Here is a 43,950-nt window from a genome sequence, read left to right as displayed (position 1 = left end):
GAATCACCACGCCAACGACGAGGGGCCCTGCCTCGTCACCACACCCGCTGACCGGCCCATTTCACCCTCGAGCACAGGATGAAAGAGGTTCAGTGACGACAGAGACCCCGGTTTCTCTTTCTCTGTATTTTTCTATGCGTTCTAAAAAGTGTCGAAAGTCGTCACTCTCAACACCTCCTCGCCCCGCTGTGGGGCGGCCCCGCCCGAGCACGCCGACGAAGACGCCCGAGCATCCGCAGGCAGTCCCACAGCTCCTCACTGTGTTGTGGGGACCACCAGATTCCCGAGGGCCGGGCATGACGGTATGGCGTTTCGACGGACGGTTTGATTTTCTCCTTATTTTTCTTGCGCATACGAAAAAACACTGTGAACCGTCATACCGTCATGGCTCCGCCCGCTGGTCGGCCCCGCTGCGGGCACAGCAAAGCCCCGGCGGTCCGCCAGGGACTACCGGGGCTTGGCTAGGGCGACCCGTAAACCGGCGAGGCTCAGGAACGCCATACGGCCCGCCACCCGCTTTCCTAGCGGCGGACCGTGTAGACCTCTCAGGCGGCTCAGGCGCCCGCAGAGTCAGGCGCCGCAGCCCATCGCACGATCACCCGGTCCCTCGTGTTCGCGTTCCGGCCCCTGCCGACGGACTTGGCGATCCTCACGGAGTCGATGAAGAGCGCCAGGAACTCCCGCTTCTTCTCCAGGTCCCACGCCGCCCACGTCGACCCCTCCCCGACGGGATCTCCGTCCACGCTCGTCCACTCGTTGGGGATATGGATGGTTCGGCTTCCGGTCGCCTCCAGTTCCGCCAGCCGTTCGGCCGTCCGCTCCTCATGGGCAGCCAACCGCACCATGGACTCCCTGAACATCTGCGCACCGGTCTCGTCGGCGTAGACGCCGGCCAGCCGGTCCACGTGGAGGATGCGGCGGGACTCCCGTACGTGTTCCAACTCGGCTCGCACCGCCGCGCGTTCCGCGTCTCGCTGGGACGTGTCCTGTTGGCGGGCGAAGCGCCGTGACGCCTCGGCCAGCCATTCGAGGTCTTCCGGGTCGTCGGGGTCCATGGCCATGAGACGGGCCCACACCCGCCCCGCCGTCTCACTGTCCGCCGCGTCCTGGCCGATGACGAGACCGCCGTGCCCCGGGACCACTCCCCCGGCCCGGTTGCACTTGTAGTAGAGCTTCCCGGCCCGTCGGTCGGTCACCATTACGGATCCACAGACGTCGCAGAACAGCAGTCCATGTCCGGCCAGCAGCGTCGGGACACGTCGGCCCGCTCGTACAACCACCTGTGTCCGGCCGTCCAGCACGTCCTGGAGTCTCCACCACTCCTCGGTGGGGATCAGCGCTTCGTGCGACTGGACCGGCTGCCCTTCGTCGTCACGCAGGATGACGCGCTTCCCCGTCTTGCCGGGGACAGAGTTACCGTCGGCGTCCTTGGTCGCCTGTACCCGTCCCTGCCACTCGATCGCGTACCCCGCAAGGCGCGGGTCCCGCAGGATGCGCAGGACAGTGGATGACACCCACGCGGGCCGCTCCACAGCTTCCGAGACTCCGCGCGCACGGCGCGAGGCGAGGCGCTTGGCCCCCGACTCCCCCAGGGACTCCGCCTTCGTGGGGACGCCGTCCTCGTTGAGTCGCTTGGCGATCTGCGAGGCAGACACTCCCTCTGCTGCCCACTTGGCCATGTCACGGACGTGCGGAGCTTCCACCGGGTCCGGAACAAGACGGACGACCGACAGCTTGCCGCTGGTCGCCCTCTCCGCCGTGAAGCCGTATGGGGCGACACCGGACACATGGCTGCCGGCTCGCCGAAGCGTGTCCTTGGTGGCGGAGACGTAGGCCGACTTCATGTCGGACTCCTGCTGCGCCAGACCCGCGATGATGGCGAGGATGCCGACACCCACCGGAGTGGACGTGTCGAGGTACGGCTCTTCGACGCTGACCAGCCGGACGCCGTGCGTCTCCAGTTCCTCGATGATCCGCATGGCCTCCAGTGCGCCACGGCGCGTGAGACGCGACAGCGAGAAGACGACCACGGCGTCCACGTGCCCGCCTCGCACCGCCGTCATCATCTCCTCGAACCCCGGGCGGTGAATACTCGGGTCCCACCCCGACTTGCCCACGTCCTCAAAATGGCCCGCGTCGCTCCACCCCTTCGACGCGATCAGCGAGGAGCACCGTTCGCGCTGCGCCACGGGCGATGCCTGCGAGTCGTCCTCACGCCGCTTTGACTGGCGGATGTACGAGACTGCACGTACGTGATCAAGGCTCGGCGCAGCGCCCGGCCTGTGCTTCCTGAGAGGTGTCATGTGCCTAGTGTGGTAAAGATCAACGTCCTGACCGTGCCGACCGAGCAGCGCGAGGTGCTGGAGCAGCGTTTCGCCTCCCGCGCCGGGGCCGTCGAGGGGTCCGACGGTTTCGAGTGGTTCGAGCTGCTGCGCCCGGTGGAGGGCACCGACCAGTACCTGGTGTACACCCGCTGGCGCAGCGAGGAGGACTTCCAGAACTGGATGAACGGTTCCATGCAGGCCGCCCACCAGGGCGGTGGCGAAGGCGGCGGCGAGCGGCCCAAGCCGGCCGCGTCCGGCTCCACGCTGTGGTCGTTCGAGGTCGTCCAGCAGGCGTCGCCCAAGTAAGCCGAGCAGGTCACCGAAGCAAGCCGGGGAAATTCGGCGGCGGGCGTGGTCGTGCGGGCCGCAGAATGGCCCGCATGACCTGGACCTTCTCTCCCGAACGCGTCGACACCCCGGACGCGACGGCCCTGCGCCGCGACTACTACGGCGACGTGGCCGGCCGCTACTGGAAGCGGCCCGCGACCGAGACGGAGATCGACGAGGGCCTGACGAATGACGGGGTCGAGAAGCTGACCCCACCGACCGGGCAGTTCCTGGTGGCCCGGTTCGAGGGCAAGCCCGCCGGCTGCGGCGGGGTGCTGATGCTGGACGGCGAACGCGCCGAACTCACCCGCGTCTTCCTGCGGCACGCCTTCCGCGGCGCGGGCGGCGCCGGCGCCCTCCTGCGGAAGCTGGAGGAGGAGGCACGCGACCTCGGCGCACGCCGAATGGTCCTCAACACGCGCCTCGACCTGGTGGAGGCACGCGCCCTGTACACCCGGCACGGGTACGCGGAGATCCCCGCGTACTGCTCGGGGCCGTACATGGACATCTGGTACGGCAAGGAGCTCTGAGCCCCGCCGTACGAGGACGGGTCCGGGGGCGGTGGTCGCGGGGCGGCTCGGGCGTGTGGGGCCGGTCAGGCACGGTGGTCGCGGGGTGACTCGGGCGTACGGGGCCGGTCAGGCACGGTGGTCGCCGGGCTGCTCAGGCGTACGGGGCCGGTCAGGCGCGGTGGTCGCCGGGCTGCTCAGGCGTGCGGGACCGGTCAGGCACGGTGGTCGCCGGGCGGCTCAGGCGTACGGGGCCGGTCAGGCACGGTGGTCGCCGGGCGGCTCGGGCATATGGGGCCGGTCAGGCACGGTGGTCGCCGGGCGGCTCAGGCGTACGGGACCGGTCAGGCGCGGTGGTCGCCGGGCGGCTCGGGCATATGGGGCCGGTCCCCGTCCGAGCCGCGCAGTTCGGCCGTGAGTTCCCGCACCAGTTGCACCAGGTCGGTGGGCCGGTCGGGTCCCCACCAGTCGCCGAGGAGTTCGGCGAGTGACTCCTCGCGGGCCTCGGCCAGTACCGTCGCCGTCCGCACCCCCTCCTCGGTGAGGGTCAGCTGGACGCCCTCCCGGGTCACCAGACGCCGCTCCTCCACCTGCCGGGACGCCTCGGTGATCACCCGCAGCGGTACGGGGGTGGTCTCGGCGAGCCGGGACGGTTCGACGGTCCCGTGGCGGCGGATGCGCAGCAGCAGCCAGCTCGCGGCGGGCAGCAGGTCGAGCCCGGCGCGCGCGGTGATCTTCGCGTAGACCTCCTTGCGGCCCTCCCTGGAGTCGAGGAGGGAGAGGGCGCGGGCGCACTCGTCGTACGGGGAACGCTCGGCCGGGTCGGCGGCGACCGTCCGGCCGGTGTCGGGCGCGGCGACCGAGCCGCGCAGCTTGTCCTCCTTCAGGAACCAGGCGCAGACGAAGGCGACGAGGACGACGGGTGCCGCGCACAGGAAGACGTCCGTGATGGAGGTGGCGTACGCGTGCAGCACGGACGGCCGTAGCTCGGGCGGGAGCTGGGCGATGGCGCGCGGGTCGGCGGCGACCTGGCCGGGGCCGGCGCCGGGAGGGAGCTCCGCGCCCGCGCTCGTGAACACCTCGTCGAGTTTGCCGGTGAGCCGGCTGGTGAAGATCGTGCCGAAGACGGCGACGCCGAAGGATGCGCCGATGGTGCGGAAGAAGGTGACTCCGGAGGTGGCGACGCCGAGGTCCCGGTAGGAGACGGCGTTCTGCACGACCAGGACGAGGACCTGGATGACGAGGCCGAGCCCGGCGCCGAAGACGAAGAAGCAGACGCTCATCGACCAGGTCGAGCTGGTCTCCGTCAGGCCGTGGAGAAGGAGCAGGCCGAGGCAGGTGAGGGCGGTGCCGACGATGGGGAAGACCTTCCAGCGGCCGGTGCGCGAGACGATCTGGCCGGAGGCGGTCGAGGTGATCAGTACGCCGAGCACCATGGGCAGCATGTGGACGCCGGACATGGTCGGGCTGACGCCCTGGACCACCTGGAGGAAGGTCGGCAGGAAGGTCATCGCGCCGAACATGGCGAAGCCGACGACGAAGCTGATGGCCGAGACGAGGCTGAACGTCCGGATCCGGAACAGCCCCAGCGGCAGCACGGGTTCGGCGGCGCGCCTCTCGACGTACAGGAACCAGACGAGGAGTACGGCTCCGAGGACGGCGAGTCCGATGATCTGCGGCGACCCCCACGCCCAGGTGGTGCCGCCGAGGGAGGCCACCAGGACCAGACAGGTGGCGACCGAGGCGATGAGGAAGGTGCCGAGGTAGTCGATGGTGTGGCGGGTGGAGCGGACCGGGATGTGCAGGACGGCGGCGATGACGAAGAGGGCGACGACGCCGATGGGGAGGTTGATGTAGAACACCCAGCGCCAGGAGAGGTGCTCGGTGAAGAGCCCGCCGATCAGCGGGCCGAGGACGCTGGTGCCGCCGAAGACGGCACCGAAGAGGCCCTGGTACCTGCCGCGCTCCCGGGGTGGGACGAGGTCGCCGACGATCGCCATGGACAGGACCATGAGACCGCCGCCGCCGAAACCCTGGACGGCACGGAAGGCGATGAGCTGCGGCATGTTCTGGGCGATGCCGCAGAGGGCGGAGCCGATGAGGAAGAGGACGATGGCGCCCTGGAAGAGCTTCTTGCGCCCGTACTGGTCGCCGAGCTTGCCCCAGAGGGGTGTCCCGGCCGTGGACGCGAGCATGTAGGCGGTGACCACCCAGGAGAGGTGCTCCATGCCGCCGAGCTCGCTGACGATGGTCGGCAGGGCCGTGGACACGATGGTCTGGTCGAGCGCCGCGAGCAGCATGCCGAGCAGCAGCGCACCGATCGCGACGAGGACGGTGCTGCGGCTCTGCCCCTCCCCGGGCACGGGGGCGGGGTCGCCGAGCCCGGACGGGCGTGTCTCCTGGGCCATGGGGTCTCCGTCTCCGTATCGCGGCGGGCCCCTTCATCCTGGTCGGAATATCCCGTTATGGCCTGCGGAAGGGTACAGCCGTTCGCCCGTCGGACAGGGTCGGGCTGCATAATCGCTCGCAGCGAATCGGGGAGGGGACCCATCATGACCGGACACGTCTGTCCTGAATGCGGTGTACACAGACCTGGCTGCGCCTGCGCCCGCGCGGCGGAAATGGCCGCGGCCGAGGACTTCGACCCGCTGCGCATCAGGCCGTACGTGCACCTGGACGCGGCCGAGGGGACGGGGGGACCCGGGGGGCCCGAAGGGGTGGAGGAGCATCCCACCGCGTACCTGCCGGCGTACTCGACGCAGGACCCGCCGACGACCCAGCTGGCGGCGATCCGCCCGGACACCGACCTCACCGCACCGATACCGGTGGTGCGGCCGACGGAGGGACGGCCGGGCGCGCATCCGGGCGGCCCGGGGGCCGCGGCGTACCCGACCGGCTCGGGACCGGAGGCATACCCGGGCGGCCCCGACGCCGCGGCACACCCGCACGCTTCCGAAACTGCGGCATACCCGGTCGGCTCGGGACCGGAGGCGTACCCGGGCGGCCCCGAAGCCGCGGCATACCCGGGCGGCTCGGGATCGGAGGCGTACCCGGGCACCCCTGAAGCCGCGGCGTACCCGAACGGTCCCGAAGCCGCGGCGCACCCGGGCGCTTCCCGGACTGCGGCGTACCCGGCCGGCTCGGGACCGGAGGCGTACCCCGGCGCCGTCGGTGACGCCTCCGAGACGATGCCGCTGCTGCTGCGCGGCATCGGCGACGTGCCGCCCCCGCCCGGCCGCGGGCAGGCGCGGGCGCGGGGCCGCAGGCGCGGCGCGATGGTCGCGGCGGTGGCCGCCGTCGCCGTGGCGGGCACCGCGGCCCTGGCGGCGGCCGTCCTCGGCGGCGCCGACGAGACCGACGACCGCGCGGCCGTACCCGAGGTGACCACGAGCGCGTCCCTGAACGTCGCCGTGTCGGAGGCGCCGTCCCCCTCCTCCGAGACCCCCGAGCCGACGACGTCCTCCCCGACTCCGCACGAGACGTCCGCGTCGCCGTCCCCGACGCCCACCCCGAGCCGCACCACCGCGGCCCCCAGCACGTCGACCGGCCCGGCGGCCCCTCCGGCCGCCACCGCCTCCGCGGCGCCGACGACCCCCGCACCGACGACGACCGCGCCGTCCTCGCCGCCGCCGAAGCCGACCGACGAGGCGGCGGTGACGCTGAGCCTCGGCTCGACGGGCGACGAGGTGCTCGAACTCCAGGCGCGACTGACCCTCGCGGGGGCGTACCACGGCCCCGTGGACGGGGAGTACGACCAGGAGGTCTGGCGCGCGGTGAAGAACTACCAGTCCTGGATGTACATCGAGGGCGACCCGAAGGGCGTGTACGGCCCCCACACGCGCGAGGCCCTGGAGCGGAGCACCTGGCTCTGACCCCTGCGCGGCGGGTCGCGGTGTCCAGTGCGCGGACCGGTTGGCCAAGACCGCCCCGGGTTTTGTATCGTGAAAGAACAAAGTGGCCCCGCCCGCACTCCCTGACCGGTGGGCGGGACCACTTCGTTCTCCGCGCCACCCCACGGGAGACCACCTGATGCCCGCCACCACCCCGGCAACGCTCACCACCCGCGCCCTCCTCCTCGACATGGACGGCACCCTCGTCAACTCGGACGCCGTCGTCGAGCGCTGCTGGCGACGCTGGGCGGACCGCCAGGGACTCGACGGGGACGAGGTCCTCAAGGTGGTCCACGGCCGCCAGGGCTTCGCGACGATGGCCGTCCTCCTGCCGGACCGCCCGATGGCGGAGAACCACGCCGACAACCGGGTGATGCTGGCCGAGGAGACCGCCGACCTCGACGGGGTCGCGCCCGTCCCCGGCGCCCCCGCCTTCATGACCGCGATCGCGGACCTCCCGCACGCCCTGGTGACCTCGGCGGACGAGGCCCTGGCCCAGGCCCGGATGGGCGCGGCGGCGCTCCCGATGCCGGAGACCCGGGTGACGGCCGAGAGCGTCGGCGCGAGCAAGCCGGACCCCGAGGGCTTCCTCAAGGGCGCGGCGGCACTGGGCTTCACCCCGGCGGACTGCGTGGTCTTCGAGGACTCCGAGGCCGGCATCCAGGCGGGCCGCGCGGCCGGCATGCGCGTCGTGGGCGTGGGTCCGCGCGCGGCCGCGTTCGCGCCGGACGTGCACGTCGCCGACCTCACCCGGCTGCGGGTGGAGCCCGCGGCGGACGGCTCGATCACGCTGACCGTCCTGGCGTAGCCACCCCCCCTCTTCTCCGCCTCGCGCGCGGCCGGACCTTCCGGTCGCGCGCGAGGCGTTTCCGGGACGCCCCGAAAGCACGCACCCCCGAACCCCCGGGCGCCGGGCGGAATCTGTCACTCCGTCAGGACTCTCCCACCCCTTGATGTGACGTGCCCATGTCGCCACCCTGTTACCTGGCGCACCCCCCACGGAAACCTGGCGCCGCCACGATGACCGGGCCCGCCGCCCGGCACCCCGCGGGGACGGCAGCAGCCAAGGTCCCCCCACATCAAGGGAGTTCACATGCCCGTCGGCATGATCTACGCGCGTCGACTCGCTGTACTCGCCACCTCCGCCGCCCTCACCGTCACCGGCCTCCTCGCCACCGCCCCGGCAGCACAGGCCGCCATGCCGACCCCGGTCAGCGCGGCGACCGCGCGCACCTACCTGGCCGCCCTCACGGTCAAGGCGGAAGGCTCCACCTCGGGCTACAGCCGGGACCTCTTCCCTCACTGGATCACCCAGTCCGGCACCTGCAACACGCGCGAGACCGTCCTCAAGCGCGACGGCGTGAACGTCGTCACCGACTCCAGCTGCGCCGCGACCAGCGGCAGCTGGTACTCGGAGTACGACGGCGCCACCTGGACCGCCGCCTCCGACCTCGACATCGACCACATGGTCCCGCTCGCCGAGGCCTGGCGCTCGGGCGCGAACTCCTGGACCACCGCCCAGCGCCAGTCGTTCGCGAACGACCTCACCCGGCCGCAGCTCATAGCCGTCACCGACAACGTCAACCAGGCCAAGGGCGACCTGGACCCGGCGAAGTGGCTGCCCCCGGTGACGTCGTACCGCTGCACGTACGTCCGGGCATGGGTGCACGTGAAGTACTACTGGAACCTCAGCGTCGACCCCGCCGAGAAGAGCGCCCTCCAGTCCGTCCTGAACGGCTGCTGACCGGTCGCCTCCTGAGCTCGCGTCAGCGACGGCCGCCGGGGAGTGAGGCTCGCCACACACTCCCCGGTGGCCGAATGTTGAACTTGCAAGCACTAGTGAGGGGTGCCTAACCTAACGGCCTCATCGGTTTCCGTCCCCCCCACCCCGTGCCCACCCCGGCCGGGGCCAGACCGAAGGAGTCCCCCCTCCATGACCGCCCAGAGCACCACCCCCACGGGCCCCACCTCCACAGCCCCCACCTCCACGGGCCCCACCCTCACGAGCCCCACCCTCACCGCCCGCCTGAACCGCGCCCAGCCCTACGCGCTCGGCCTCTTCCGCATCGTGATCGGCCTGCTCTTCGCCTGCCACGGCGTCGCCTCGCTCTTCGGCCTCATCGGCGGCACCGCGATACCGGCCGGCACCTGGCCCGGCTGGTACGCGGCCGTCATCCAGCTCGGCGCCGGCCTCCTGGTCCTGGCCGGACTCGGCACCCGCAGCGCCGCCTTCCTCGCCTCGGGCTCGATGGCGTACGCGTACTTCAACGTCCACCAGCCGGAGTCCCTCCTCCCCCTCCAGAACGGCGGCGAGAACGCGGCCCTGTTCTGCTGGGCCTTCGCCCTCCTCGTCTTCACCGGCCCCGGCGCCCTCGCCCTCGACCGCCTCTTCGGCGCCGCACAGGCCACGGACACGCAGACCCACGAGGAGCAGGGCACACCGGTCACGGCGTAACACCCGGCCACACCTACAGGAAGGGCCCGGAAACCGCAGCACGGTTTCCGGGCCTTCCCGACACGGGCGCCCCGACAGCCCCCTCGAAGCGACCGCCGCCACCGCTCACGCGACCCCGAACCCGAGCCCGAGCCGAGCCCGAACCTGAGCCGAGCCCGAAGCCCGAACCTGAGCCCGAAGCCCGAACCTGAGCCCGAGCCCGAAGCCCGAACCTGAGCCCGAGCCCGAGCCCGAACCTGAGCCCGAGCCCGAAGCCCGAGCCCGAAGCCCGAGCCCGAGCCCGAACCTGAGCCCGAGCCCGAAGCCCGAGCCCGAACCTGAGCCCGAAGCCCGAGCCCGAGGCCGACCCCGAAGCCGAAGCCCGAGCCCCGAGGGCACCTCAGTCCACCCCAAGGGGCACCCCAGCTCCACTCCAGAAAGCATCCCGGCCCCACCCCGGAGGGCACCCCGGCCCCACTCCGGAGGGGCACCCCAGCCCCCCCCCGGACGGCACCCCGGCCCGGCCCCCAGGAGGACCCCCACCCGCCCCACCCCAGGGGGCGACTGCCGGTGAGACCGGGGCGCCCCCGCGCCACCGGCAGTCGCCCTCCGCGCCGCCAGCAGTCGCCCCCCGCCCCACCGGCCGTCGCCCCCGCCCCACCGGCAACCGACCCCCCGCCCCCGCGTAGGCTCTGCCCCTGTGAATCTGCTCGACAGCCTGGGCTCGCTGCGGTCGCTCACCGCCGGTCCATGGATCTACCCGGTGGTGGCGACGTCGATCCTGCTCGACGTCTTCCTGCCCGTGCTGCCGAGCGGTTTCCTGGTGATCACCGCGGCCACGGCGGCGGCGACGGCCACCGGGGCCTCCTCCGGCGTGCTGTCGCTCCTCCCGCTGCTCCTCTGCGCGGCGACCGCCTCGACACTCGGCGACTTCCTCGCGTACCGCCTGGCGCTACGCGGCGGGGCCAGGCTGGACCGGGTGATCGCCCGGTCGCGCCGCCTCTCACTGGCGCAGGAACGTCTCGGCACCGCGCTCGCCCGGGGCGGCGGGCTGCTCGTGGTGCTCGCGCGCTTCGCGCCGGCCGGACGCTCCGTGGTGTCCCTGGGCGCGGGCGCGGCGAAGCGGCGGGTGGAGGAGTTCCTGCCGTGGTCGGCGCTGGCGGGCGTGACCTGGGCCTCGTACAGCGTGGGGCTCGGCTGGCTGGGCGGTCAGTGGCTGGGCGCGACCTGGTTCAGCGCGGGGGTGTCGACCCTCGCGCTCTTCCTCGCGGGCGGCCTCGCCGCGTACCTCATACGGCGTCCGGCCGCGGCTCCCGCACCCGCGTCCTGACGGCGGCGGGGTGAGAGCCCCGTACCTCCAGGCCGGCGAGGAGTCTCGCGGTCGCGTCGGCGATCTCGTCCACGGCCCGCTCGAAGACCTCACGGTTGTGGGCGGCGGGGGCGCGGAAGCCGGAGACCTTGCGGACGTACTGCAGGGCGGCGGCGCGGATGTCGTCCTCGGTCGCCTCCTCGGGCAGCACGGGCGGGCGGAGCGTCTTGATGCTGCGGCACATGTCTCCAGTGTGGCGCGCCCCACTGACAACGCCCCGGACCGCCCGCCTCACCCGCCCAGTCCGCGTCTGCTCCGTGCGTTGATCTCGGCGGTGCGGGCCCGCAGTTCGTGCAGAGGGGTGGCGGGCTGGACGTCGACGGGCTCCGCCTCCCACTCGGCGCCGCCGTGGACGGCGCGGATCAGAAAGCGCCCGGAGACGCTCTCCACATAGAAACCGACCCGCCCCGTGGCGGTGTCGCGGACGAGGTCACCGACCTCGGGCAGTGGCTGCACGCATCCCCTCCATCCCGAATCCTGAAACATGGGGACACTCAGGGAAGCGCGGCGACTCCGCCCTGTCAACGCATCTCTAGAGATGTCCCCCGATGGATGGATCGACCGGGCGGGACGGCGTACACGTGTGCACCCGTGCCGAGGAGTGCGCCGTAGGGTGTCCCGCAAGTGAAGGGAGTGGTCCACCCGTGACTGACCAGGACAGCGCTCGTCGGCCCAAGTACCAGCGCATCGCCGACGAGTTGAGAACCGCGATCCAGTCGGGTGCCTTCGCGCCGGGCGACCGGCTCCCCGGCGAGAACGACCTCATGACGACATACACGGTGGCCCGCATGACGGCCCGCCAGGCCCTGTCCGTGCTGCGTTCGGAGGGGCTCACCGAGGCACGCAAGGGCGCCGGGGTCTTCGTCCGGGTCTTCCGCCCGCTGCGACGCCGGGGCATCCCGCGCCTCGCCGGGGAGCACTGGGGAAACGGCCGCTCGGTGTGGTCGGCGGACATCGAGGACCGGGAGCTGGTCGTCGACCAGATCGAGGTGGGCGAGACGGAGGCCGGCGACCGGATCGCGGGGGCGCTGAACCTGGCACCGGGGGCGCCCGTGTGCGTCCGCAGCCGCCGTTTCGTCCTCGACGCCAAGCCGGTGCTGCTCTCGGTCTCCTACCTCTCCGCCGAGCTGGTACGGGGTACGCCGATCACCGAACCGGACACGGGCCCCGGCGGCACCTACGCACGGCTCACGGAGCTGGGGCACCGCCCGGTGCGGTTCCGGGAGGAGATCCGCTGCCGGATGCCGACGGCGGACGAGTCGGACCGGCTGTCACTGGGGTCGGGAACACCGGTGGTGCTCATCGGACGCACGGCGTTCACGGGACCGGGGGTGGCGGTGGAGCTCAACGAGATGACGCTGGACTCGTCGTCGTACGTCCTGGAGTACGACTTCGACGCGTGACGACACCGAAACCGGCCTCACGCCCCCCACCCCCGGCCTCAACCCGCCCCCGACCTCACCCCCCCACCTCCGACCCCACACCCACCCCCGGCCTCAACCTCAATGTCCGGCCTCGAACCGAAGCCCGGGGTCGGCATGAACGACATCACCGGAGAACTCGGCGGCGGCCCGGGCCACGGCTTCGGCCGACGAAGCGGCCCCCGGCCCGACATGGGTCACGACAAGACGTCCGACACGGGCCTCGGCGGCGCTCCGCCCCGCCTGCGCCGCCGAGTGGTGCCCGGGCACGGGCCCATCGGCTTCGCAAAGGAACAGATCGCACTCAAGGGCGAGTTCGACCAGACCGGAACACGGCTCGCAGTCCCCGGAGTACACGAGAGAAGCCCCTCCCCCGTCCTCCACCCGGAGGGCGAAGGCGGGCAGGCCGCCGTGCTCGACGGCACGTGACCGAAGGGTGAGCCCGCCGACGCGGACGACATGCCCGTCGTACAACTCCTCCACTCCGAAGGCCTTCTCGACAGGACTGCGCTCGCGTCCGTTCGTCAGGAAGGCGGCGAGGCGGTCGGCGATGCCGGGCGGACCGAAGAGGGGTACGGGCAGGGGAACGTCGAGCCCCGCGTACAGCAGCGCGTAGTACGCGGGGAGCAGATCGGCGCTGTGGTCGGCGTGGAGGTGGGAGATCCACACGGCGTCGACCTCGGCGAGCGCCACGTACCGCTGGAGCTCGGCGAGGGTGCCGGTGCCGGCGTCCACCCACAGGCGGACGCCGCCGCCCTCGACGAGATAGCCGGAGCAGGCGTTGCCGGGCCGGGGGAAGGGAGTGGCGGACCCGAGGACGGTGATCCGCAGCGAGTCGCTGCCCATGCGCCGAGTCTAGGACGGGACGCCGAGTCCAGGGCGGGATACGAACGAGTGGCCGGAAGTCATGCAGGAAGAGTGAAGAGCGTGCGTATCCTGTGTGCTCGCCGGAGCCCATCGGCGGGCGCCCGGCAGAGAACTGAGGGACATTCATGCTTCGCGTACGCACGCTCGCGGCCGTGACCGCGGCCGCCGCCTCCGGCATCCTGCTGCTGCCTTCGCAGGCGCAGGCCGCCGGCTCGGTCCACCTCTACAAGATCTACTACGACAGCCCGGGCACGGACACCAGGTCCAACAGCAGCCTGAACGCCGAGTACGTCCAGATACGCAACACGACCGGCGCGGCGGTCAACCTGCGGGGCTGGACGCTGACGGACGCGTCGCGCCACACGTACACCTTCGGCAGCTTCAAGCTCGGCGCGGGCAAGATCGTGACGGTCCGCACGGGCCGCGGCACGAACACCGCCTCGAACGTCTACCAGAACCGTGCCGCGTACGTCTGGAACAACGACAAGGACACCGCGACGCTGCGCAAGTCGACCGGCACGACCGTCGACACCTGCTCGTACAACTCGACGCGGGTCGACTACAAGTGGTGCTGACCCCCACCTGACACCCCGTGGGCCCCACACCGGGGCCCACGGAAGCCCCCTCGGCCAGCCCCCAACACCCCTTCAGCAGCCCTTCAGCAGCCCTTCAGTAGCCCCTCAACAGCCCCTCAAGAAGTCTCCGCCCCATCCCGAGCAGCAGGAACCCCATGCTGCTGCACATCGGAGTTGACCTGCCCGCCCAGGGTCATGACATTCAAGGTCGCGGAGTTCTCATTGGCGATGGCCTTCTCGACGCGGGCGACGAGGACGGAGAACGCCTCTCGCTTCGCCAGGTTGTGATACGGCCCGACCTTGGTCTCGAAGTAGACCCGCTCATGCCCGAGCAACTGCTCGGTGGACCGGTAGTTCTTCCACTGCTCCCGATAGCGGTACACGCTCTCCAGCGACACGGCGGCGACGACGACCACACTCAGCACGGTGGCGGTGACCCGCGCGAACCCCAGGTCGATATTGACGAACACCGGCACGAACGCCCCACCGACGACGGACACCGTCCGCATCCGCAGATGCATCGCCTTCATCCGGGTCGCCTTGGCGTCGTACCAGCCCTGGTACTGCGCGAGCCTGGTCTCGATGTACCGCTGCGGCGTCATCTCGCCACCCTGCGCCCCCGCTTCGGGCGCGTCCCCCACCTCGTCCATGCCGGGAGTACACCGCTATGGACAAGTCCACGTCAACTCTCCCCGCCCCCGACACCAAAGACGGAAAGCACCAACCCCAACCCCAACCTCACCCCCCTCCCCTCACCCCCCTCCCCTCAACCGACCGCAACCAACTCACGCACGGCATCAAGGGCCACCCGCCAAGGAAATCGCGCGGCATCCCCCATCCCCGACTCCCCCTCCCCACGGAGCACGAACACCCCAGCCCCCCGCAGGGTCTCCACCGACCGCTCGAACTGCGGATGCCGCGCATAGGCCGCATTGAGACAAGGCACCGCAACCATCGGCACCCCCTTACCGATCCCCTCCGCGACAACCCCCACCACGAACTCGTCCACGATCCCGAGCGCCCACTGATTGACCGTATGGAAAGTCGCCGGCGCGACCAGGATCGCCGAAGCCTCCGGCCACACCTCCCCCTCACCAGGAAACGCGTAATCCCACCTCACGGGATGCCCGGTCAGCACGGCAAGCCCCTCGAGCGACCCGGCAAGCCACCGCGCCGCCGTAGGCGTAAGCCCCAGACAGACGTCCCAACCGTCGGCCTGCGCCTCCTCGATGACACGGGCAATGTCGAAAACGGGCTCAGCAGCGCCGGCAAACAAGTACAAGGTGCTCATCCCCTCATCCGACCACACTCCCCGAACCGGCCGACGAATGCCCTCATCGCAGGCCACCCCCACCCTCCAGGCACGCCCCTCCTCAGAGGTCTGATCGCCATGGCGGAAAAGGTGCACCGCGCCACCGCCACCCCCTCCCGAACCCCCTCCCCGTACCGTCTCCCTAGGAGCCGGCGAACCAGGAGCGCCCCTGGGCCCACTTGGTCGCCCAGCCCGTGAAGCCAGGAACACCAGGCATCAGAGCCTTCACCGACTGCGTACCGAAGGGCATCGCCCCCTCACCCGCGATCTGCCAGACATGACCACGCTGCGGACCGGTGACGATCAAATGCCAATACATTCCACACCCATCGGTCCCCAGCAGCAGCGAGCCATGATCGAACACAGGGTCCGTCCTCGCCTCGAACTCCTCCTCCGACAACTCCTCCTCATCCCCCTCCGCCTCCCACAGCCACGCCTCCGTAAGCGGAAAAGGCTCAGCAAGCAGTCGCTCGGGCCGGCCCGAGCCCCAGTCCGAGGGCATCTGCACAAGCGGCAACAGCCCGTAAAAAGGCGGCCCAGCACGCAGCCCGTCACAAACCTCCGCCACAAACGTGCGATACGGCTCCGGAAGCACAACGCCGTGCTCCCCCTCGAAGGCCCGCACCGCCTCCCACCCAGCCGCCCGCACCGCCTCAGGCCGGGACGCAAAGATCTCGCGAAGGGCAGCCAGCTCCGCCGGATCACATGATTCCGTGTTCATGCCGACCATCATGACCACCGCCGACGTCCCACCCCACACCGTGCTCAACCGTCCCCGCCGACGTCAGAAGCGAACGCCAAAGGCCCCCAGCCAAGATCGACTGGGGACCTTTCCCCTGGCGGGCGCGGACGGTTCCGAACCGCCGACGTCTCTTTGCAAGCCTGGCACCCGCAGCTGATCCGTCATCACAGCTCAGCCCCTCTGCGCGCTGCGACGGCTGGCACCAGCTGTGGACGCCGTAGCGATCCTCCAGTGACCGTGGTGGACCGCTCGATCTGGCACGCATCTGGCACGCGCGCTCAGAGCCCAATCCGTTTGTTCACGACGTCGCCATCAGGCTCCCCGTAGCGCAGCACGACGTACGCCAACCGAAACGGAAGCGCACGCAAGCCCGGCTCCATCACCCGTACAGAGCGTCCACATCAGGCCCGTAGGCGAAGAGTGCGTCCTGCATGGCGACACCCTCCCACCGGGGACTGCCGGTCGGCCCAGCCATCTACGTCTACAAGCCGTTGCCAGCCCTGCCCCCGCTACTCCTCGTCACTGCGCTCCAGTACCAGGCTCACGGACCCCTCTTCCAGCCCGTTGCTGTCTTCGAGGTGCAGATGGGCCCCATCGGGAACGCCATCTCCGGCCAGCACCAACAGGTGCCCAGCCAGCGTCCTGAGGCCGGCCGCATTCGCCTCGATGACAACCTCGCCCCCGAGGTCACGTACCTCGATACGCGCGTCCTCATCCCACGTGAAGACCAGCCCGGCACCGTCCGCAACGACCGTGACGTGGGTGCTCTCCGTCGGGGCACTGCTGTGGTCAGAGTTCATGTCACCCATGATGACGCCGGCCACGCACGGCCCTGGGAAGCCCGTTGAGACGGAGATGACACCGCGGGCCGGGGCGACGCAGGTGCTCAGTTCACAGGAAGCCGTCCGCAGACAGCCCACGGAAGTCTGTTCACGCCCTGAAAAGTGGATTAGTCCTCGACCCTCTCCACGGAGTTCGGGATCAGCCCGCTTCGCCATCGCCGTCGGCTCACCAGGGGGTCCGCCCCGTTCCCGGAACGACGACGACACGGCCCCACTCGCCGTGTAAATTGGCGATCTTCGGCCGGCGAAAGCCGTACGGAGTACTCGAAGACCGGGCACATCATGCATCTCGTCGAGCATCCCGCACGTCGCCGCCTCAACGCCGCCCTGGAGAACCTCTCCGTCACCTTCCACGGCATGACCGCACATCCGGATGAGCACAACTGCGAATGTCACTGGGGCAGCACGGAAGAGCTCTCCCTTCTGAAGACGCCGGATGTGGAATTGGAGCCCGACCTCCTGTACCGGACTTGGCGGGCCATCGACTGGACCGATCACGCGTCCGTGCTGCGCCGTATCCTGCCGCAGTTCGCCACGGCCCTGTCCTCCGGTCGTGTGGAACCCGTGTTCGGACTGGAAGAGGCCGGCTCCTCCTTCGCCCGCGGAAGCTGGCACCAATGGCCCGTCGAGCAAGCCGACTCGGTACGCGAGTTCCTGCACGCCTGGTGGGTACAGAGCCTCACGGATCCGGATGCGGCCGTCCCGGCGCACCAGGTCTTCGTGATGTGTGCCGAGGCGTCCGGAACGCTCGGCCCTTGGCTTGCCGACTGGGAAGAACAGACCGGCCGCCTCAGCGACCGACGTCTCGCCGAGGCGGCCGAGGAATGGGATTACGAGCTCCTCGGAGAGGGTCTGCCGTGGAGCGTCGGCTGGTACGAGCACGACGAGGAGGAGCTGCGTGGCGAACTGGTCGCCTGGCTCCTCGGCCACGCGGCGACACGGCTCCGGGAGTCGGGCGCATCGGTGGATCTGCAGCACCGGATACGGCTGCTCGGACTCACCGGTGAGGACCGCTGGACGGATCCTCACTGGCCTAACTACCGCTACTGACGGCTCGCAGGCACGATGGCTCCGTGGCTGCACGCCCCGTTCCGGACGTCGGGGCCGACCGTGTACCCGACGGCGTGTGGACTACCGAAGGCCCCAGACCATGAATCCTTGGCCGGGGCCTTTTGGTTGGCGCCCCGGCAGGATTCGAACCTGCGACACCCGCTTCAGGAGCTCGTGCGGATCCCAGCCGGAGAGGGGCGAGCCCAGTTCGGAGTCACCGTGGAGGGCCGTGCAGGACTGCCGTCATCCACCGTCGTTGATGTCAGATTTGGATGTCACCTGGCGCCGGTCAGCGAACGGCCGCCGATAGTCCGAGGTCTCACCCACCGGGGGACGGTCCCGCTGAACGCCACTTAGATGGGGTGCTCAGGGTCTCCGACTTCCAGGTTCAGAAAGATGTCCACGTCGTGGTTCGCGAACCGGTGCAGGTACTGGGTGAAGAGTCCCAGCTCCTCGTCCGACAGTCGCTCATCGAGCAGCTCATCACGCATATCCCCGTCACCAGCCCTCAGGATCGGTCCGGCACTGCTCGTGCCCGCAGTCGTCGTCTCGCCGATGCAGGCGCCGCAGGTCCTGCAAGGCGGCAACGGGAAACGGGTGCAGCATCCACTTCTCCTGGTACCCGTCCTCACCGTGCTCCCGCAGTACGGCCTCGGCCGCTTCCTTCACCGCGTGGCACAGCACGCCACGGGGCTGGGTGGACCTCCAGAGAAGGGTGCCACCCGTCTCGTCGGGCGAGCCCCAGCTCGTTCCCCCGTCCGGGAACTCGAAGATGTCGATGGCCACGTCCGCCCCCTGACGCCGGAGGAGCCACCTCGTCTCCATGGGCTCTCGGTCGAAGGAGAAGCGTTCACCGGACGAGTCCCCGTAGAGCCCCGTCATGGCGTACAGCAGGTCGGCAAGGGCGTCCGTGCAGTAGCCGATATGGGTCTCATGCTCCGAGACGCCGTCGTCGATCCGATACGTGGCACCCCCGGCGCCACTCAGTTCCCAACTGAAGCGGAAATCGTCCACCGTCCCCCTCCTGAACCGTGACCGTGCAGCAGGAGTGTCCCTCGCCGCTACGATGCGCGCGAGAGGCAGAACCAGCTGAGGGGGACGGCAATGAGAACCAAGGACCCGGAGTACCCGGCAGCGGTCGAGGCGGCCGTTGAAATTCTCCGGCAGCGGGCCCGCCGGCATCAGACCATCACGTACGGGGAACTGAGCGCCGAGCTGGCGGTGCAGGGGTTCGGCTCCATCCCGCCTCACCGCGGAGTCATGACCTACCTACTCAAGGACGTCTGCCTCCACGACAACGATGACGGCCGCTCACCGATGCTCTCGGCCCTCGTGGTGAACAAGGCCACCCAGGAGCCGTCCGACCAGTTCTCCACCCTCGCCCGAACCGAGCCGTTCACCCGCCCAGCCGACTGGACCTGGCAGGACGAACAGCAGCGGGTGTTCATCCACCACCACTAGAAACGCCAGAGGCCCCCAGCCATGATCGGCTGGGGGCCTTTGTGCTGGTGGGCGCGGACGGTTTCGAACCGCCGACATCTGCTTTGTAAGAGCAGCGCTCTACCCCTGAGCTACGCACCCGTGGAAGAGGCAACAGCGTACATGGCCGGGGGGTGGGTGGGGCAAACGGATGGTGGGGCGGGGGGTAGCCCCACTGTCGGGACGGTGGGTCGCCTGATCGTGGTCGGGGGTGGTGGGGGCGTAGCGTCGGGGGTCTTCGTGTTGTTTCTGGGGGAATGATCGTCATGGTTGTGGGTCGTCCGTTTCGTGTGGTGTTCGCTTCTGGGGTCGCTGTGCTCGCGCTTGCGGGGTGTGGGGCTGATGTGGAGGGGGCGCCGGTGGAGCGGAGGGAGTTCGCGTTCGACGGGGAGGCGCTCGTTGTCGACGCGGATGACTCGGATCTGGTGATCACGGCTGCCGATGTCGACGGGGTGCGGGTGGAGCGGCAGGTCGATGGGTGGGTGTTCATGGGGTCGGGGCCCGAGGCGAGCTGGAAGCTGGTGGATGGGCGGCTCACGCTGCGGGTGGGGTGCGATGCCGTTGCGGCGAGCTGTGGGGGCGTGCATCGGATTCAGGTGCCCCGCGGAGTCGCCGTCACGGTCGAGGACGACGACGGGGACATCACTGCCGAGGGCTTCGCCACGCCCCTCAAGGTGCGGACCGACGACGGGGACGTTCGGGTGCGCGAGGTTGGTGGGGAGGTTGATGTGGTGAGCAAGGACGGGGATGTCAGTGTCGAGGGTTCCGTGGGTTCGCCCTCTGTCGTCGTGCGGTCCGACGACGGGGACGTGAAGGTCACCCTTGCCGCCGTGCCCCGCAAGGTCGATGTCGTCACCAAGGACGGTGATGTCGCCGTGGCCGTGCCGAAGGGCGAGTACGAGGCGTCCGGGGTCAGTGATGACGGTGATGTTCGGATGGATGTGCCGCTTCGTGCCGGCAGCGGGCATGTGGTGCGTCTGCGGAGTGACGACGGGGATCTCAGGCTGCGTACGGTGAACTGACCGGGCCGTGTGTTCGTCCTTACCGGGTGGGACAATGAACCGGACCGGGCACGGCGGACACAGCACGGGGAGAGGTACGTGGCGGCGAGTGACGTGAGGGGCACATCGGCGCCCGGGGGTTTCTCTGCGCTCCGGCTCGCTGTCGCGCTGCCCGTGCTCGCGGGTGCGCTGCTGCCGCATGCTTTCGCGGGTGGTGGGACGCGCCGGTGGTTCGGTGGGCGTGGGGAGGGGCAGCGGGCGGAGGCGCAGGCGGCGAAGGACGCCGCCGCGGCGGCCTTCTACGAGCTGGACACCGCTCAGCGCGGGCTTCGCATCTCCATAGAGACGATCACCGCCGTCGACAGTTCTCCGGAGGCGCGGCGGGCCGTCGAGGGGTTCGAGGCGCTGGGGCGGCGGATCGACGAGGTCAGTCATGTGTACATCGGTGCCGTCGATGCGCATGATCTTGATCGGGACGAGTTGGATGCGGGCAGTGCCTCGCGGGCTCGTGCCGATCTTCATCGGGCCAAGGAGGAGCTCGACCGGGTCAAGGGTGAGTTGGACCGGTTCGAGGAGGGGCTCGGCCCGCTCCTCGGGCGTGCCGAGACGCAGCTCGCCCGCCTCGCGCCCGCCGTCGAGCGGGCCCGGCAGGCGCTGCGGGGGGCGAGTGGGGCCTTGGACGGCGCCCGGGAGGGCGGGTTGCGTGCTGATGACCTCGCGGCGCGGCTCGCCGCGCTCGGGCCCGAGCTGACCCTGCTGAACGAGGGCGCGGGGCGGCACGGCGTCGCCGAGACGCTCCAGCGCGCCGACCGGGTGCTGCGGGATGCCGAGGCCGTACGCGCCGAGGCCGAGCGGCTGCCCGAGCGGGCGGCCGAGATCGACAAGCGGCTGGTGTCGCTGCGTACCCGCACCGAAGCGCTCACCACCCGCGCCGGGGGCGTCGAGCCCATCCTCTCCGAGCTGCGGCGACGGTACTCGGCCGCCTGCTGGCAGGACCTCCAGCACGTGCCGGAGCAGGCCGCCGCGACCCTCCGGCAGGCCGGGGAGCGGCTCGCCGAGGCCGGGAAGGCGCGGGCCGAGCAGCGCTGGCCCGACGCGACCTCGCTCCTCTCCACGGCCCGCGCGCTCCTCGACTCGACCGACGAGGCCGTCTCGGCCGCCGGGGAGCGGCTGCGCCGCCTGGACGCCGTCGCGAAGGACCCGAAGGCGGAGATCGACCGGACGCGGTTCGCGGTACGGGACGCCCAGCGGCTCGCGATGGCGGGGCGCAGCACGCCCGACCCGCGCCACGCCCGGCCCCTCGACGAGGCCGTCACCCGTCTCGACCGGGCCGTGGACGGTCTGGAGGGCCGCCATCCCGATTACTGGCACTTCCTGAGCGAGCTGGAGGCCGTTCGTTCCGCCGCCGCGCATGTCGTCGGCCTGATCCGGGAGGAGCGGGGATCCGGCGTCGGCCACTGATGTCGCGCTCGTACCGCCGCTAGCCTGGTCCCATGCCTCGTTACGAATACCGCTGCCGCACCTGCGGCGACACCTTCGAGCTCAGCCGTCCCATGGCCGAGTCCTCCGCTCCCGCCGCCTGCCCCGCCGGGCACGACGACACCGTGAAGCTGCTGTCGGCCGTGGCCGTCGGCGGAAGCAGCTCCGCCGCCCCCGCGCAGGGCGGTGGCGGCGGTGGCTGCTGTGGTGGGGGTTGCTGCGGCTAGAACGCCGCTGCCGCTCTGAAGCGGCGGAGGATCTCCTCCCCCGCCGCCACCCCTCGCTCCGCGAGGACGTCGAGGTGGGGGGCCGTCCAGTCGCTGTCGGCCAGTTCGCCGTGGCCCGGGCGCCAGGCCCGGTCCGCGGCGAGCAGCAGGTCGGCGTCGAGGAGGGAGTCCCCCGCGGCCAGGGTGAGCGTGGTGCCGGTGCGGCGGGCGACCTCGCGGACGGCCGCGCTCTTGGTGAGCGGCTTCGGTACGGCGTACACCTTGCGGCCCTGGAGCGAGACGGTCCAGCCGCGGTCGCCCGCCCAGCCGGCGAAACGGTCCAGCCAGTCCTCGGGGAGCCGCTCCCGCTCGACGACGAGGTACGCGAAGAGGTCCTCGGCCACCCGGTGCTTGCGCACCCAGGACAGGTCCGTGGTGGCGGTGAGGTAGGCGCGGATCTCGGAGAGCGGCGCGCATTCGTCGGCGAGCCTGCGGACGACGGAGTCGTGCCAGTCGCGGTCGGAGACGCCGTCGACGAGGATGTGCCCGCCGTTGGCGCAGATCGCGTACGCCGGTGCGGTGCCCGGGAGCTGGATGCGCTGGTACTGCTTGCGCGTCCGTGTGGTCGTGGGGACGAAGACCGTCTCGGCGGTCAGCCTCGCCAGGAGTTCGGCCGCGTCCTCGGTCATGTAGGAGAGCGGCTTGGACTCGTGGACCTCGACGCAGAGCAGCCGGGGTGCCTGGGCGTCCGGCATGCCGAGGGCGAGGGCCGCGGTCGAGTAGATGAGGGTGCGGTCGAGGTCGCTCGCGACCAGGGTCTTGCCCCTGGACGTGCTCGTGGACGTACTCACTGGGACACCACCGCCTTTCCGTCCGCGCCTGTCGCGCCCCTCGTGTACTGAGGGTGGATCAGGCCCACGCAGCTGTACGGGAGTTCGTCGACCTCCTCGACCGGTACGCCGCGCTGCTCGGCGAGCAGTCGGACGTGCGCGAGGTCGGCGTCGGCGCCCCGCTTGGCGAGGATCTTCCAGGGGACGCGGCGGAGCAGGACGCGGGTGGTCTCGCCGACGCCCGGCTTGACCAGGTTGACGTCGTGGATGCCGTACTCCTCGCTGATCCGCTCCACGGCCGCCCAGCCCTCCCAGGTGGGGGTGCGGTCGGCGGCCAGGAGCTCCTTGACGTCCGTGTCGACGCTCGCGGCGACCTCGTCGAAGCGGGCCGCGACCGCGTCCAGGAAGGCCTCGGAGACGTCGGCGTCGGCCAGTTCGCGGTAGAACTTGGCGCCGTGGAAGTCGTCCGGTCCGACGAGGTCGGAGCGGAGGACCGTACGCGATATCAGGCCGGAGACCGTGGAGTTGAGGCAGGCGGAGGGGATCAGGAAGTCCTCGCGGGTGCCGTACGTGCGGACGCAGGAGCCGGGGTCGGCGAGGACCGCGATCTCCGGGTCGAAGCCGTCGAACTCCTTGAGCGCTTCCGCCAGTTCGCGGGTGATGGCGCCCTTTCCGGTCCAGCCGTCGACGAACACGACGTCGGCCGGGTCGTGGTGGGCGGCGAGCCAGCGCAGCGCGTTGGCGTCGATGCCGCGGCCGCGCACGATGGAGACGGCGTAGTGCGGGAGGTCCAGGCCGTGGCGGGCCTGCGCCCAGCGGCGCATGAGGACGCCCACGGGGGTGCCGGCCCGGGCCAGGGAGACCAGGACCGGGCGCGCGGACCGCTCGGCGAGGACGGTCTCGGTGACCGTGCCGACGGCGCGGGCGATGCGGGCGGCCGAGCTCTCCAGCGCGGCCTGGAAGAGCTCCTGGTAGCGCTCGCTGGGCTGGTACTCGACGGGGAGCGACTCGGCGTAGTGGGCGCCGCCGCTCTGGATGGCCTCCTCGCGTTCCTCGGTGGGGGCTTCGAGTTCGACGTCCGAGAGGTCCTGGAGCAGCCAGCCGACCTCTTCGGGCGCGTACGAGGAGAAGGCGGGGCCGCGGAGGGGCTCGGGCAGCATGGAGCTCCTTTCGGGAGCTTCGGTGACTTCGGTGGCGCGGACCGTGGGTGCGCTGGGCGGGATGTGGGACGGGGTGCGGGACGGGACGTAGGACGGGATCACCGCGAGCACGACGCGCGGGATGTGCGCGGCGAGCTGGGCGAGCAGGCCGTCCGGGGCGTGCAGGGCCGGGGTGTCGGCGGCGGAGTCGACGACGAGGACGACGGCGTCGAAGCCCGCGCCCGCCACGTTGTAGGCGTAGCGCTCGCCGGGGCCGTCGGCCGGGTCGTCGTGGGCCGGGAAGACGAGCCGCGTACGTATCGCGTAGCCGGGGTCGTCGACGGCGAGGACGGGCGAGCGGGTGGTGGTGGAGTAGCGCACGTCATGACCTGCGTCCTCCAGGGCGGTGCCGAGACGCAGCGGCGCGTACATCAGCTCCTCGAAGCCGAGGACGAGCACGCGGGGGCGGGGCCCCGCGGGCGGCTGGGCGGGGGACGCCGGGGCCGCGTGGGCCGCCTGGGCCTCCTCGGCTTCCTGGGCCTCCAGGGCCCCCTCGGCTTCCTGCGCCTTCAGGGTCCCCTGGGCCTCCAGGGTCGATGCGGGGGCGCCGGGCCGGTCCGAAGCCGCAGCTCGGCCCGCCGGGGCGGTCGGGTTGCCTGTGCCGATCCGGTCGGCAGGAGCAGCCGCTGCAGGCGGGGCCGTCGGATCGGCCGGGGTCGTCGGGGCAGCCAGGACAGCCGGATCGGCGGGAGCCGTCGGCGTGGTCGCCGCGGGTACGCCCGTCTCCGTGCGCAAAGCCTCCGTGATCGCTGTCGCCATCGCGGGCAGGGCCGTCTCCAGGCGCTCCCGGTGGTCGGTCGTGAAGCCGTGCCGCCCGCCGTCGGGCAGTCCGCCGGGCCAGCCGAGCTCCACCCGCACGGGCGCCTGGCGCGCCTCACGCGGGAAGGACACGGGGGCGAGGGCCGCGGGCTCGTGCTCCGCCACCAGGGCCTGGCCCTTCTCCAGGACGCCGTCCGGGAGGCGGACCGTGCCGGTGGCGGCGGCGATCAGGTCGACGCGGGCGCCGATCTCGGTCGCGAAGGTGTCCAGGCGGCCGAGGTCGGTGGCGGAGCGCATGTCGACGAGGGCGACGACGACGTAGCGGTCGCGGGGGTAGCGCTCGTGGAGGGCGCGGATGGTGTTGAGGACGGTGTTGCCGGTGGAGAACTCGTCGTCGACGAGGACGAGGGGGCCGTCGCCGGCGAGGAGCTTCGGGTCCTCGGGGAGGAGGAGGTGCGAGGTGGCGTGGGAGTGGGACTCCTCGAAGCCGCCCGCGCGGGCGACGCCGGGCACCGGGCGGCGGGTGGAGTGGAGGTACGGGGCGAGGCCGAGGCCGTCGGCGACGGCGTGCCCGAGGGCGGTGGCGGTCTCCGCGTAGCCGAGGACGACGGACCGGGCGGCCTCCGCGTCGCCGAGGAGCTCGCGGACACGCCGGCCGAGGCGGAGGCCGGAGCCGTACACGACGGAGGGGCGCTGCGGCACGTGCTTGCCGAGCACGCTGGAGACCAGGAGGTGCGCGCGCTTGGGGTTGCGACGCAGTGCGAGGCCCAACAGGGCGGGCAGCTCCTCGTCGCCGATCAGTTCGACGCCCAGTCGCTCCGCGACCCACGTTCCGGTCCACACCACGTCGTCGACGTCCCTTCGTCAGCTGCCGGCCAGGCCGGCGGTGAGCAGATCCACGAAGCCGACGTCCTCGTTGGCGACGCCGAAGACCTCGGCGCGCAGGAGGGTGCGCTCGGCCCACGCGCGATGCGGCTTCACCTCGTTCATCTTGTTCGTGTAGGCGGAGCGGAGGACTCCGCCGCCGTCCCGCTCGGGCCGCAGGATGTCCTGGGCGTCGCTCCACTCCTCGTGGCTGACGACGGAGAGGGCGTGCACCGGCACCACGTGGGTGGGGTGGATGCAGGTCTTGCCGAGCAGGCCGTTGGCCCGGTCGAGTTCGATCTCGCGCAGCAGGCCGTCGAGGTCGTGCTCGATGAGCGCGGTGCGCAGGTCCTCGGCACGGCCCTCCAGGAAGGGGCTGCGGCGCAGCTGTGGCTTGAACATGCGCTCGCCGGGCCGGAAGTACTCCCAGACGGGTCCGGTGACGGTGAAGCCGGTGCCGTCGGAGCGGCCGAGGACGTTGACGACGTCGGCGATGACGTTCGCGACGATCTTGATGTCGTAGGCGGTCATGTCGGGCGAGCGGCGCAGCCCGTAGGCGGAGCAGAAGTCGGTGACGCCGAGGCGGAGGGCGAGGACGCGGTCGCGGTACTTGCCGGTGATCGAGGCGATCCCGGCGAGGGTCTCCGCACGGGTCTCCAGATGGAGGAGCTCGGGGGACTCCAGGACGGGCATGGCGAAAAGTCGCCTGCCGCTCGTCCGCTCGGCCTGGGCGAGCGCTTCGAGGAAGGCGCGGCCGCGGGCCTCGGTGAATTTGGGCAGTACGAATCCGGACAGCAGGCTCACGGAGGTGCCGAGGCGGTCGACGAGGTCGGTGATCTGGTGCGGTTCGCGGACCCGGATGAAGAGGAGGGGGAGGTCCGTGGCGGTGTCGGCGTCCGTCACGGTCCCGGCGGCGGGCCCGGTCGCGAGGTCGGTCGCGAGGTCGGTCGCGGGCCCGGTCGCGAGGTCGGCGAAGGTCCGGACGAGGTTGACCTCGCCGGCCTCGACCTCGGCGTCGCTGATGGAGTCCTCCAGGCAGAGGACCATGGAGACCACTCCGCGGGCCGCCTGCTTGCGCACGGCGTCGGCGAGCCGGGGCCGGGTGGCGGGGCTGTAGAGCGTGGCGCCCAGGGCCACGGCGAGCGTACGGGCGGGCGAGTCGGGCGTGAAGTCGACCGGCTCGCGATGGAACAGCCCGGTCCGCACCGCGGACGGGATGTGCCCGAAATGACGCATGTGAGTCCCCCGTCTGCCTCTCCGGGCCTGATGACATGTGGCCGGTAATAGTACGTAGGTACGGGTGTCCTTAGTTCCCTCTCCGCATGAAATTCAGGTAACTCGTCAGCATCCGTCACCCCGTCCCGGTATCGGTGGCGCCCCCGCGTTGTCCGCGGGTCGGGCGGGAGGGCAGGATTGCGGTCATGACGCACGCGATGCTGAAGGGCTCCAACGTCCCTCTCGACACCGCGGCCGTACGGGCCGTGCTCCGCTGGACCCCGGGCCCCGGGGTCCCCGACGTGGACGCCTCCGCCCTGCTCCTCGGGCCGTCCGGGCGCGTGCGGTCCGATGAGGACTTCGTCTTCTACAACCAGCCGCGCCACCCCTCGGGCCTGGTGCGGCGGCTGCCGAAGAAGCGGGTCTCCGAGGGCCTGACGGACACCGTGGAGGCCGATCTCTCCGGTCTCGACGTCTCGGTGGACCGCGTGGTGATCGCGGCCTCCTCCGACGGCGGCACCTTCCGGTCCGTCTCCGACCTGCGGATCCTGCTGTACGACGCGGTGGCCGGGCCGGACCGCGAGCCGCTGGCGCTGTTCGACGTGACGGCGGAGACCGGCGAGGAGACGGCGGTCATCTGCGGCGAGCTGTACCGGCGCGGGGACGGCTGGAAGTTCCGCGCGGTGGGCCAGGGCTATCCGACGGGGCTCGTGGGGCTCGCCACGGACTTCGGGATCTCGGTCGACGAGGACGCCGCGCAGGACGCCCCCCTGGGCGCCGCTCAGGGTGCCCCGGGCGTCGACGGCGGCTCCGGGGCCCGGGAAGCCGCCGGGACCCCCGCCGCTGCCGCCACCGGCTCCCACGGCCCCGATCTCGACGCGACCGTGGTCCACACCCCCGTACCCCCGCAGCCGGCGGTGCCGCCCATGCCGGACCGGGCGCCCGCCTACGGCTACCCGCAGCCGCCGGCGAACGCCCCGGCCCCCGCGTACGGCTACCCGCAGCCGGTGGGCGCCCCCGAGCAGAACCCGGCGCCGGAGTTCCGCATGCCGCCGATGGGCCCCCAGTTCGTCCGGAGCTGAGGTCGCGGGCGGGGGTCAGGCCTTGGTCTTGTAGCCGCGCCCCCACTGGAGTCCCCAGCCGTACAGCCGGTCCAGTTCGGCCTGGAAGCCGTACACGAACCGCACCTCGCGGCGGACGGTCAGCTCGCCCTTGACGTTCTCCATGGAGAAGACGGCGCAGGAGCGGGCCTGCGGGGCGCGCTCGTCGAGCTCGATCTCGATCCGGGGGCCGTTGCTCGGGTAGAGCGTGACCTTGGCGTGCGTGCGGTCGAAGGCCGGCGTCTGGTCGTAGATGTACACGAAGAACAGCAGGCGCTTGATCTCGTCCCGGTGGTCCAGGTTGACGAAGAGCGTCTCGCCCGAGGAGCCCCCGAAGCGGTCGTCGCCGCTCAGCTTCACGTACGGGGCCGCGTTGAGGTCGCCGAAGAAGCCGCCGAGCGGCTGGACGACGCCCTTGCTGCCGTCGGTGAGCTCGTAGAGGCAGCCCAGGTCGAGGTCGACGTTGACCATGCCCTGGGTGTGGGCCTGGACGACCTCGGGCTTGAAGAGCTGGGCGGGGTTGCGCAGCAGCCGTCCGCTCTGCCGGGAGCGGCCCTCGATGTCGGAGGTCCGCATCCGCCAGGAGAGGTTCACCCGGAGGTTGCCGGTGGCGGCGCCCTGCTGGGTGAGCGAGACGGTCGGACGCCGTTTCGTCAGGTCGATCGCGTTCGAAGCGGCGCTGCCCGAGTCGAAATGCGCCGCCCTCCCCGGAAACAGGTTGTCCCAGAAGGCCATGCCGCCTTCACCCCCCACTGGTCGTCCCACACCGCGCACACGCCTGCGGGGCGGCCGGTGCACCGGCCGCCCCGCAGAGAAGCATTCCTCGCTGCCCAGGGTGTCACACCCCGGACGGCACCTCGGTCTTGTCGCCCGAGCCGGAACCGCCCTCGGCCGCCGCGAGCGCCTTGTTGCGGCGGACGGAGGACCAGAAGGACCAGGCGATGAGGAGGACACCGATGCTGCCGGTGATGATCTCGGGGATCTCGTACTGGATGGTGACCATGAGGACCACGGCCAGGGCGCCGATCGCGTAGTGGGCGCCGTGCTCCAGGTAGACGTAGTCGTCGAGGGTGCCCTGACGGACCAGGTAGACCGTCAGCGAACGGACGTACATGGCGCCGACACCGAGGCCGAGCGCCATCAGGACGATGTCGTTGGTGATGGCGAAGGCGCCGATGACACCGTCGAAGGAGAAGGAGGCGTCGAGGACCTCCAGGTAGAGGAACATGAAGAAGGCGGCCTTGCCGGCCAGCTGGACGACGGTGACCTTCTTGCCGGTGCGCTTGGCCTCTTCCTCGGCCTCGTGCTCGCGCTCCTCTTCCTCCTCCAGCTTGTTCTCGAAGTAGCCGGAGAGACCGCCGACGACGAGGTACGTGATGAGGCCGGCGATGCCGGAGACCAGGACCGTCTGCGCCTTGTCGACGTGCGCGCCGCCGTGCTGGTGGGCGTGGGTCGCGAAGGTCATCGAGGTGACCAGCAGGACGACGAGGGCGATGCAGACCGACAGCATGTCGACCTTGCCGAGCTTGGCCAGCGGGCGCTCGATCCAGCGCAGCCACTGGATGTCACGCTCCTCGAAGATGAAGTCGAGGAAGATCATCAACAGGAACATGCCACCGAAGGCGGCGATCGACGGGTGCGCGTCGGTCACCAGCTCCTGGTACCTGTCCGGGTCGTTGAGCGCGAGATCGACGGCGTCGATGGGGCCGATCTTCGCGCTGATGGCGACGATCACGACGGGGAAGACGAGGCGCATGCCGAAGACGGCGATGAGCACACCGACCGTGAGGAAGATCTTCTGCCAGAAGGCATTCATCTTCTGCAGGATTCCGGCGTTGACCACCGCGTTGTCGAACGAGAGGGAGATCTCGAGGACGCAGAGGATCGCGACGATCCCGAACGCCTCCCACCCCCCGTAGAGCACGGCGACGGCCAGGCCGATCACAGTGATCGCGAACGACCAGCCGAAGGTTTTCAGAATCACTGTCTACCCCATCGTGAAATTACATGGCTTTACGAAACGTTGACCCCGAAGTCTAGAGCGATGCCCCGAAGCCCGGACGCATACCCCTGTCCCACCGCCCGGAACTTCCATTCGCCGCTGTAGCGGTAGAGCTCGCCGAAGATCATCGCGGTCTCCGTCGAGGCGTCCTCCGAGAGGTCGTACCGGGCGAGTTCCTGACCGTCCGTCTGGTTCACGACGCGGATGAACGCATTGCTGACCTGGCCGAAGCTCTGGCCGCGGTTGTCGGCGTCGTGGATCGACACCGGGAAGACGATCTTGTCGCAGTGGGCCGGCACCTTGGTGAGGTCCACGATGAGGGACTCGTCGTCCCCGTCACCCTCGCCGGTGAGGTTGTCGCCGGTGTGTTCGACGGAGCCCTCGGGGCTGCGGAGCTGGTTGTAGAAGACGAAGTACTCGTCCCCGAGCACCCGGCCGCCCTGGCACAGCAGCGCGCTGGCGTCGAGGTCGAAGGGGGCTCCGGTGGTGGAGCGCGCGTCCCAGCCGAGTCCCACGAGGACCTGCGTGAGGTTGGGTGCGGCCTTGGACAGGGAGACGTTGCCCCCCTTGGCGAGCGTGACGCCCATGATTCGGTTCCTCCCCGGTGGTGATGAGGCACGTCCGGCGCCGCACGCGAGGTGCGGCGCCGGACGGTTCGAACGGTTCGGCTCAGACGTTGACGCCGAAGTCCTGCGCGATGCCGCGCAGACCCGAGGCGTACCCCTGGCCGACGGCACGGAACTTCCACTCGGCGCCGTGGCGGTACAGCTCGCCGAAGACCATCGCGGTCTCCGTCGAGGCGTCCTCGGAGAGGTCGTACCGCGCGATCTCGGCGCCGCCGGCCTGGTTGACGACGCGGATGAACGCGTTGCGCACCTGGCCGAAGGACTGCTGGCGGTTCTCGGCGTCGTAGATCGACACCGGGAAGACGATCTTGGCCACGTCGGCGGGCACACCGGCCAGGTTGACCTTGACCTGCTCGTCGTCACCCTCGCCCTCACCGGTGAGGTTGTCACCGGTGTGCTCGACCGAGCCGTCGGCGCTCTTCAGGTTGTTGAAGAAGACGAAGTCCTGGTCGTTGCGGACCTTGCCCGCCTCGCTCACGAGGATCGCGCTGGCGTCGAGGTCGAAGTCCGTACCGGTGGTGGTGCGGACGTCCCAGCCCAGACCGACGGTCACGGCGGTGAGGCCAGGGGCCTCCTTGGTCAGCGAGACGTTGCCGCCCTTGCTGAGGCTGACTCCCACGAGTCCCTCCATAGGTTTCCAGGGGCAGCGCCCCCAGTCGTGCGTTGGCATCGGATCAACGTCTGGATCCTAGTGACGGGTTCCCGGTCGAAACAGTCGATTCGCCCGGTGATTCCGAGGGTGTCGGCCCCGAAGGCGCTCAGAGGGCTTCGAGGGCCTTGAGGTAATCGCCGAGGTCGCGGGCGTCCGACAGGGCGTTCACGACGGTCCAGCGGACGACGCCCTCCTTGTCGATGACGAAGGTGCCGCGGACCGCGCAGCCCTTCTCCTCGTCGAGGACGCCGTAGGCGCGGGAGGCCTCGCCGTGCGGCCAGAAGTCGGAGAGCAGCGGGAACTCCAGGTCCTCCTGGTCGCCGAAGACGCGGAGGGTGTGGATGGAGTCGTTGGAGACGGCGAGGAGCTGGGTGTCCTCGTTGACGAACGCCGGGAGGTTCTCGCGGAGCTCGCGCAGTTCACCCGTGCAGACGCCGGTGAAGGCGAAGGGGTAGAAGAACAGCACCACGTTCTTCTCGCCGCGGAAGTCGGAGAGCCGCACGGTCCGCCCGTGATTGTCCTTGAGCTCGAATTCCGGGGCCTTGGTGCCGACCTCGATCGCCATCGCGTGCGCGTCCCTTCCGACGGGGCCCGGGCCTTGGCCGTATCGCTTTGGGCCGTATCGGTGAACCCGGGCGGACCCCACCCTACGGCCTGCGCACGAAAGCCCCCGCCGGCGGGCCGGCGGGGGCTTCTCGCAGCGTGGCGATCAGCGCTTGGGGGCCACCAGGCGGGCGCCCGCCCAGTCCTTCGCGACGCTGATGCTCTTGGTCTGGGAGAGACCAGCGGTCTGCGCGGCATCGTTGATGTCGGACGGCTCGATGTAGCCGTCACGGCCGGTCTTCGGCGTCAGCAGCCAGATCACGCCGCCGTCCTCCAGAAGACCGATGGAGTCCACCAGGGCGTCGGTGAGATCGCCGTCCTCGTCGCGGAACCAGAGCACGACGGCGTCGGCGACGTCGTCGTAGTCCTCGTCCACGAGGTCCTGGCCGATGATGGACTCGATGCCTTCACGGAGATCCTGGTCGACGTCTTCGTCGTAGCCGATCTCCTGGACCACCTGTCCGGGCTCGAACCCCAGCCTGACGGCCGGGTTGGTCCGCTCCTCCGCGTGGTCCGCGGTCGCGCTCACGGCTTGCCTCCTGCTCATTCGGAAAATGCTGTGGGCCACGCGTATGCGCGTGGCGCTGGCCGTAGTCCACACGTGCCGGGGCGGATCGCGCAAGTACCCGGCCGCCGAGACCGCCGAAACGGTGACGTTTGGGGCCGTCTCGCCGCAACTTCCGGCACTGTCGGACCCTCCTCGACGATCAGACGCACATGATTCGTCCCGGTTCATGGACTTCTGCGGTTTCAGTCTGCCGAACGCCCGGACGAAACGCATGCGCGGGTTGGGCGTAAGGTTGCGATTTGACCACACCGCGACACCTGGAAGGCGGGCGAGGCACCCCGGGGGTTACTCCTCGGTAAATGTGACGTCTGGCGTCGGCGGGGTACACGATGGACACCCCGACCAGCCCGTGGCCGCCCCGTGGGCACCACCGAACAGCGAAGGAAGAGCGTGGCTCCCGGATCCGATCGCAACCCGATCATCATTGGCGGCCTTCCCAGCCAGGTCCCGGATTTCGACCCGGAAGAGACCCAGGAATGGCTCGACTCCCTCGACGCGGCCGTCGACGAGCGGGGCCGTGAGCGGGCCCGCTACCTCATGCTCCGCCTGATCGAGCGGGCTCGCGAGAAGCGCGTGGCCGTGCCCGAGATGCGCAGCACGGACTACGTCAACACGATCGCCACCAGGGACGAGCCCTTCTTCCCCGGCAACGAGGAGATCGAGCGCAAGGTCCTCAACGCCACCCGGTGGAACGCGGCCGTGATGGTCTCGCGCGCCCAGCGCCCGGGCATCGGCGTCGGCGGCCACATCGCGACCTTCGCCTCCTCCGCCTCGCTGTACGACGTGGGCTTCAACCACTTCTTCCGCGGCAAGGACGAGGGCGACGGCGGCGACCAGATCTTCTTCCAGGGGCACGCCTCCCCCGGCATCTACGCCCGCGCGTACCTCCTCGACCGGCTGAACGCGACGCAGCTCGACGCCTTCCGCCAGGAGAAGTCGAAGTTCCCGAACGGCCTCTCCTCGTACCCGCACCCGCGGCTGATGCCGGACTTCTGGGAGTTCCCGACCGTGTCGATGGGCCTCGGCCCGCTCGGCGCGATCTACCAGGCGCGGATGAACCGCTACATGGAGGCGCGCGGCATCGCCGACACCTCCAAGTCGCACGTCTGGGCCTTCCTCGGCGACGGCGAGATGGACGAGGTCGAGTCGCTCGGCCAGCTCTCCATCGCCGCCCGAGAGGGCCTGGACAACCTCACCTTCGTCGTCAACTGCAACCTCCAGCGGCTCGACGGCCCGGTCCGCGGCAACGGCAAGATCATCCAGGAGCTGGAGTCGATCTTCCGGGGCAACGGCTGGAACGTCATCAAGCTGATCTGGGACCGCTCCTGGGACCCGCTGCTCGCGCAGGACCGCGACGGCATCCTGGTCAACAAGCTGAACACCACCCCGGACGGCCAGTTCCAGACGTACGCCACGGAGACCGGCGGCTACATCCGGGACCACTTCTTCGGCGACGACCACCGGCTGCGGGCCATGGTCGAGGGCATGTCGGACCAGCAGGTCCTGCACCTGGGCCGCGGCGGTCACGACCACAAGAAGATCTACGCGGCCTACGCGGCGGCGAAGGCCCACGCCGGCCAGCCGACCGTGATCCTCGCGCAGACCGTCAAGGGCTGGACGCTGGGCCCGAACTTCGAGGGCCGCAACGCGACCCATCAGATGAAGAAGCTGACGGTCGACGACCTCAAGCGCTTCCGCGACCGGCTGCACATCCCGGTGACGGACCGGCAGCTGGAGGACGGCCTGCCGCCGTACTACCACCCGGGCCGGGACTCCGAGGAGATCCAGTACATGCACGACCGCCGCAAGGCGCTGGGCGGGTACGTCCCCACCCGCGTCGTGCGCGCGAAGCCGCTGGTCCTCCCCGACGACAAGACCTACGCGGCCGCCAAGAAGGGCTCGGGGCAGCAGTCGATCGCCACCACGATGGCCTTCGTCCGCATCCTGAAGGACCTCATGCGGGACAAGGAGATCGGCAAGCGCTTCGTGCTGATCGCCCCCGACGAGTACCGCACCTTCGGCATGGACGCGTTCTTCCCGAGCGCCAAGATCTACAACCCGCTGGGCCAGCAGTACGAGGCGGTGGACCGCGAACTCCTCCTCGCCTACAAGGAGTCGCCGACCGGCCAGATGCTGCACGACGGCATCTCGGAGGCCGGCTGCACGGCCTCGCTGATCGCCGCCGGCTCGGCCTACGCCACGCACGGCGAGCCGCTGATCCCGGTGTACGTCTTCTACTCGATGTTCGGTTTCCAGCGGACCGGCGACCAGTTCTGGCAGATGTCCGACCAGCTGGCGCGCGGCTTCGTGCTCGGCGCCACCGCCGGCCGGACGACGCTGACCGGTGAGGGCCTCCAGCACGCGGACGGTCACTCGCACCTCCTCGCTTCCACCAACCCGGCCTGCGTCGCCTACGACCCGGCGTTCGGCTTCGAGATCGCGCACATCGTCAAGGACGGTCTGCGCCGGATGTACGGCCCCGAGGCCGAGGACGTCTTCTACTACCTGACCGTCTACAACGAGCCGATCCAGCACCCGGCCGAGCCCGAGAACGTGGACGTCGACGGGATCCTCCAGGGCATCCACCGCCTCAAGGCCGGCGAGTCCGGCACGATCCCGGCACAGATCATGGCCTCCGGCGTCGCCGTGCCGTGGGCGATCGAGGCGCAGCGGATCCTCGCCGAGGAGTGGAACGTCAAGGCCGACGTCTGGTCCGCGACCTCCTGGACCGAGCTGCGCCGCGAGGCCGTGGCCGTCGAGGAGCACAACCTGCTCCACCCCGACGAGGAGCAGCGCGTCCCGTACGTGACGCGCAAGCTCCGGGGCGCCGAGGGCCCGTTCGTCGCGGTCTCGGACTGGATGCGCACGGTGCCGGACCAGATCTCCCGCTGGGTGCCCGGCTCGTACACCTCGCTGGGCGCGGACGGCTTCGGCTTCGCGGACACGCGCGGTGCGGCCCGCCGCTACTTCCACATCGACGCGCAGTCGATCGTGCTCGCCGTGCTGACCGAGCTCGCCCGCGAGGGCAAGATCGAGCGCTCGGCCCTGAAGCAGGCCGTGGACCGCTACCAGCTGCTCGACGTGGCGGCGGCCGACCCGGGCGCCGCGGGCGGCGACGCCTGACGGGTCGCCTCGGCCGGTAGTTCGTTTCGGCCTAGCTCGTTTCGGCCGGTAGCTCGTTTCGGCCGGTAGCTCGTTTCGGCTGGTGAGGGCGGTGGGACGCGGTCCCGCCGCCCTTCGTCGTTCCCTCCGTTCCTTACGATGCCGGTCATGCCCGTCATGAAGCTTCGCTGGGAGGAGCGCACCCAGACACCGCTCCTGGGGCTCGCGATCGCGTTCGGCATCGCCTACGCGGTGCCGATCGTGGCTCCCGGCGCCGAGCCGTGGGTGCACCGGCTGTGCACCCACGTCGAGTGGGCCGTCTGGGGTGCCTTCGCGCTCGACTATCTCGTCCGTCTCGGTCTCGCCCGGGACCGCTGGCGCTTCGTGCGCGGCCATCCGCTGGACCTGCTCGCGGTGATACTTCCGGTGGTGCAGCCGCTGCGGCTGCTGCGGGTCGTCTCCACGCTCCTCCTCGTGGGCCGTCGGGCCCGGATGGCCCCGCAGATAACGCTCACCACCTATGTGGCGGGCGCGGTGGTCGGGCTGATGATGTTCGGCTCGCTGGCCGTGCTGCACGTCGAGCGGGACGCCCCGAACGGCAACATCAAGACGCTCGGGGACGCGCTGTGGTGGTCGTTCACCACGATGACGACCGTCGGCTACGGCGACCACTCCCCGACCACGGGTCTCGGCCGGATCCTCGCGGTGGGCCTGATGCTCTCGGGCATCGCCCTGCTCGGTGTCGTCACGGCCAACATCGCGACCTGGTTCATCTCCCGCTTCGACCGCGACGACGCGGTGGAGCGCCGGCAGACGGAGCTCCTGGAGGCGCTCACCCTGGAGGTCCGCGAGCTGCGCGCCGAGGTGGCCCGCCTCTCGGCCCCGCCGGGACCGGGCCCGCACGGGCCGCCGGGTCTCCACGAGCCGCATGAACCACCGGGTCTCCACGAGCCGTATGAACCACCGGGCCCGCACGAGCCGCCCGGCCCGGGCGGCCCGCACGAGGTCCCCTCGCCTACCGCTCCCAGAGCTTGAACGCTCTGACCTCGTAGGCCGTCTGCGGCACCCAGGTCCCCCGCCCCGGGTACGTCTCGAACTCGCCCGTCTCCCCGCACTCGGCCGACTGGTACGTCGTGACCGGCCGCCCCGTGCGGTTCGCGAGGGACTGGGCCGAGGTGCCGGGCGGCAGGGCCAGGCAGCTGTCGAGGTCGGTGGTCGCCAGCTCGTGCGTCCACGGCCTGCCCTTGAAGTCGGGCTTGGGCCAGAGGCAGAGCCGGCCGGGTCCGCAGGCCCCGAGGGCGGTGCCCCCGGCGGTCGAGGCGGCCGGTGCGGCCGGTGCCGCCGTGAGGGCGGTCAGGAGGAGGGCCGTGATGGCCGCGCCGGTGAGGACTGTCTTCGTATACATGCTGATGAACCCCCGTTTCGTCACTCTCTGTGATCACGAGAATGGCGGAGGTCTCCCGGCAACGGAAGAGGGGCCGCCCCCGTTCACGCGAACGGGTGACGGCCCCCTACGGGAACCCTGACAGGCACCGGGCGGCACCGGACGGGCGCCGGGCGGGCGAACGTCAGATGTGGCCGCCCATGCCGCCCGCCTCCGCGTTCTCGCCGCGCTTGGTGAGCGTGGCGACGAGGGCGGCGACGACGGCGACGCCGCCGGCGACGGCGAAGGCCAGGCCCATGCCGTCGAGGAAGGTGTCGTGGATGACCTTGGTGATCAGCTGGAGGAGGTCGGGGGTCATCCCCGGCGCGTGGGCCAGCTCCGGCGGGGCCATGCCGAACTCGGCGGCCTGCTCCAGCTGCGGGTTGACCGGGGCCGGGATGCCGGCCTCCTTCCAGTTGCCCGCGAAGGAGTCGGCGACCTTGGAGGACATGACGGCGCCGAGCACCGCCGTGCCGAGCGCGCCGCCGACCTGCATGGCGGCCTGCTGCAGACCGCCGGCCACGCCGGAGAGCTCGAGCGGCGCGTTGCCGACGATGACCTCGGTGGCGCCGACCATGACCGGGGCGAGGCCGAGGCCGAGCAGGGCGAACCAGAGGGACATGGCGAGCGTGCTGGTGCCGGCGGTGAGCGTGATCATGCCGAACATCGCGACGGCCGTGCAGACCATGCCGCCGACGAGCGGCACGCGCGGCCCGAACTTGGTGATCAGCGCGCCGGCCAGCGGCGAGGAGACGATCATCATCGCGGTCAGCGGCAGCAGGTGCAGACCGGCGTCGACCGGGCCGAGCCCCTTCACGCCCTGGAGGTAGAAGGTCACGAAGAAGAGGCCGCCCATGAAGGCGAAGGCCATCAGGACCATCAGGACCACGCCGGCCGAGAGCGGCACGGAGCGGAACATGGCCAGCGGGATCAGCGGCTCCTTGGCCCTGGTCTCCCAGAAGGCGAAGAGCGCGAACAGGAGCAGCGCGCCGATCAGGCAGCCCCAGGTCTTGCCGCTGGACCAGCCCCAGGACTCGCCGGCCTTGATGAGGCTCCAGACGAGGGAGGCCATGGCGCCGGAGAGCAGCAGGATGCCGAGGACGTCGAAGGAGCGCGGCGCGTTCTCGGCGCGGTGGTCCTTGAGGATGAGCAGGCCGAGGACGAGCGCGATGACGCCCACGGGCACGTTGATGAAGAAGACGGACTGCCAGTTGACGTGCTCCACGAGGAAGCCGCCGAGGATCGGGCCGCCGGCCGTGGACGCGCCGATGACCATGCCCCAGATGCCGATCGCCATGTTCAGCTTCTCGGCGGGGAAGGTGGCGCGCAGCAGGCCCAGCGCGGCCGGCATCAGCAGGGCGCCGAAGAGGCCCTGCAGGACGCGGAAGGCGATCACGGCCCCGATGGAGTGCGACAGGCCGATCGCGCCGGAGGCGGCGGCGAAGCCGGCGATGCCGATGAGGAAGGTCTGCCGGTGGCCGAAGCGGTCACCGAGCTTGCCGGCGGTGATCAGGGCGACGGCGAGCGCGAGCAGATAGCCGTTGGTGATCCACTGGACCTGGGCGAGGGTGGCGCCGAGGTCCTCCTTGATGGCCGGGTTGGCGATGGCGACGATCGTGCCGTCGAGCGCGACCATCATCACGCCCACGGCGACGCCGAACAGGGTCAGCCATGGGTGGCCGCGCAGTCCCTTCGCCGGGACCGGAACGGGTTCCCGGACGCCCCCCTGACCCTGCGGGGCCTTTTCCACGGTGGTCTGACTAGTCATGGAACGAGGCTAATGACAGTCACTGACAATTGACAAAGCGATTCACACGTCGGTAACTGTCACGTAGCTCACAGGTACGCTGAGCAGGACGAAATGCCGGAAAAGAGGACCTCGACGTGACCGTGCCCGGACTGCGCGAGCGCAAGAAACAGCGCACGCGCGACGCGTTGATCCGGGTCGCCCTGGAGCTCTTCACCGAGCACGGGTACGAGCGGACCACCGTCGACGAGATCGTCGACGCCGTGGAGGTCTCGCAGCGCACCTTCTTCCGGTACTTCTCCTCCAAGGAGGAGGTCGCCTTCGCCGTGCAGCAGATGGTGGAGGAACGGTTCGTGCACGCCCTCGGGCAGCGGCCCCCGGACGAGGCGCCCCTCGACGCGATGCGCAACGCCGTCCTGAGCGCCTGGGACACCATCGGCGAGGCGATCGCCGAGGTCGTCCCCGTCGAACTGCACCTGCGCACGTACCGCATGATCGAGTCGACGCCCGCGCTGCTCGCCGTCCATCTGCGGCGCTCCACGGAGATGGAGGAGACCATCGCCCGGATCATCGCCGCGCGCGAGGGCCTCGACGTCGACGAGGACCCGCGCCCCCGGATCGCGGTGGCGGCGTTCAGCGGCGTGATGCGGGTGACCGGCCAGATGTGGGGCCGGGGCACGGACCAGAGTCTGGAGGCCATCCGCGCGCTCACCGAGGAGTACCTCGACCACCTCGGCCCGGCGCTCGCCCCGCAGTGGCGGGGCCGGGAGCGCTAAGACCCCCCGCAGGTCCGGTGCCGCCGTCTCCGCCCCGTAGGGTGGCCGCCCGTGACCTCCGTCGACGCCTCGCCCGCCCTCGTCGCCACGCGCGCGCTCCTCGCGCTCGCCGTGGTGTTCGTCCTCCTCGCGATCACCGGGTGGACCACGATCCGGCACCGGCCCATGCCCTGGCCGTCCCGGGAGGCCGCGCTCGCCGCCTGGACGCGGGACCGGATCGACCACCGGCCGCTGCCCGACCCCGCGGCCCCGGCCCGTACCGTCGCCGCCTTCTTCGCCGGACTCGGCCCGGCGGACGCCGACCTGCTCGCCGCCCGGCACCCGCTCGTCGTCGGCAACCTCAACGGCGCCCCGGTCGCCCTGCGCTACCGCGCCAACCGGATCACCCTCACGCGCGCGTACGCCGCCGAGCACGGCCGGGTCGACGACACCAGGCTCTCCCCCGAGGGCCGGCACGAGGCCCGGCGCCGGGTCGACCGCTTCGCCTCGCTGCTGCGGCCCGGCCGCCAGGTCCTCGCCTTCGACCCGTCCGGTACGGGGCGGGCCGCCGAGGTCCTCGGGGACCTGGAGCACGCCCGGCGCGTCTCGGTGATCGTGCCCGGCGTCGACACCAACCTGCTCACCTTCCAGAAGACCCACGGCCGGTACGGCGCCCCCGCCGGCATGGCCCGGGCCCTCTACGCGGCCGAGCGGCGGGCCGCGCCCCGCGCGCACGTGGCCGTGATCGCCTGGGCCGACTACACCGCGCCCGTCGGGGTCGGCGTCGACGCCATGACCGGCCGGCTGGCCGAGGAGGGAGCCGTACGCCTGGTGGGCCTCACCGAATCCCTGCCCCCGCACGCGCGCGTGGCGCTCTTCTGCCACAGCTACGGCTCCGTGCTCTGCGGCGTCGCCGCGTCGCGGCTGCCCGCCCGGGTGACCGACGTCGCCGTCGCCGGAAGCCCCGGGATGCGGGTCGAGCGGGCGTCCGAACTCGACAGCCCCGCGCGCGTGTGGGCCATGCGGGACGCCGACGACTGGATCGCGAACGTGCCGCACCTGGAGGTGGGCGGGGTCGGGCACGGCGCGGACCCCGTCGCGCCGGAGTTCGGCGCCCGGCTGCTCTCCGCGCGCGGGGCGCTCGGCCACAGCGGCTATTTCGAGCCCGGGACGGAGAGCCTCGGCAACTTCGCCGCGATAGGGGTCGGGGCCTACCCGCGGGTGGTCTGCGCACGTGCCGACAGCGCTTGCCACGACGGAATATCCGGCGCGGAAGGCCCCTGACGCGCGTAGATCACGCAATTTCGGGACCTTTCACAGGGGCGACGCACGAGCACACGCCGCTTACGATGAGGCGTATGGGTGATGTGCTGGCCGGAATTCATGCCACCTGGGAGCTCGAGAGCGACGCCCTCGTCATCCGCTTCGATCGGGGGATCCGCACACCGAAGCTGTACTCCGCGCTGCGCGAGAGACGGATACCGCACGAGGCGCTGGCGTCGGTGACGCTCACGCCCGGCAAGCGGGGCACCGTCGTGCTGCACGCCGTGCCGAGACCGGGCGCGGATCCGCTGATGGAGGCGGCCGCGGGGCAGCTCAAGGAGGGCAGCGATCCGTACCGCCTGGTGATCCCGGCGGAACGCGAGCCGCTCGCCGAGCACTACCGGGACGAGCTGCGGACGCTCCTCGCGTCGGGCCCGGGGGCCGCGGGGGCCGCCGGACACGAGGCGTACGGGGCCGTCGACGGCGTCGCGCCCGCCGACCGGTTCCTGGTGGCGCCGCCGCCGGGGCCGCAGGCCTTCAAGGCGTACGACGGGAAGGCCTGCTTCGACGGGACCTCGGAGGTCGCGTTCCGCTGGTCCCGGACCGGGGCGTCCTCCGAGAAGTGGAAGGCCGGTGACCAGGTCTTTCCCGTGCGGGACCTCTGCGGGGTCGAATGGCGCTCGCCGGACGGCGTCGACGGGTACCTGCGGCTGGTGCCCCGGGGCGGCGGGCCCCGGGCCGACCGGCCCGACCAGGACCCGGCGTGCGTCGTCTTCGGCCGCTACGGGCCGGTGTACGAGTCCCTGACCTTCGCCGCCTCGGTCCTCGCCGCGATCCGGGGCAAGGACCGCACGCCCGTGCCGGTCGCGGCGCCGGCCGGGGCGGGGGGTGCCGGGCACCGGGATCCGGGGGCGGTGGCTGAAAGGATTCGGCATCTGGGGGAACTGCATCAGGCGGGGCTGGTGACGGATGCGGAGTTCTCGGCGAAGAAGGCGGAGCTCCTGGCGGAGCTCTGAGCGGTGACCACGGTCCCGTGTGAGCGGGGGCGCGGCCCACGACGAGGACGGTGGTCATACCCCGGTAGCAGGGCCCGTCCCGGTCCCCGGTATGACGTCGGGGGGCAGAGGGGCTGCTTAGGCTGAGGCCGTCATGGTTATCGCATCGCGGCCCGAGCCGCCCGCCGATTCAGTGCCCGGTGCCCGTCGTCGTGACGGGGGCCGGTTTCGGGAGCTGTTCCAGGGGTTGGGGGCGGCGCTCACCACGCCGACCAGGCCGGGGGCGGCGCTGCTGGCCGGGGCGGCGGGGCGGTGGGTGCGGCTGTTGCCGTATGTGGTCGCCGTGGCGTTCGGGGCGGCGCTGCTGCCCTCCACGGTTCTGCTGCTCATCAACGACTACGGGGTCAACGGTGCCGTCGCCGGGGCCCTCGGCACCGCTCAGGCCGCCCCGCTGCTGCTCGCCGTCACCCGGCCGCTCCAGGCGTGGTGGGTCGTCTTCGCCGCCGATGTGCTGGGCGCGCTCGTGCTGCTGGGCTCGGACGGGCCCCAGGCGGAGATGTGGCCGTGGACGCCGCCGGTCGTCGTGGGCTACTGCGCCCTCATGGTGGCGCTCGGGCTGCGGGAGTCGCGCCGGGCGCTGTTCGGGGTGTGGCTGGCGACCGGGGTGGCCGGTTTCGCGCTTGAGGCGTTCCGGCCCGCCCGGTTCACCAGTCTGCACCTGCTGCTGCTCGTCCTGAGCGGGGTGCTGCTGCTGCTGACCTCGGCGATCCGCGCCCGTGGTGAGGCGCAGCGGCGGCTCGCCGAGCAGGAGACCATCAGCGAGGCGGAGCGGGCCCGCCGCACGCTCCTGGAGGAGCGGGCCAGGATCGCGCGCGAGCTGCACGACGTCGTGGCCCACCACATGTCCGTGATCACCGTGCAGGCGGATTCCGCCCCGTACCGCATCCCCGAACTCCCGGACGCGGCCCGCGAGGAGTTCACGTCCATCGCGGCGAGCGCCCGCGAGTCGCTGGCCGAGATGCGGCGGCTGCTCTCCGTCCTCCGCAGTGACGGCAGCGAGGGCGAGCGGACCCCGCAGCCGGGTCTCGACCGGGTGCAGCAGCTCGTCGAGGCGACCGTACGCGCGGGCGTGCCGGCCGAACTGCGGCTCGCCGCCGATCTCGGCGAGGTGCCGCAGGCGGTGGACCTGTCCGCGTACCGGATCGTGCAGGAGGCCCTGGCGAACGTGGTGCGGCACGCGCCGGGGGCCTCGACCCGCGTCTCGGTCCGGGCCGACGACGGGTGGCTGACCGTTCTCGTCGTCAACGGTCCCTCCCTGGAGGAGCGTTCCTCCGTCGAGCGGGGCGTCCCCGGCACCGGCCACGGCCTCGTCGGCATGCGGGAACGCGTACGGTTGACCGGCGGCTCGCTCGACACCGGGCCGCTGCCGGACGGCGGCTTCCGGGTCGCGGCCAGGCTCCCCCTGCGTACGAAGGACACCGAGTGACCATCCGCGTGATCATCGTCGACGACCAGGCCATGGTGCGGGCCGGTTTCGCCGCCCTCCTCGCCGCGCAGCCCGACATCGACGTGGTCGGCGAGGCGCCGGACGGACGGCAGGGCGTGGAGGTGGCGCGCTCGGCGCACCCGGACGTGGTCCTGATGGACGTACGGATGCCGGAGCTGGACGGGCTCGCGGCCGCCCGGGAGATCCTGCATCCGCCGGCCGGGGTCACGCACCTGCCGAAGGTGCTGATGCTGACCACCTTCGACGTCGACGACTACGTGTACGAGGCGCTGCGCGCGGGCGCGTCCGGCTTCCTCCTCAAGGACGCGCCGCCGGCCGATCTGATCGCGGCGGTACGGGTGGTGGCGGCGGGCGAGGCGCTGCTCGCCCCGTCCGTGACCCGCCGTCTCATCGCCGACTTCGCGGCCTCGCGCCCCGCGCCCCGCCGGGACGGCACGGCACTGCGCCTCAACGGGCTCACCCCGCGCGAGACGGAGGTCCTGGAGCTGATCGCCCGGGGCCTGTCCAACCAGGAGATCGCCGACAGCCTGGTCCTCGCCGAGCAGACGGTGAAGACCCACATCGGCCGGGTCCTCGCCAAGCTGGACCTGCGCGACCGGGCGCAGGCGGTGGTCTTCGCGTACGAGTCGGGCCTGGTCACCCCCGGCGCCTAGACCCGGCACTCGTGCCGGCCCCCGGGGGAAAACCCCACCCCGCCCCTCGGGTTGGCTGCTCCTCCACCCCCTACCCCGGTATCAGACGGGAGTTGGCTCCCCGGCGTGACGTGCTGTCACCCCTCGTCTTCCTACCTTCCTCCCGCTGACGACGAGAGCGAGGGAGGGCGGGCCGATGCGCCGCATGTCGAGGACCCTGATCACCGCGGCCGTGGTGACCGGTGTGATCGCGGGGACGGCCGGCTGGGCGTCCGGGAGCA

General features: G+C 71.0%; 45 protein-coding genes and 2 tRNA genes (1 of these 47 cut by a window edge). 23 read left to right on the top strand and 24 right to left on the bottom strand.

The window, feature by feature from the left end; all coding sequences use genetic code 11:
- Positions 1–554: 554 nt before the first annotated feature.
- The gene (locus ACFYUS_RS35845; RefSeq protein ID WP_388861876.1) at positions 555–2,303 is read right to left on the bottom strand and encodes a recombinase family protein; all 1,749 of its coding nucleotides are present in this window, start codon (positions 2,301–2,303) and stop codon (positions 555–557) included.
- Here ACFYUS_RS35845 and ACFYUS_RS35840 point away from each other — a divergent pair, their 5' ends adjacent.
- Together ACFYUS_RS35840 and ACFYUS_RS35835 are read left to right on the top strand one after the other, a co-directional pair.
- Positions 2,304–2,630 (top strand): antibiotic biosynthesis monooxygenase family protein, encoded by a 327-nt coding sequence (locus tag ACFYUS_RS35840; protein WP_388861874.1) that lies wholly within the window; start codon positions 2,304–2,306, stop codon positions 2,628–2,630.
- A gap of 65 nt (positions 2,631–2,695) precedes the next feature.
- A complete protein-coding gene (locus ACFYUS_RS35835) occupies positions 2,696–3,181 on the top strand; it encodes a GNAT family N-acetyltransferase (RefSeq protein WP_388861872.1) in 486 nt (161 codons plus the stop codon).
- Between the two features lie 323 nt (positions 3,182–3,504).
- Here ACFYUS_RS35835 and ACFYUS_RS35830 read toward each other — a convergent pair whose 3' ends face one another.
- On the bottom strand, positions 3,505–5,568 hold the full coding sequence (locus tag ACFYUS_RS35830) for a DHA2 family efflux MFS transporter permease subunit (protein ID WP_388861870.1): 2,064 nt from the start codon (positions 5,566–5,568) through the stop codon (positions 3,505–3,507).
- Between the two features lie 213 nt (positions 5,569–5,781).
- Between ACFYUS_RS35830 and ACFYUS_RS35825 the strand changes: the two genes are divergently transcribed.
- The 5 genes from ACFYUS_RS35825 (at position 5,782) to ACFYUS_RS35805 (ending at position 10,814) form a co-directional block, all read left to right on the top strand.
- Entirely contained in the window at positions 5,782–7,032 is a 1,251-nt protein-coding gene (locus ACFYUS_RS35825) for a peptidoglycan-binding protein (RefSeq protein WP_388861868.1), read from the top strand.
- Between the two features lie 157 nt (positions 7,033–7,189).
- Positions 7,190–7,858 carry an HAD-IA family hydrolase gene (locus ACFYUS_RS35820; protein WP_388861866.1) on the top strand — a complete coding sequence of 223 codons (669 nt, stop codon included), beginning with the start codon at positions 7,190–7,192 and terminating at the stop codon, positions 7,856–7,858.
- Between the two features lie 285 nt (positions 7,859–8,143).
- Positions 8,144–8,794: an HNH endonuclease family protein gene (locus ACFYUS_RS35815; RefSeq protein ID WP_388861864.1), complete on the top strand. Its 651-nt coding sequence runs from the start codon at positions 8,144–8,146 to the stop codon at positions 8,792–8,794.
- A 189-nt stretch (positions 8,795–8,983) separates the two neighbouring features.
- Positions 8,984–9,505 (top strand): DoxX family protein, encoded by a 522-nt coding sequence (locus ACFYUS_RS35810; protein ID WP_388861862.1) that lies wholly within the window; start codon positions 8,984–8,986, stop codon positions 9,503–9,505.
- Positions 9,506–10,190: 685 nt separating this feature from the next.
- Complete coding sequence (locus ACFYUS_RS35805; protein ID WP_388861888.1) at positions 10,191–10,814, top strand: DedA family protein; 624 nt, start codon at positions 10,191–10,193, stop codon at positions 10,812–10,814.
- Here ACFYUS_RS35805 and ACFYUS_RS35800 read toward each other — a convergent pair.
- Both ACFYUS_RS35800 and ACFYUS_RS35795 read right to left on the bottom strand, forming a co-directional pair.
- Positions 10,774–11,037 (bottom strand): DUF2277 domain-containing protein, encoded by a 264-nt coding sequence (locus ACFYUS_RS35800; RefSeq protein WP_388861860.1) that lies wholly within the window; start codon positions 11,035–11,037, stop codon positions 10,774–10,776. The genes ACFYUS_RS35805 and ACFYUS_RS35800 overlap by 41 nt on opposite strands.
- A 47-nt stretch (positions 11,038–11,084) precedes the next feature.
- Positions 11,085–11,309, bottom strand: a complete 225-nt coding sequence (locus ACFYUS_RS35795) for a hypothetical protein (protein ID WP_388861858.1) — start codon at positions 11,307–11,309, stop codon at positions 11,085–11,087.
- A 188-nt stretch (positions 11,310–11,497) separates the two neighbouring features.
- Between ACFYUS_RS35795 and ACFYUS_RS35790 the strand changes: the two genes are divergently transcribed.
- The gene (locus ACFYUS_RS35790) at positions 11,498–12,256 is read left to right on the top strand and encodes a GntR family transcriptional regulator (RefSeq protein WP_388861856.1); all 759 of its coding nucleotides are present in this window, start codon (positions 11,498–11,500) and stop codon (positions 12,254–12,256) included.
- 99 nt (positions 12,257–12,355) lie between these two features.
- Here ACFYUS_RS35790 and ACFYUS_RS35785 read toward each other — a convergent pair whose 3' ends face one another.
- Complete coding sequence (locus ACFYUS_RS35785) at positions 12,356–13,120, bottom strand: MBL fold metallo-hydrolase (RefSeq protein WP_388861854.1); 765 nt, start codon at positions 13,118–13,120, stop codon at positions 12,356–12,358.
- Between the two features lie 146 nt (positions 13,121–13,266).
- Here ACFYUS_RS35785 and ACFYUS_RS35780 point away from each other — a divergent pair, with 146 nt between their 5' ends.
- Positions 13,267–13,716 (top strand): lamin tail domain-containing protein, encoded by a 450-nt coding sequence (locus tag ACFYUS_RS35780; protein ID WP_388861852.1) that lies wholly within the window; start codon positions 13,267–13,269, stop codon positions 13,714–13,716.
- A 116-nt stretch (positions 13,717–13,832) separates the two neighbouring features.
- On the opposite strand, the gene ACFYUS_RS35775 is transcribed toward ACFYUS_RS35780, so the two are convergent.
- From ACFYUS_RS35775 to ACFYUS_RS35760, 4 genes are all read right to left on the bottom strand, one after another.
- A complete protein-coding gene (locus tag ACFYUS_RS35775) occupies positions 13,833–14,366 on the bottom strand; it encodes a DUF4231 domain-containing protein (protein WP_388861850.1) in 534 nt (177 codons plus the stop codon).
- Positions 14,367–14,482: 116 nt separating this feature from the next.
- Positions 14,483–15,007, bottom strand: coding sequence for a flavoprotein (locus ACFYUS_RS35770; protein ID WP_388861848.1), 525 nt, complete (start codon positions 15,005–15,007; stop codon positions 14,483–14,485).
- Positions 15,008–15,170: 163 nt separating this feature from the next.
- Entirely contained in the window at positions 15,171–15,761 is a 591-nt protein-coding gene (locus ACFYUS_RS35765) for an SMI1/KNR4 family protein (RefSeq protein ID WP_388861886.1), read from the bottom strand.
- Between the two features lie 518 nt (positions 15,762–16,279).
- A complete protein-coding gene (locus ACFYUS_RS35760) occupies positions 16,280–16,570 on the bottom strand; it encodes a hypothetical protein (protein WP_388861846.1) in 291 nt (96 codons plus the stop codon).
- A gap of 324 nt (positions 16,571–16,894) precedes the next feature.
- On the opposite strand from ACFYUS_RS35760, the gene ACFYUS_RS35755 reads away from it, so the two are divergent.
- Positions 16,895–17,662 (top strand): hypothetical protein, encoded by a 768-nt coding sequence (locus ACFYUS_RS35755; protein WP_388861844.1) that lies wholly within the window; start codon positions 16,895–16,897, stop codon positions 17,660–17,662.
- Positions 17,663–17,789: 127 nt separating this feature from the next.
- Here ACFYUS_RS35755 and ACFYUS_RS35750 read toward each other — a convergent pair.
- The 3 genes from ACFYUS_RS35750 to ACFYUS_RS35740 form a co-directional block, all read right to left on the bottom strand.
- Positions 17,790–17,861, bottom strand: a tRNA-OTHER gene (locus ACFYUS_RS35750).
- A 154-nt stretch (positions 17,862–18,015) separates the two neighbouring features.
- Positions 18,016–18,153 (bottom strand): hypothetical protein, encoded by a 138-nt coding sequence (locus ACFYUS_RS35745; RefSeq protein ID WP_388861842.1) that lies wholly within the window; start codon positions 18,151–18,153, stop codon positions 18,016–18,018.
- A gap of 7 nt (positions 18,154–18,160) precedes the next feature.
- Positions 18,161–18,676: a hypothetical protein gene (locus ACFYUS_RS35740; RefSeq protein ID WP_388861840.1), complete on the bottom strand. Its 516-nt coding sequence runs from the start codon at positions 18,674–18,676 to the stop codon at positions 18,161–18,163.
- Between the two features lie 90 nt (positions 18,677–18,766).
- On the opposite strand from ACFYUS_RS35740, the gene ACFYUS_RS35735 reads away from it, so the two are divergent.
- Entirely contained in the window at positions 18,767–19,123 is a 357-nt protein-coding gene (locus tag ACFYUS_RS35735; RefSeq protein ID WP_388861838.1) for a hypothetical protein, read from the top strand.
- A gap of 45 nt (positions 19,124–19,168) precedes the next feature.
- Here ACFYUS_RS35735 and ACFYUS_RS35730 read toward each other — a convergent pair.
- Positions 19,169–19,243 (bottom strand) — tRNA-Val (locus ACFYUS_RS35730).
- Between the two features lie 155 nt (positions 19,244–19,398).
- Between ACFYUS_RS35730 and ACFYUS_RS35725 the strand changes: the two genes are divergently transcribed.
- The 3 genes from ACFYUS_RS35725 (at position 19,399) to ACFYUS_RS35715 (ending at position 21,848) form a co-directional block, all read left to right on the top strand.
- Positions 19,399–20,163: a DUF4097 family beta strand repeat-containing protein gene (locus tag ACFYUS_RS35725; RefSeq protein ID WP_388861836.1), complete on the top strand. Its 765-nt coding sequence runs from the start codon at positions 19,399–19,401 to the stop codon at positions 20,161–20,163.
- A gap of 93 nt (positions 20,164–20,256) precedes the next feature.
- Positions 20,257–21,603 carry a hypothetical protein gene (locus ACFYUS_RS35720; protein WP_388861834.1) on the top strand — a complete coding sequence of 449 codons (1,347 nt, stop codon included), beginning with the start codon at positions 20,257–20,259 and terminating at the stop codon, positions 21,601–21,603.
- A gap of 32 nt (positions 21,604–21,635) precedes the next feature.
- Positions 21,636–21,848, top strand: coding sequence for a zinc ribbon domain-containing protein (locus tag ACFYUS_RS35715; RefSeq protein WP_388861832.1), 213 nt, complete (start codon positions 21,636–21,638; stop codon positions 21,846–21,848).
- Here ACFYUS_RS35715 and ACFYUS_RS35710 read toward each other — a convergent pair.
- The 3 genes from ACFYUS_RS35710 to ACFYUS_RS35700 are packed head-to-tail and all read right to left on the bottom strand — an operon-like array spanning position 21,845 to position 26,715.
- A complete protein-coding gene (locus ACFYUS_RS35710) occupies positions 21,845–22,678 on the bottom strand; it encodes an HAD family hydrolase (RefSeq protein WP_388861830.1) in 834 nt (277 codons plus the stop codon). The two genes, ACFYUS_RS35715 and ACFYUS_RS35710, sit on opposite strands and share 4 nt — an antisense overlap.
- Positions 22,675–25,461, bottom strand: a complete 2,787-nt coding sequence (locus ACFYUS_RS35705) for a phosphoribosyltransferase (protein ID WP_388861828.1) — start codon at positions 25,459–25,461, stop codon at positions 22,675–22,677. Before ACFYUS_RS35705 ends, ACFYUS_RS35710 begins: the two co-directional genes overlap by 4 nt.
- A gap of 18 nt (positions 25,462–25,479) precedes the next feature.
- Positions 25,480–26,715: an HpcH/HpaI aldolase/citrate lyase family protein gene (locus ACFYUS_RS35700; RefSeq protein WP_388861826.1), complete on the bottom strand. Its 1,236-nt coding sequence runs from the start codon at positions 26,713–26,715 to the stop codon at positions 25,480–25,482.
- A 176-nt stretch (positions 26,716–26,891) separates the two neighbouring features.
- Between ACFYUS_RS35700 and ACFYUS_RS35695 the strand changes: the two genes are divergently transcribed.
- Positions 26,892–27,776, top strand: a complete 885-nt coding sequence (locus ACFYUS_RS35695) for a TerD family protein (protein WP_388861884.1) — start codon at positions 26,892–26,894, stop codon at positions 27,774–27,776.
- Between the two features lie 15 nt (positions 27,777–27,791).
- Here the strand turns inward: ACFYUS_RS35695 and ACFYUS_RS35690 are convergent, their stop codons facing one another.
- The 6 genes from ACFYUS_RS35690 to ACFYUS_RS35665 form a co-directional block, all read right to left on the bottom strand.
- The gene (locus tag ACFYUS_RS35690) at positions 27,792–28,529 is read right to left on the bottom strand and encodes a Tellurium resistance (protein WP_388861824.1); all 738 of its coding nucleotides are present in this window, start codon (positions 28,527–28,529) and stop codon (positions 27,792–27,794) included.
- A gap of 103 nt (positions 28,530–28,632) precedes the next feature.
- Complete coding sequence (locus ACFYUS_RS35685) at positions 28,633–29,778, bottom strand: DUF475 domain-containing protein (RefSeq protein ID WP_388861823.1); 1,146 nt, start codon at positions 29,776–29,778, stop codon at positions 28,633–28,635.
- Between the two features lie 29 nt (positions 29,779–29,807).
- Positions 29,808–30,383, bottom strand: a complete 576-nt coding sequence (locus tag ACFYUS_RS35680) for a TerD family protein (RefSeq protein WP_388861821.1) — start codon at positions 30,381–30,383, stop codon at positions 29,808–29,810.
- 82 nt (positions 30,384–30,465) lie between these two features.
- Positions 30,466–31,041, bottom strand: coding sequence for a TerD family protein (locus ACFYUS_RS35675; protein ID WP_030495317.1), 576 nt, complete (start codon positions 31,039–31,041; stop codon positions 30,466–30,468).
- 139 nt (positions 31,042–31,180) lie between these two features.
- On the bottom strand, positions 31,181–31,639 hold the full coding sequence (locus ACFYUS_RS35670) for a peroxiredoxin (RefSeq protein ID WP_388861819.1): 459 nt from the start codon (positions 31,637–31,639) through the stop codon (positions 31,181–31,183).
- A 144-nt stretch (positions 31,640–31,783) separates the two neighbouring features.
- On the bottom strand, positions 31,784–32,206 hold the full coding sequence (locus tag ACFYUS_RS35665) for a DUF3052 domain-containing protein (RefSeq protein WP_388861817.1): 423 nt from the start codon (positions 32,204–32,206) through the stop codon (positions 31,784–31,786).
- A 429-nt stretch (positions 32,207–32,635) separates the two neighbouring features.
- Between ACFYUS_RS35665 and aceE the strand changes: the two genes are divergently transcribed.
- Together aceE and ACFYUS_RS35655 are read left to right on the top strand one after the other, a co-directional pair.
- Positions 32,636–35,368: a pyruvate dehydrogenase (acetyl-transferring), homodimeric type gene (gene aceE / locus ACFYUS_RS35660; RefSeq protein ID WP_388861815.1), complete on the top strand. Its 2,733-nt coding sequence runs from the start codon at positions 32,636–32,638 to the stop codon at positions 35,366–35,368.
- 156 nt (positions 35,369–35,524) lie between these two features.
- Entirely contained in the window at positions 35,525–36,382 is an 858-nt protein-coding gene (locus tag ACFYUS_RS35655; protein ID WP_388861882.1) for a potassium channel family protein, read from the top strand.
- Here ACFYUS_RS35655 and ACFYUS_RS35650 read toward each other — a convergent pair.
- Positions 36,363–36,752, bottom strand: a complete 390-nt coding sequence (locus ACFYUS_RS35650; RefSeq protein ID WP_388861813.1) for a peptidase inhibitor family I36 protein — start codon at positions 36,750–36,752, stop codon at positions 36,363–36,365. The two genes, ACFYUS_RS35655 and ACFYUS_RS35650, sit on opposite strands and share 20 nt — an antisense overlap.
- Before the next feature lie 163 nt (positions 36,753–36,915).
- Positions 36,916–38,538 (bottom strand): MFS transporter, encoded by a 1,623-nt coding sequence (locus tag ACFYUS_RS35645; RefSeq protein ID WP_388861811.1) that lies wholly within the window; start codon positions 38,536–38,538, stop codon positions 36,916–36,918.
- 116 nt (positions 38,539–38,654) lie between these two features.
- On the opposite strand from ACFYUS_RS35645, the gene ACFYUS_RS35640 reads away from it, so the two are divergent.
- From ACFYUS_RS35640 to ACFYUS_RS35615, 6 genes are all read left to right on the top strand, one after another.
- Complete coding sequence (locus ACFYUS_RS35640; RefSeq protein ID WP_388861809.1) at positions 38,655–39,293, top strand: TetR family transcriptional regulator; 639 nt, start codon at positions 38,655–38,657, stop codon at positions 39,291–39,293.
- A gap of 51 nt (positions 39,294–39,344) precedes the next feature.
- Positions 39,345–40,556 carry an alpha/beta hydrolase gene (locus tag ACFYUS_RS35635; RefSeq protein WP_388861807.1) on the top strand — a complete coding sequence of 404 codons (1,212 nt, stop codon included), beginning with the start codon at positions 39,345–39,347 and terminating at the stop codon, positions 40,554–40,556.
- Between the two features lie 74 nt (positions 40,557–40,630).
- Positions 40,631–41,551: a DUF4429 domain-containing protein gene (locus tag ACFYUS_RS35630; protein WP_388861805.1), complete on the top strand. Its 921-nt coding sequence runs from the start codon at positions 40,631–40,633 to the stop codon at positions 41,549–41,551.
- A 133-nt stretch (positions 41,552–41,684) separates the two neighbouring features.
- The gene (locus tag ACFYUS_RS35625) at positions 41,685–43,016 is read left to right on the top strand and encodes a sensor histidine kinase (RefSeq protein ID WP_388861803.1); all 1,332 of its coding nucleotides are present in this window, start codon (positions 41,685–41,687) and stop codon (positions 43,014–43,016) included.
- A complete protein-coding gene (locus tag ACFYUS_RS35620) occupies positions 43,013–43,690 on the top strand; it encodes a response regulator (RefSeq protein WP_388861801.1) in 678 nt (225 codons plus the stop codon). The genes ACFYUS_RS35625 and ACFYUS_RS35620 overlap by 4 nt, the downstream gene beginning before the upstream one ends.
- Positions 43,691–43,865: 175 nt before the next feature.
- On the top strand, positions 43,866–43,950 hold the beginning of the coding sequence (locus ACFYUS_RS35615; protein ID WP_388861799.1) for an alpha/beta hydrolase. Its footprint extends 905 nt past the window's final position; only the first 85 of its 990 coding nucleotides appear in the window; it begins with the start codon at positions 43,866–43,868; the stop codon falls past the right edge of the window.

This window comes from Streptomyces sp. NPDC004284, from assembly GCF_042874035.1.
Lineage (GTDB): Bacteria > Actinomycetota > Actinomycetes > Streptomycetales > Streptomycetaceae > Streptomyces.
The sequence above is the reverse complement of the archived record's forward strand: the minus strand, read 5'-3'. Positions and strand labels throughout refer to the sequence as shown.

Coding starts and splice junctions, on each gene's coding strand:
- ACFYUS_RS35845 (WP_388861876.1), bottom strand. CDS start 2,303: ATGACACCTCTCAGGAAGCACAGGCCGGGCGCTGCGCCGAGCCTTGAT.
- ACFYUS_RS35835 (WP_388861872.1), top strand. CDS start 2,696: ATGGCCCGCATGACCTGGACCTTCTCTCCCGAACGCGTCGACACCCCG.
- ACFYUS_RS35830 (WP_388861870.1), bottom strand. CDS start 5,568: ATGGCCCAGGAGACACGCCCGTCCGGGCTCGGCGACCCCGCCCCCGTG.
- ACFYUS_RS35825 (WP_388861868.1), top strand. CDS start 5,782: ATGGCCGCGGCCGAGGACTTCGACCCGCTGCGCATCAGGCCGTACGTG.
- ACFYUS_RS35820 (WP_388861866.1), top strand. CDS start 7,190: ATGCCCGCCACCACCCCGGCAACGCTCACCACCCGCGCCCTCCTCCTC.
- ACFYUS_RS35815 (WP_388861864.1), top strand. CDS start 8,144: ATGCCCGTCGGCATGATCTACGCGCGTCGACTCGCTGTACTCGCCACC.
- ACFYUS_RS35810 (WP_388861862.1), top strand. CDS start 8,984: ATGACCGCCCAGAGCACCACCCCCACGGGCCCCACCTCCACAGCCCCC.
- ACFYUS_RS35800 (WP_388861860.1), bottom strand. CDS start 11,037: ATGTGCCGCAGCATCAAGACGCTCCGCCCGCCCGTGCTGCCCGAGGAG.
- ACFYUS_RS35785 (WP_388861854.1), bottom strand. CDS start 13,120: ATGGGCAGCGACTCGCTGCGGATCACCGTCCTCGGGTCCGCCACTCCC.
- ACFYUS_RS35780 (WP_388861852.1), top strand. CDS start 13,267: ATGCTTCGCGTACGCACGCTCGCGGCCGTGACCGCGGCCGCCGCCTCC.
- ACFYUS_RS35775 (WP_388861850.1), bottom strand. CDS start 14,366: ATGGACGAGGTGGGGGACGCGCCCGAAGCGGGGGCGCAGGGTGGCGAG.
- ACFYUS_RS35770 (WP_388861848.1), bottom strand. CDS start 15,007: ATGAGCACCTTGTACTTGTTTGCCGGCGCTGCTGAGCCCGTTTTCGAC.
- ACFYUS_RS35765 (WP_388861886.1), bottom strand. CDS start 15,761: ATGATGGTCGGCATGAACACGGAATCATGTGATCCGGCGGAGCTGGCT.
- ACFYUS_RS35760 (WP_388861846.1), bottom strand. CDS start 16,570: ATGAACTCTGACCACAGCAGTGCCCCGACGGAGAGCACCCACGTCACG.
- ACFYUS_RS35755 (WP_388861844.1), top strand. CDS start 16,895: ATGCATCTCGTCGAGCATCCCGCACGTCGCCGCCTCAACGCCGCCCTG.
- ACFYUS_RS35745 (WP_388861842.1), bottom strand. CDS start 18,153: ATGCGTGATGAGCTGCTCGATGAGCGACTGTCGGACGAGGAGCTGGGA.
- ACFYUS_RS35735 (WP_388861838.1), top strand. CDS start 18,767: ATGAGAACCAAGGACCCGGAGTACCCGGCAGCGGTCGAGGCGGCCGTT.
- ACFYUS_RS35725 (WP_388861836.1), top strand. CDS start 19,399: ATGATCGTCATGGTTGTGGGTCGTCCGTTTCGTGTGGTGTTCGCTTCT.
- ACFYUS_RS35715 (WP_388861832.1), top strand. CDS start 21,636: ATGCCTCGTTACGAATACCGCTGCCGCACCTGCGGCGACACCTTCGAG.
- ACFYUS_RS35700 (WP_388861826.1), bottom strand. CDS start 26,715: ATGCGTCATTTCGGGCACATCCCGTCCGCGGTGCGGACCGGGCTGTTC.
- ACFYUS_RS35690 (WP_388861824.1), bottom strand. CDS start 28,529: ATGGCCTTCTGGGACAACCTGTTTCCGGGGAGGGCGGCGCATTTCGAC.
- ACFYUS_RS35680 (WP_388861821.1), bottom strand. CDS start 30,383: ATGGGCGTCACGCTCGCCAAGGGGGGCAACGTCTCCCTGTCCAAGGCC.
- ACFYUS_RS35670 (WP_388861819.1), bottom strand. CDS start 31,639: ATGGCGATCGAGGTCGGCACCAAGGCCCCGGAATTCGAGCTCAAGGAC.
- ACFYUS_RS35655 (WP_388861882.1), top strand. CDS start 35,525: ATGAAGCTTCGCTGGGAGGAGCGCACCCAGACACCGCTCCTGGGGCTC.
- ACFYUS_RS35650 (WP_388861813.1), bottom strand. CDS start 36,752: ATGTATACGAAGACAGTCCTCACCGGCGCGGCCATCACGGCCCTCCTC.
- ACFYUS_RS35645 (WP_388861811.1), bottom strand. CDS start 38,538: ATGACTAGTCAGACCACCGTGGAAAAGGCCCCGCAGGGTCAGGGGGGC.
- ACFYUS_RS35630 (WP_388861805.1), top strand. CDS start 40,631: ATGGGTGATGTGCTGGCCGGAATTCATGCCACCTGGGAGCTCGAGAGC.
- ACFYUS_RS35625 (WP_388861803.1), top strand. CDS start 41,685: ATGGTTATCGCATCGCGGCCCGAGCCGCCCGCCGATTCAGTGCCCGGT.